Here is a 57,202-nt window from a genome sequence, read left to right on the forward strand (position 1 = left end):
ACCCCGGCCGGCTCCCCGGACCCCGCGGCTGGGCCCTGCCCGCCGACGCCTACGGCGCCGCGGCCGGCGAGGGCGAGGGCACCGAACTGCGCGCCGCCCAACTCGCCCGGCTCGCGCCCCGCGTCGGCGACCTCGTCTGGGACATCGGCTCCGGCAGCGGCGCCGCCGCCGTCGAGGCCGCCCGGTTCGGCGCGGCCGTCATCGCCGTCGACCGCGACCCGGACGCCTGCGGCAGGGCCCTCGCCGCCGCCCGCCACTACGGCGTCCAGCTGCAGGCCGTCCACGGCACCGCGCCGCACGTCCTGGAGGACCTGCCCGAACCCGACGTCGTCCGCGTCGGCGGCGGCGGGGCTCCCGTCGTCGCCGCCTGCGCCGACCGCCGCCCCGAGGTCATCGTGGCGCACGCCGTCACCCGCGACGAGGCCGAGGCCATCGGCCGGGCCCTCGCCGAGGGCGGGTACGCCGTGGAATGCGCCCTGCTCCAGGCCGTGGAGCTCGACACGGCCGCCTGGACGGAGCGCGAGCGGTCCGTCACCTTCCTGCTGAGCGGCCGCCGTACGCACCCGTGAACCCGCGGCTCCGCACGGAAGGTAGGCTGGCGGATCGTTGTGCGGCGGCTCGGTGTCAAAGACCACAGTCACCAATGTCCGGAACGCACCTCCTTTTTGGTGGAGCGCACGGCAGGGTGGCACCGGGGCGGTACGCAACGTGCCGCGAGAGTTGGACGCTCGTTCTTGACTATGGGCGTGAGCGGTTGGAAGGAGCACTACCGATGGGCGAGGGGTACGCATGACCGACACCGGCCGGTTCCCGGGTGAGGGACAGCCGGAGAACGCAGGCGCTACGCCCGGGCAACCGCTCACCGCGGACGCCGCGGCTCCTGCCGACACCGGAATCCCGACAGTCCCCACCGTCCCGCCGGCGCCCTCCGGGCGTCCCACGACAGGGCCCTCCACCTACGCGTTCCTCGCCGACAGCGACGCCGCGGACGAGGACGACCTGCTGCTGATGCCGGGCGCCCAGGGCGCCTGGAGCGAGCAGTCCCCGGTCCAGGGCGGGACCCACGAGACGGGCGGCCGGGACACCGGCGCGGCCGTCTTCGAAGAGGTCCGCACGCCTCCGGCGGCCCCCGCGGCACCCCGCCGTCCGCTGCACATGGGCCCGCCCGACCCGTCCTCCAACGGCGTCGTGCGCTCCCTCGCGGACCGCGGCCCGGCCGCGCCCCAGCAGCCGGTCGGCTCCCCGGTCCCGCACCCCCCGGCCTCCCCGGTCACGGGTACGGGCCCCGAGTACCTCGACACTCCGCAGACCGACGCGGAGCACGCCGCCCCGGCGGACGCCGAGCAGGTGGCACAGCCGGGCATATGGGACGCCCAGCCGCAGCAGACCCCCGTGGCGGACGCGGCGGTGCCCGTGGTGCCGGCCGAGCAGCCTGCGGCTCCCGTGGAGTCTGTGGAGCCCACGGCCGGGAGCCCGGCTCCGGAGGCCGAGCCCGTCGTGGCGTTCGTCCCGCCGCAGAACACCGGCCCTGACGTTCCCGCCGTTCCCGCTGTTCCCGCGCAGGGCACGCCCGTGACGGAACCGGCCGCCGCAGGAGCACCGGCTGACGGGACGTCGGCCGAGCCCGTTGCCGCGGCGCCCGCCGCGCAGGAGGCCGTCGCGCCGAAGGAGCCCGCTCCCGTGCCCGCGCCCGGTGTGACGGTGCCCGCTCAGGCCGCACCGGTCGAGCCGGCGGCGCCCGTCGATCCCGCGGTGCCCGGCGAGCCCGTCGCGTCCGTGGAGGCCGTGCGCCAGGAGGCCGTCGCCGCCCCGCAGGAGACCGTTCCGCCGGCCCGTACCCCGGAGCCGGAGGAGACGCGGCAGCAGGCGGACGCTCCCGCACCGGCCCCCACCGTCGTGGAGCCCTTGGCCGAGGCGGTCGCCGAAGTCACCGCCCCGGCATTGGACTCCGCCGCGCCGGCCGACGCGGTCCCGGTTCCCGCGCCGGTCGCTCCCGCGCCGGCCGAGGAAGCGGCCGCACCGTCCGAACCGGCCGCGGTCGCGCCTGCTCCCGCTCCCTCCTCCGCGCCCGTGTCCGCCGTCGCCGAGGCTCCGGCCGCTGGTGACGCGGCCCCGGCCGCCGCCGAGACGCCTGCGGTCGACGGGACGCCCGTGGCTGTCGAGGCGCCCGCGCCGGTTGTCGCCGAGGCGGCTGCCCCGGCCGAGGCGCCCGCTCCCGCGCCCGTCGCCCCGTCCGAAACCCCGGTGCCCGCCGAGGCGGTCGCCCCGGCCGACGCCGCTGTGACGGCCGTCCCGGAAGCGGCACAGCCCGCTGCCGCGCCGGCGCCCGTCGAGGCGGCACCGGTCGTGTCCGAGGCCCCGGTACCCGCGCCTGCGGAGGCCGCGGTGCCGGTGGCTGCGGAGGCTGCCGCGCCAGTGGAGGATGCGGTATCCGCAGAGGCTCCCGCGACCGCCGGGACGGCCGTGCCTGCCGAGCCCGTCGCGTCCGCCGAGGCTGCCGCGCCCGCCGAGACCATCACGCAGGCCCAGGCTCCCGTGACGGCCGAGGCGCCCGTAACCGACGTGACGCCCGCTTCCGCTGAGACGGCAGTCGCGTCCCCCGAGACGCCCGCACCCACCGACGCGCCCGTCCCCGCCGAGGCCCCTGCGGCCCCGGCCACCCCCGGCGACGCGCCCGCTCCCACCGAGGCGCCCGTCGCCGTGGCGGAGCCCGTCGTCGTGGCGGACCCCGCACCGGCCCCGGCCCCCCCGGCCCCGGCGCAGAACGAGGCTCCGGTCGACGGACCGACGACCGGACAGCCGGCGACGGCCGAACAGCCCGTCGCACCCGCGCCGGTGGCCGCCCTCGAGGAGCAGGCTCCGGCCGGGACCGCAGAGACGGCTCAGGCCCCCGAGCCCGTCGCCCCCGCCCAGGCCCCCGAACCCGCGCGGCATGAGACCCCCGAGCAGCCCGAGGCGACAGCCCCCGCCGCTCCGGAGGAGCCGCGGCCGGAGCCCGCCGCGGCCACGGTGGAGCAGCCGACGACGGAGCAGCCCGCGGCCGAACAACAGTCCCCGGAGCCCACGCAGGTACCGGAGGTCCCGGAGGCCGAGGCCGCCTCCGTCCACCTCGCCCTCGTCCTCGACGACGAGCCGCAGGCCGTGACGGACGCCGAGGAGGAGCCCGCCGCGCCGCCCGTGCCCGTCGGCCCGCCGGCGGACGGCTACGCGGCCGCCGAGCGGGAGGCCGTCCACCGCGTGATGCGCGAACGCCGTGACATCCGCAACGGCTTCCGCCCCGACCCCATCCCGCACGACGTCCTGCTGCGCGTCCTGGAGGCCGCGCACACGGCGCCGAGCGTCGGGCACTCCCAGCCCTGGGACTTCGTCGTCATCCGCTCGGCCGAGACCCGCCGGACGATGCACGAACTGGCCACCCGCCAGCGCGTCGCGTACGCGGACTCGCTGCCGAAGGCACGGGCGAAGCAGTTCAAGGAAATGAAGATCGAGGCCATCCTCGAGACGCCCGTCAACATCGTGGTCACCGCCGACCCCACCCGCGGCGGCCGCCACACCCTCGGCCGGCACACCCAGCCGCAGATGGCCCCCTACTCGTCGGCCCTCGCCGTCGAGAACCTCTGGCTCGCCGCCCGCGCCGAAGGGCTCGGCGTCGGCTGGGTCAGCTTCTTCGACGAGCGCGAGATGGTGCGCGAACTCGGCCTCCCCGAGCACCTGGAGGTCGTCGCCTACCTGTGCGTCGGGTACGTGGACGAGTTCCCGGACGAACCCGAGCTGATGCAGGCCGGCTGGTCCAAGCGGCGCCCCCTGTCCTGGGTCGTGCACGAGGAGACGTACGGGCGGCGCGCGCTGCCCGGCGAGGACCCCCACGACCTGCTCGCCGAGACCCTGCGCGGCATCCGCCCGCTGGACGCCAAGGCCCTCGGCGAGGCGTGGGAGCGGCAGAAGCGGATGACCAAGCCGTCCGGCGCGCTCGGCATGCTGGAGATCATCTCCGCGCAGTTGTGCGGCCTGTCGCGCAAGTGCCCGCCGCCCATCCCGGAGCCCGCCGCCGTCGCGGTCTTCGCGGGCGACCACGGGGTGCACGCCCAGGGCGTCACCGCGTGGCCCCAGGAGGTCACCTCGCAGATGGTCGCCAACTTCCTGGGCGGCGGGGCGGTCTGCAACGCCTTCGCCAACCAGGTCGGCGCCGAGGTGTGCGTCGTGGACGTCGGCGTCGCGGGCGAGCTGCCGCCCCGCCCCGGCCTCCTGCCCCGCAAGGTCCGCCCGGGTACGGACGACTTCACCACGGGTCCCGCGATGACCCGCGAGGAGGCGCTGCGCGCCGTCGAGGTCGGCATCGAGACCGCTCGCGACCTGGTCACCGCGGGCAACAAGGCGCTGCTCACCGGTGAGATGGGCATCGCCAACACCACGGTGTCGGCAGCCCTCGTCTCCGTCTTCACCGGCTCCGACCCGGCCGAGGTCACCGGCCGCGGCACCGGTATCAACGACGAGATGCACGCCCGCAAGGTCGACGTCGTCCGCCGGGCGCTGGAACTGCACCGCCCCGACCCGGAGGACCCGATCGGCGTGCTCGCCGCCGTCGGCGGTCTCGAACACGCCGCGCTCGTCGGCCTGATCCTCGGCGGCGCCTCGCTGCGCACCCCGGTCATCCTCGACGGCGTCAGCGCCGGCGCCGCCGCCCTCGTGGCCCGCGCCATTGCCCCCGAGGCCCTCGCCGCCTGCATCGCCGGCCACCGCAGCGCCGAACCCGGCCATGTGGCGGCCCTCACCAAGCTGGGCCTCCGCCCGCTGGTCGACCTCGACCTCCGCCTCGGCGAGGGGACGGGCGCCCTGCTGGCCCTGCCGGTGGTCCAGAGCGCGGCCCGGGCGATGCACGAGGTGGCGACGTTCGACAGCGCGGGTGTGGCGGAGAAGGGGTAGCCGAGCGCCGGGCGGGCCGAACAGCCCGTCCGGCGTCTGAGGACGCCGCGCGCAGCGCGGCTCGGGGGTGCGGGGGCGCAGCCCCCGCAAGAAACGGTGAAAGGGCGGGGCAGGGGCACAATCCCCCACCCCCGAGGCCCACGTAGGGTGTCCCTACCCCCTGACCAGCGAGGAGACCCGCACCCCCATGGCCGAGCACCCACAATTCGCCGCCTACCCCGTAGGGCTCAGGCTCGCGGGCCGCCGCGTAGTCGTCCTCGGCGCGGGTCAGGTGGCCCAGCGCCGGCTGCCCGCGCTCATCGCCGCCGGCGCCGACATCCTGCTCGTGTCGCCGTCCGCCACGGCGTCCGTGGAAGCCATGGCCGAGGCGGGCGAACTGCGCTGGGAGCGGCGCCGCTACCGCGAGGGCGACCTCGACGGCGCCTGGTACGCGCTGATCTCCACCGACGACCCGGAGGCCAACCGCGCCGCGTCCGCCGAGGCGGAGGCCCGCCGCGTCTGGGCCGTGCGCAGCGACGACGCCGAGGCCGCCACCGCCTGGACCCCGGCGACCGGCCGCAGCGAGGGCGTCACCGTGGCCGTGCTCACCGGACAGGACCCGCGCCGCACGGCCGCCCTGCGGGACGCCATCGTCGAGGGCCTGCGGAACGGCTCCCTCGCCGCCCCCCACCAGCGCGCCCGCTCGGCCACCGGAAGCGTCGCCCTCGTCGGCGGCGGCCCCGGCGACCCCGACCTGATCACCGTGCGCGGCCGGCGCCTCCTCGCCGAGGCCGACGTCGTCGTCGCCGACCGGCTCGGCCCGCGCGACCTGCTCGACGAACTCCCGCCGCACGTCGAGGTCATCGACGCCGCGAAGATCCCGTACGGCCGGTCCATGGCCCAGGAGGCCATCAACGACGCCCTGATCGAGCACGCGAAGGCGGGCAAGGCCGTCGTCCGGCTCAAGGGCGGCGACCCGTTCGTCTTCGGCCGCGGCAAGGAGGAGATGCAGGCCCTCGCCGAGCACGGCATCCCCTGCACCGTCGTGCCCGGCATCTCCAGCTCCATCAGCGTCCCCGGCACGGTCGGCATCCCCGTCACCCACCGCGGCGTGGCCCACGAGTTCACCGTCATCAGCGGGCACGTCGCCCCCGACGACCCGCGCTCCCTCGTCGACTGGCCGTCGCTCGCCCGCCTCGGCGGCACCCTGGTGGTGCTCATGGGCGTCGAGAACTGCGGCGCCATCGCCGAGGCGCTCACCCGGCACGGCCGCTCCGCCGGCACCCCCGTCGCGGTGATCCAGGAAGGCACGACCGCCGCCCAGCGCCGCGTCGACGCGACCCTCGCGACAGTGGGGGAGCGGGTCAGGGCGGAGGGCATACGTCCCCCGGCCGTCATCGTCATCGGCGAGGTCGTGGACATCGGCCGCGAGACCGGCCGCTGAACACCTCCCACCCCGCGAGCACGAGGCACTGACCCCATGACGCAGTTCTCCGACATCATCACCATCGACGACCCCGCCGACCCCCGGCTGCACGACTACACCGGGCTGACCGACGTCGAGCTGCGCCGCCGACGCGAGCCCGCCGAGGGCCTGTTCATCGCGGAGGGGGAGAAGGTCATCCGCCGGGCCGTGGACGCCGGCTACGCCATGCGATCCATGCTGCTCTCCGCCAAGTGGGTGGACGTGATGCGTGACGTGATGGAGGACGCTCCCGCACCCGTCTACGTGGTGGACCCCGAGCTCGCCGAGCGGGTGACCGGGTACCACGTCCACCGCGGCGCCCTCGCCTCCATGGGGCGCAAGCCCCTGCCCGATCCGGCCGACCTGCTGCGCACGGCCCGCCGTGTCGCCGTCATGGAGGCGGTCAACGATCACACCAATATCGGCGCGATTTTCCGCAGTGCCGCTGCTCTGGGCATGGACGCCGTCCTGCTCTCCCCGGACTGCGCGGACCCGCTCTACCGACGGTCCGTCAAGGTGTCCATGGGCGCCGTGTTCTCCGTGCCCTGGGCACGGCTGGAGAGCTGGCCGCGCGACCTGGAGACCGTACGGGGAGCGGGCTTCCGCGTCCTGGCCCTCACCCCGGACGAGAAGGCCACCTCCATGGACGCCGCTGCCCCGCACCGCCTGGAGCGGGTCGCCCTGATGCTCGGTGCCGAGGGCAGCGGACTGTCGGCCAAGGCCCTGCGGGCGGCCGACGAATGGGTGCGCATCCCCATGGCCCACGGGGTGGACTCGCTCAACGTGGGCGCGGCGGCGGCCGTCGCGTTCTACGCGGTGACATCGGGCACGCCGTCGGCGGCGGACGGACCCGCTTAGGCCGGACCGCCCGGAAGGACGACCGGGAGCGCACCGGCGCCCGAAGCCGCGGTGCCGGACGAACTCACGTCGGAGAGCCCCGCCCCGGACGGACCGGCCTCCGACGGACCACAGGACCCGGCGCCCGCCGTCGTCACCGCGCACGACCGCTCCGGCCCCAGCCCCGAGGACCCCTTGGGCCCGTCGCACCCCTGCGCCGCGGCGATGCCCAGTGCGACCAGCAGCGTCACCACGACGAAGACGACCAGCCGCTGACGCAGCAGCCGCGGGTCGGCACCGCTCCGCCGCCCCGGCGTCCCCGTACGGGGACCGGGACGGGCCCCCGTACGGGATCCCTTGCGGGCCGCCGGACGCGCCGCGGGCCGGTCGGTGCGCCGCTGCCGCAGCGGACGGGTCGCCGGCGGCCGGGCCGGGGACGCCCCCTGCGGGGCGGCGGCCGGACGCGGCTCGGTGGGCTGGTGCGCGTACTCCGCGGGCCGCTGCCCCGAGGGCCGCTCGGGCTCGCGCCGCGACGGCACCCGACGGCCGTCCGACAGCCCGTGCGCCTCCCGCGCCGCGATCTCCTTCAGCCGCAGCGACAGCTGGAGCGTGCTCGGCCGCTCCTCGGGGTCCTTGGCCAGACAGGCGAGGATCAGCGGCGCCAGCGCGTCCGGCACCCCCATGAGCTGCGGTTCCTCGTGTACCACCCGGTACAGCATGACCTCCGAACTGCCCTGCCCGAAGGGGGAGTCCGCGGTCGAGGCGTACGCCAGCGTGGCGCCCAGCGCGAAGACGTCCGTCGCCGGCGTCACCGTCGCCCCCCGCACCTGCTCGGGTGCGAGGAAGCCCGGCGAGCCGACCGCCGTGCCCACGTGCGTCAGGGTGCTCGCCCCGGTCGCCCAGGCGATGCCGAAGTCGATGATCCGCGGGCCCTTGGGGGAGAGCAGGATGTTCGACGGCTTCAGATCCCGGTGGACCACCCCGGCGTCGTGCACCGCCAGCAGCCCCTCGGCCAACGCCGCCCCGACGGAGGCCGTCTGAGCCGCCGACAGGGGACCCTCCTCGGTCACCTTGTCGTGCAGCGAGGGCCCCGGGACGTACTGCGTCGCGAACCACGGCCGCTCGGCGTCCAGATCGGCGGCCACCAGCCGCGCCGTACAGCCGCCGCGGATGCGCCGCGCCGCCGACACCTCGCGCGCGAAGCGCGAACGGAACTCCTGGTCCTCGGCGAGATCCGGCCGGATCACCTTCAGCGCCACCCGCTGGCCGCGCTTGTCGGAGCCCAGGTACACCACACCCATGCCGCCCGCGCCCAGCCGGCGGTGAAGCCGGAACGAGCCGACGACACGCGGGTCCTCGCGCCGGAGCCGCATCATCGTCATCTTCATCCCCGCTGCCGGTCCGTCTGACGAGCCACAGCTTACGGATTGACGGGCGGCCGTGCTGAGAGGCCGCGCATGCGTCGCCGTCGGATGGCCGGTTACGCCGCAGCACCCCGGCCGCCCGCTCCCCGGCCGCCGGGGCCGGCCCGTCCGCCACTCCGGCGGCCCGTCAAGATCCGCGCGAGCCATGGGGTTTGACGGGCCGACGGGCCGTTCCTCCCGGGGAGCCGCGCCCCGTGGGCACACCGCTCGAACACCTGACGCGGCGTCCGTCCGGCCGGTGGGGGACGGTCCGGCGCCGGGACACCGGGACGGCCGGGACGTGAGGCACTTCACTCCGGCCCGTTACCCCGTCGGGGAAGACCCTGGGGTCCGGCCCGGGGTTTCTCCACCCAGGGGAGTAGCGATCCCGGCCCGCCCTCCTCCTCCGGGAGGCGGTGCAAGGGGTACGAGGGCATGACGCCCGGCCCCCCTCCCGACGCCTAATGTTGAGGCCAAGCGACGGGCGTAACACTCGTCCCCCGAGGTCAGACGCCCGTCGCTGTGGACAGCAGCGCGCCCGGCCGGAGCGGCCGGGCCGGAACTGGGGCCGTACGGGCGGCCGGAGAGGGGGCGTGCGATGGCGCAGGCGATACGGCGCACGGCCCGTGCGTCCGAGCGGGCGCACGCCCGAGGCTCCGACCGGCATCCCCTGGTCGCCCTGGCCATGGTGCTGCCCTGCGCGGCCGTCCTGGCCGTGGCCTTCGGCGGCTGGGACGCCGTCGTCACCCAAGCGTCGTCCGTGGCCGGCATGCTGGGGCGCTGAGCGCGCCCCGCACCCGGAAGAGCGGTCCGGGTCGGGGACGAGCCGGCCATAACCCCGTGGGGACGGGGGTGCGGCGGACGACATGACGGGCCGGGTACCTGGGGAGGTGCCCGGCCCGTCCTCCATGCCTCATACGCATGGGAAAACGGCCGGAGGCCGGAGCTCGAAGCCCCGGCCTCCGGCCGATCATGGTGCGCGATACTGGGATTGAACCAGTGACCTCTTCCGTGTCAGGGAAGCGCTCTCCCGCTGAGCTAATCGCGCGGGAAGGTCCGCGAGGACCTCGGTGGACGATACTGGGATTGAACCAGTGACCTCTTCCGTGTCAGGGAAGCCCGCTCCCGCTGAGCTAATCGCGCGGGAAGGTCCGCGAGGACCTCGGTGGACGATACTGGGATTGAACCAGTGACCTCTTCCGTGTCAGGGAAGCGCTCTCCCGCTGAGCTAATCGTCCNAGCCCCGGCCTCCGGCCGATCATGGTGCGCGATACTGGGATTGAACCAGTGACCTCTTCCGTGTCAGGGAAGCGCTCTCCCGCTGAGCTAATCGCGCGGGAAGGTCCGCGAGGACCTCGGTGGACGATACTGGGATTGAACCAGTGACCTCTTCCGTGTCAGGGAAGCGCTCTCCCGCTGAGCTAATCGTCCGGGAGTGTGTGCAGCGTGCGCGATACTGGGATTGAACCAGTGACCTCTTCCGTGTCAGGGAAGCGCTCTCCCGCTGAGCTAATCGCGCGGGAAGGCCCGTGAGGGCCTTGGTGGACGATACTGGGATTGAACCAGTGACCTCTTCCGTGTCAGGGAAGCGCTCTCCCGCTGAGCTAATCGCGCGGGAAGGCCCGTGAGGGCCTTGGTGGACGATACTGGGATTGAACCAGTGACCTCTTCCGTGTCAGGGAAGGTCTCTCCCGCTGAGCTAATCGTCCTTGGAGGTGGAGACGGGATTTGAACCCGTGTAGACGGCTTTGCAGGCCGTTGCCTCGCCTCTCGGCCACTCCACCAAGGAGCGGGGGGTCGGGAAGATCCCCCACTTCGAGCGGACGACGAGATTCGAACTCGCGACCCTCACCTTGGCAAGGTGATGCTCTACCAACTGAGCCACGTCCGCATGCCTCTCCCGGATCTTGCCCGGAAGCTGCCCCGCCGTTCCGCTTCCGCGTCCCGGCGACGTGTTGAACTCTAGCGGATTCCCGCGCCAGCTCAAATTCCGTTTTCGCAGCGTGCTGCCCACTTCCTTCACCCGGCTCACTGCCGCCGACCGCCCCATAGACTCGTTGACGTGCATGACCTCCCTCCGATGGCACGCTTCGGCGGCCTCCTCGCCACCGATCTGCGCGACATCACCAGCGATCCCGAGGCCCTGGACTCCCGGGGCTGGTGGGCCGTGGTCGCGGACTTCGAGGGAAGCGTCCAGTGCGCCCGCTTCGGCGATGTGCGCCCCGCCCCGCTGCCCGCCCCCGGCCGCTGGCGCGGCCCCGCCCCCGAGGCGTGGACCAGCTCCCTCGACCGGGACGCCTACCTCGCCGGGGTCCGGCGGATACGCGAGCACATAGCCGCGGGCGAGGTCTACCAGGCCAACCTCTGCCGGGTCCTGAGCGCCCCGCTGCCGGACCCGGACACCGCGGACGTCGACGCACTCGCCGCACACCTCGCCGCGGGCAACCCGGCCCCGTACGCGGGCACCGTCCGGCTCCCCGCCCACGGCACCGAGGTGGTCACCGCCTCGCCCGAGCTGTATCTGCGCCGCACCGGCCGCACGGTGGAGTCCGGCCCGATCAAGGGCACCGGCCGCACCGCCGCCGACCTGCTGGACAAGGACCACGCCGAGAACGTGATGATCGTCGACCTGGTCCGCAACGACCTGGGCCGCGTCTGCGCCACCGGCTCCGTGACCGTCCCCGGACTCTGCGTCGTCGAACAGCACCCCGGACTCGTCCACCTCGTCTCCACCGTCCGCGGGGAGATCGCCGAGGACACCGGCTGGGCCGGGCTGCTCTCCGCCACCTTCCCGCCCGGCTCGGTCACCGGGGCACCCAAGGCCAGCGCCCTGGAGATCATCGAGAGCCTGGAGCGGGGCCCCCGCGGGCCCTACTGCGGGGGCGTCGGCTGGGTCGACGCCGACCGCGGCACCGGCGAGCTGGCCGTGGGCATCCGCACCTTCTGGATCGACCGGACCGCCCCCGGCGGCGCCGCCCTCAGATTCGGCACCGGAGCCGGCATCACCTGGGGATCCGACCCCGAGGGCGAGTGGGCCGAGACAGAACTCAAGGCGGCCAGGCTGCTCGCGATAGCGTCGGGCACCCATTGCACTACCGCCGGGAGGCAACGGTGACCGTCTGGCTCAACGGGACGCTGGTCGACGGGGACAGCGCCCGCGTCTCGGTGTTCGACCACGGGCTCACGGTCGGCGACGGCGTCTTCGAGACGCTCAAGGTCGTCCACGGCCGCCCCTTCGCCCTCACCCGGCACCTCGACCGGCTCGCCTCCTCGGCCCGCGGCCTCGGACTCCCGGCACCCGACCCCGACGAGGTCCGCGCGGCCTGCGCGGCCGTCCTCGACGCCCACCCCATCCCCCTCGGCCGGCTGCGGATCACCCTGACCGGCGGCCTCTCCCCGCTCGGCTCCGACCGCGGCGCCGCCGGGACCACCCTCCTCGTCGCCGCCGGCGCCATCGAGCGCAGGCCCGACACCACGGCCGCCGTCACGGTCCCCTGGACCCGCAACGAACGCGGCGCGCTCGCCGGCCTCAAATCCACCTCGTACGCCGAGAACGTCGTCGCCCTCGCCCGCGCCAAGGAGCGGGGCGCCACCGAGGCCCTGCTGGCCAACACCACCGGCGCGCTCTGCGAGGGCACCGCCTCCAACGTCTTCGTCGTCCTCGACGGCGAACTGCACACCCCGCCCCTCGCCTCCGGCTGCCTCGCCGGCATCACCCGCGCCCTCGTCCTCGCCTGGACGGACGCCCGCGAGACGGACCTGACGATGGACGTCCTCGACCGCGCCGACGAGATCTTCCTGACCTCCAGCCTGCGCGACATCCAGGCGCTCCGCACCGTCGACGGCCGCCAACTCCCCGGCGCCCCGGGCCCGGTGACCACCGGGGCCATGCGCGTCTTCGCGGAACGGTCAGCGGCGGACATGGACCCCTGAACCGGACACGGCCGGTGGAAATCCCGACGACACCGGCCCGGCGGGTGGGTAGAACAGCACAATGACCACCACCCTTCGCCCCACGGCACCGGAACAGCGCACGGGCGACGGCCACCGCCGCCGCAGCTACGACATCTGCGTCAACGGCAGGCCCGTCGGTGACGTCGAGCTCGCCACGAACCCCCACTTCGGCCCGCGGGCCGGCCAGATAGAGCGGCTCTTCGTCCGGAGGCCCGAGCGCCGCCGGGGCCGCGGCACGGTCGCCGCCCTCGCCGCCGAGGAGGTGCTGCGCGGCTGGGGGTGCCGATGGGTGGGCGTCGGGGTCCCCTGCGACGACACCGCGACGCTCGGCCTGGTGACCGCCCTCGGCTACACCGAGCGCAACCGGAACATGGTCAAACCGCTCGCCGGCCCACCGGAACTGCCCGCCGGGAGCGAGGCGCGGGCGATGACCGACGACATGTACCCGGCGTGGCTCGCCGAGGAGAAAGCGGTCTTCGTCGAGTCCCTGGTCGAGCGCGGCGTGTCCCGGGCCGAGGCCGAGGCCAAGTGCGACGCCGACCACGCCTCCCTGCTGCCGCGGGGCACCGCGAGCCCCGGCGTCGCCCTGCGCGTCCTCGCCCACGAGGGCGTCGACGTCGGGACCCTCTGGCTGGCCGCACGGGGCGGCATCGGCTTCGTCTACGACGTCAAGGTGGCACCGGAACTCCGCGGCCGCGGGCACGGCCGCACCCTGATGCTCGTCGCCGAAAGGGAAGCCCTCGCCATGGGACACGACCGCATCGGCCTCAACGTCTTCGCGGGCAACACCCCGGCGCTGCGGCTCTACGAGTCCCTGGGTTACGAACCCACGAACCTGTACTTCCACAAAACGCTCTGAGCGGCCGGGGAGCGGCCCCCGAGGCCGCCGGCTAGCCGGCCAGCAGCCGGTCCGCGATCTCCTCGATCCGCTCCCGCAGCCCCTCCTGGCTCTTGCCGCCGTCCAGCCGCTCACCGCCGATGACGTACGTCGGGGTGCCCGTCACCCCGATCGCCCTGCCCTCGGCCTGGTCGGCGTCGACGATCAGCATGTGCCGCCCGTCGATCAGGGCGGTGTCCACCTCCTCGGCGTCCACGCCCAGCCCGGCCGCCACCTCGGTCAGCACGCCCTCGCCGCGCTCGCCCAGTTCCTCGGCGCGCGCCAGCACGGCCTCCGCGAACTCCCGGCCCCGGCCCTGCTCGGCCGCCTCCTCGGCGGCCTGCGCCGCGGCGTAGGCGTGCCGGTGCTTCTCCAGCGGGAAGTGCCGCAGCCGGATGTCCAGCCGGTCGCCGTAGCGGGCGCGCAGCGCGCGCAGGTCCTCCAGGGCCGCGCGGCAGTCGGTGCACTGGAGGTCGCACCAGACGTCGAGCACGGCGGACGACGGGGCGGAGGGGCTGTTGGTCTCGCTCATGGCACCAGTCTCCCAGCCCCCGCGGGGGGACGGGATCTCGGCCCTGGGGAGGAGGAACCCCAGGGGACGACCCGGACTTCTCCCTGATCCCGCTCCTGATCGTGGCCCGCGGGCCGCCGTCCGGTGCAGGATGGATGCAGAAGCCCACCATCGGCAGGAGGACCGGATGCTGACCTCGACCGTATGCGCCGCGGTGTCCGCGGGCGGCCTGGGCATCGCCCTGCTGACGGCCTACCGCAAGCGTTTCCTCGCCGCGACCCGTATCGCGGCCTTCGCCCTGATCCCGATCGGCCTCGTCATGACCGGGATCATCGACTGGGTCACCGACCTGGTCTTCAAGCCGACCGTGTGGGCGGGCTTCGGCGTGCTCGCGCTCTCGGCCCTGCTGTTCCTGGTGAGCCGGGCCGCCGAGCGGCGCACCGGCGGCCGCTCCGTGCCCGCGGCCGACCGTCCGGACGCGCTGGCGCCCGGCGCCTCCGCCCCGTCCCTGGGGGCGGGCCGCCAGGGAGGCGCGGACCGCGCCAAGGCGGCTCCCAAAGCGGCTCCCAAGACGAAGGGGCGGAAGAATAGCGGAGGGGAGTTCGACGACATCGAGGCAATCCTCAAAAAACACGGGATCTGACGAACACCTCCACACGATCGGCCCGTTGAGGGCACGCGCTGCGCCATGCTCTGCCGGAGATGAACGACGAACCGGCCGAGCTGGCCGCAGAACTGACCGACCTGAACGACCTCGATCTGAGCGACCTGGGCGACCTCGCCAAGGAGCCGCGGGGCTGCCTCTTCGCCCTCTCCCAGCCACCCCTGATGCTGTTCCTCGCCTTTGTGGCGACCCTGATCCTGGCCACCGCCGTCCACGACCTCTACCGGTGGTGAGCGGTGCGCCGCCTCAGTCCGCCGTACCGCGCCGCCGTGCCCGGTACGCGGCCACATGCAGCCGGTTTCCGCAGGTCCGGCCGTCGCAGTAGCGCCGCGACCGATTGCGGGAGAGATCCACGAAGGCGCGCCCACAGCCCGGCGCCTCGCACCGGCGCAGCCGCTCACGCTCGCCCGCCACCAGGATGAAGGCCAGCGCCATGCCGCCGTCGGCCGCCAGGTGCTGCGCCAGCGAGGCGCCCGGCGCGAAGTAGTGCACATGCCAGTCGTAGCCGTCGTGGTCCGTCAGCCGGGGCGTGGTCCCCGCCTCGGCGACCAGGGCGTTCAACAGCTCGGCGGCCTCCGGCACGGCCGTCGTGTCGAATATCCGTACGAATCGGTCCCGGATCTCCCGGACGGCCCGCAGATCGCCCTCGTCCAGCTCCCCGACCCCGCTGATGTCGTGCCGCTCGACGAACTCCCGCAGCGCCGCCACATCCGGCAGCCCGTCGGCGCCCTCCGGGGCCGGCGGGTCCTCCGGGACGCTGTTGAGCAGGTCGACGACGGCGTCGAGCGCGCACCGGGTGTCGTGACTGATCAGCACGGTTCGTTCGCTCCCTGGCCGGGCCGGTGGGGCGGCACAATGTTCGACTGCGGCCACCGACCTTACTGGCTTCCGGGGCACACCGTACGGCCGCGCCGTCGACCACGGTGGATTCCATGGCGACGGCGCGGCCGGGATGCCTGATGCGCGATATGTGTCGGAAGTGTGTCGGCGGGACGGGGTGTGCGCGCCGCCTCCCCGAGTGGGCGGCGCGCCGGGACCGGACCCCTGGTGTCAGCTCTCCGCCAGGATGTGCGAGAGCTCGGTGTCCAGGTCGAAGTGCCGGTGCTCGGTACCGGGCGGAACGGCGGCGTCGGTCCGCTTCAGGAACGACTCCAGGGCTCGCGCGGGGGCCTCCAGCAGGGCCTCGCCCTCCGGAGAGCTGAGCGCGATGCACACGACGCCCTGACCGTGGCTGCGGGACGGCCAGACGCGGACGTCACCGGTGCCCGTGGGCCGGTGCAGGCCCTCGGCGAGGAGATCCCGGGCGAAGACCCACTCGACCGTCTCCTCGGCTCCGGTGTGGAAGGTGGCGTGTACGGCATACGGATCGGAAGTGTCGTACCGCAGACCTGCGGGTACAGGCAGTGACGATTCGCTCGACACAACGAGGCGCAGGTGCAGCTCACAGCTGACCGTGGTGTTCATAAGCGCCAGGGCCTTTCGCTCAGTGTGCGCTCGGGGATTCGCACGTCGGCGAAATCGACATGCCACCTACGGTGCCGTTGTAAACCCCTCTGACCGTTTTGGGACTCTTCGGATACCTCGTACGGCCGACCCCTCGCGGCGGGAATACGGCCGTTCCGGTGAGTTCCGTCAAAGGCGTGCATGCCGCCCGTCATCACGGAGGGTGACAGCGGTACACGGGCCCGCGGGCGGCCGCCGGAAGGCGGTTCTGGGCACCGTCTGACATGCGGTAATGTTTGCGGTGCGCCCGGGCGATTAGCTCAGCGGGAGAGCGCTTCGTTCACACCGAAGAGGTCACTGGTTCGATCCCAGTATCGCCCACATCAAACCTGTGGCCCGCAAGGCAAGCCCTTGCGGGCCACAGGTTTTTCCTGTGCGCTGACTGTCATGTCCCGAGCCCCACGCGCGCACCACCGGTACCGCTTCCGGCAGGACTGGGTGCTCGACTCCCCGCCCGACACCGTCTACGCCGTACTGGAAGCCGCGGACGACTACCCCTCCTGGTGGCCCCAGCTGTCCTGCACCCGCCTCGACGAGCACGGCGGCACCCTGTGCGTCCGCTCCTTCCTGCCCTGGGAGCTCCGCCTCACCGCCCGCGAACGCCGCCGCGACCCCGTCGCCCGGGTCCTGGAGGTCGGCCTCGGCGGCACCCTCGACGGCTGGGTCCGGTGGACCGTCCTGCCCCGGGGCACCGGCAGCCGGGCCCGCTTCGAACAGGACGTGGAACTGCACGATCCCCGCATGCGCCGCTGGGCCGCGCTCGGGCGGCCCGTCTATGTCGCGAGCCATGCCTGGGTGATGCGCCGGGGGCTGCGCGGACTGCGCGGGCTGCTGCGGAACCGGCCGGCCGGAATTTGATGGAGGACCGGCGCGACCTGTATTGTTCAGTGCGTTCCCGGGGGAAACCCCGAGAAACTTCCGGGCGATTAGCTCAGCGGGAGAGCGCTTCGTTCACACCGAAGAGGTCACTGGTTCGATCCCAGTATCGCCCACATCCGGTGAGGCCGGTCCTTCGCAGAGGGACCGGCCTCACTTGTGTTTCCGCACATGCCCGCGGTGCCTCCCCGCCGCACACCGCCGCCGCACGGCGCCGTTCACGCCGCGGACGGCAGCTCCGTCCGCAGCGGCCAGGCGGGATCGCACTGTTCCTCCGAGCCGTTCCGGGCGAACCACGCCTGGAGGCCCCGCGCCTGGGCCGCGTGCCACACCGCCTGCCGCGCGTGCAGCTCCGCGACGCTCAGCCGCTCCAGCCGCACCGCGAACCGCTGCCCGATCGCCCGGACGACCGACAGTGCCGCCGTGGCGTCCGCGGCGGCGTCGTGCGCGCCCGTCAGCTCGACCCCGTACTGCGCGCACAGGTCCGACAGCGTCCGGCGGCCCTTGCGGTACCGGTCCAGGTGCTTGTCCAGCACCCAGGGGTCGAGGACGCACAGCGACGAGCTCCCCAGGTACGTCGAGAGCGACGCCGCGCGGTGCCGCCGCAACTCCCGGTCCAGCAGCGTCAGATCGAACGGCGCGTTCATCACCACCAGGGGAGTGCCCGCCGCCGACTGCTCGGCCAGCGCCCGGGCCACCTCCTCCATCACCGGCGCGGGCCACCGCCCGAACCGCTGGAGGTGCATGTCGGTCAGTCCGTGTATCGCCGTGGCGCCCTCCGGGACCGGTATGCCCGGATTGACCAGCCAGCGGGTGGCCATCGGCGCGGCTCCCGCCTGCGACTGCACCACGAGGGCCGCGGACACGATGCGGTCGCGCTCGACATCGACCCCGGTGGTCTCGGTGTCGAAGGCGGCGAGCGGCCCCTCGAACCAGCTCGGCATGTCACAACTCCTCGCGCTTGACCGGAAATTGGCGTGATTTCCCTCCCTCCGTCGAGTGATACCCGGTCTTGGTGCGGCCCGAACCGCCCTTGTTTGCGAAGGAGTTCACGTGGAGACAACAGCGGTGTACGGACCGACGGACGTACGCCCGGAAGGTGTTTCGGACATGGCGCTCACACGGCCAGAGCCGGTCACTCCGGCCGGTGGACGGCCCCCCGCGGGCGGAAGACCTCCCCCGGGAGGACCGGCCCCGCCCCGGCGCGGAGCCCTCGCCGTCACCGCGTGCATGGAGACGCTCCAGATCGGCCATCTGCACGCGGTCGCCGCGGCGGCGGGCTGCACGCTGGCCCAGCCCTTCCCCGACCACGGCATCGACTGGCACGTCAGCCACAGCGCCCCCGGCCACACCGCCGACGACGAGGTCACCATCAAGGTGCAGCTCAAGGCGACCTACCAGGTCGCCCCCCGGCCCCCCGGCGCGACCTTCCCCTTCACGCTCGACAACGAACACCTCGCCAAGCTCGCCCGCACCCCCGTGGCGGTGCACAGGATCCTCGTCGTCATGCTCGTCCCCCGGGCCAGGGACGACTGGCTGCACGCGGGCCACGACCGGCTCGCGGTGCGGCACTGCTGCTACTGGACCAACCTCGCCGGTCACCCTGTGACCGGCCGGCGCAGAACCACCGTGCGGATCCCCACCGCCCACGTCTTCGACGACCACGCCCTCTGCGAGATCATGACGCGGGTCGGGGCGGGAGGGAGGCCCTGATGCGACCGCCGGCCGACGCCCCTGCCCCGGACGACCCCGCCGTCCTCGGTGCCCTGCTGGCCCGCCACGGCTGGCGGCGCCACGGCGGTGCCGCCGGACGCTACGTCCGCTGGACACCGCCCCGCGGAACCGGCCCCGCCGGGCCCAGCCTCCTCGTCCCGGAGGACCCCTCCCTCCCCGACGGCGCCGAGCTCCTCGCCGAGGCCCGCGCCGCCCTGGAGCACAGCCCCGACCCGTCCGCCCGGCATATCCTCGTCGCCCTCGGCACCCCCAGCGACGAGATCCACTGGGAGCGCCGGGCCCCCGGGCCCGGCACCGGCTGGGCCGCGCAGGAACGGCTGCGCGCCGGGGCGCGCGCCCTGCTCGTCGCCGGTGCCCTCGCCGCCCGCGCGGCCGCGGGACACCACGGCGCCCGGCACCGCCGCGCCGCCGAGGCCGCCCTCGGCGGACTGCTGACCGGCCCCCGCTGCTCGGCGGGCGAACTGACCGTCCTCGTTCCGGTGGGACCCGACGAACCGTACGGCCGCCCGGCCGTGGACGCCCTGCTCGGAGCGGTGCACGCGGCCCGCGACGCCACCGACTACCAGCGCGCCACCGGACGGGCCGACGCGTTCCGCGCCGCCGTCGCGGCGGGCGTCTGCCGGGAGCTGACCGAGGCCCTCGTGACCCTGGTCGCCGGGTCGGAAGGGGTCCGCGTCCGCTTCGACTGGGCCCCGGCCGCCGGCCCGCCGCCGGGCCGCGCCGCCCGCCCGGAGCCGGTGGAGTTCTCCCCCGGGGACCTCCCGGCCCTGCGCGCCGCGGGCGCCCGCTATCTGCGCGACGAACCCGCCGTCCCCGTGCGGCTCACGGGAACCGTGGTGCACCTGTGGCGCGAGACGTCCGACGGCGGCGGAGCGGTGCGGCTGCGTGTGCTCTCCGGAGCCGACGTGACGGAAGTGCGCGCCGAACTCGGCGAGGAGGACTACCGGACCGCCGGCCACGCCCACCTGACGGGCCTGCCCGTACGGATCGACGGCCGCCTGGAGAGCGGCGGCGGCTTCCGCGGCCTCGCCGGCGCCGGGGGAGTGCTGCCGCTGCCGGTGGACGACGCGGAACGCGAGCGGCTGCTCAAGTCGCTCCAGGCCCGCCCCGACGGCTTCGGGGAGCGGGACGGCGACGGCGCCTGACTGTTTGGCGACCCGGGCACCGGGCTCGGTACGATTCAGACGCGCAGCGTCCGCTGCCGCGCCCCAGAGTCAGGAGAGTCCGGTGTCAGACGTCCGTGTGATCATCCAACGCGATTCCGAGCGGGAAGAGCGCGTGGTGACGACGGGCACCACGGCGGCCGACCTCTTCGCCGGCGAGCGCACCATTGTCGCCGCGCGCGTGGCGGGCGGGCTGAAGGACCTCGCGTACGAGCTCGCCGACGGGGACGAGGTGGAGCCGGTCGAGATCTCCTCCCAGGACGGCCTCGACATCCTCCGCCACTCCACCGCGCACGTCATGGCGCAGGCCGTGCAGGAGCTGTTCCCCGAGGCCAAGCTGGGCATCGGCCCGCCGATCAAGGACGGCTTCTACTACGACTTCGACGTCGAGAAGCCCTTCCACCCCGATGACCTGAAGCTCATCGAGAAGAAGATGCAGGAGATCCAGAAGCGGGGCCAGCGCTTCTCCCGCCGCGTCGTCACCGACGAGGCCGCCCGCGAGGAACTCGCGGACGAGCCGTACAAGCTGGAGCTCATCGGCCTCAAGGGCTCCGCCTCCCAGGAGGACGGCGCGAACGTCGAGGTGGGCGCTGGCGAGCTCACCATCTACGACAACCTGGACGCGAAGACGGGCGAGCTGTGCTGGAAGGACCTCTGCCGCGGCCCGCACCTGCCCTCCACCCGGATGATCCCGGCGTTCAAGCTGATGCGCTCGGCCGCCGCCTACTGGCGCGGCAGCGAGAAGAACCCGCAGCTCCAGCGCCTCTACGGCACCGCCTGGCCGACCAAGGACGAGCTCAAGGCCCACCTGGAGTTCCTGGCCGAGGCCGAGAAGCGCGACCACCGCAAGCTCGGCGCCGAGCTGGACCTGTTCTCCTTCCCGGAGGAGCTGGGCCCGGGCCTCGCGGTGTTCCACCCCAAGGGTGGCGTCATCCGCAAGGAGATGGAGAACTACTCGCGCAAGCGGCACGAGGTCTCCGGCTACGAGTTCGTGAACACCCCGCACCTCTCGAAGGAGAAGCTCTTCGAGATCTCCGGGCACCTGCCGCACTACTCGGAGGGCATGTTCCCGCCCATCGAGTTCGACGAGCAGAACTACCGCCTCAAGGCGATGAACTGCCCGATGCACAACCTGATCTTCAAGTCGCGCGGGCGCTCCTACCGTGAGCTGCCGCTGCGCCTCTTCGAGTTCGGCACGGTCTACCGGTACGAGAAGTCCGGCGTGGTGCACGGCCTGACCCGCTCGCGCGGCTTCACCCAGGACGACGCGCACATCTACTGCACCAAGGAGCAGATGCCGGAGGAGCTCGACACCCTCCTCACCTTCGTGCTCGACCTGCTCCGCGACTACGGCCTGAACGACTTCGAGCTGGAGCTGTCCACCCGCGACGACTCCGACAAGTTCATCGGCTCGGACGAGGACTGGGAGGAGGCCACCGAGGCGCTCCGCCTGGCGGCCGAGAAGCAGGGTCTTCCGCTCGTTCCGGACCCGGGCGGGGCCGCGTACTACGGGCCGAAGATCTCGGTGCAGGCGAAGGACGCGATCGGCCGGAGCTGGCAGATGTCGACCATCCAGGTCGACTTCAACCAGCCCAGGCGTTTCGGTCTGGAGTACACGTCGGCGGACGGCTCGCGCCAGCAGCCGGTCATGATCCACCGGGCGCTGTTCGGGTCGATCGAGCGGTTCTTCGGCGTGCTCCTGGAGCACTACGCCGGCGCGTTCCCGGCATGGCTGGCCCCGGTCCAGGCGGTCGGCATCCCGATCGGTGACGGGCACGTGCCGTACCTGGAGGAGTTCGCGGCGGCGGCGCGGGAGAAGGGGCTGCGGGTGGAGGTGGACTCGTCCTCCGACCGTATGCAGAAGAAGATCCGCAACCACCAGAAGGCCAAGGTGCCGTTCATGATCATCGTCGGTGACGACGACATGAACGCGGGCACGGTGTCGTTCCGGTACCGGGACGGGTCGCAGGAGAACGGAGTCGCCCGCGACGAGGCGATCGCGAAGCTCCTCGACGTCGTGGAGCGCCGCGTTCAGGTGTGACGTCACGTGAGGGGCGGCCCGTCAGGGCCGCCCCTCGTCGTATCCCCGCCGGGGAATATGCTGCTCACCATGACGAGTGAGCCCGAGCAGCAGATCGGAGTCGGGTCCCCGGACGCCTTCCAGCGCCTGTGGACGCCCCATCGGATGGCCTACATCCAGGGGGAGAACAAGCCCACCGGCCCGGGCGCCGGTGACGGCTGCCCGTTCTGCTCCATTCCGGAGAAGTCGGATGAGGACGGGCTGATCATCGCCCGGGGCGAGCGCGTCTACGCGGTGCTCAACCTGTACCCGTACAACGGCGGCCACCTCATGGTCGTCCCGTTCCGTCATGTCGCCGACTACACCGAGCTCGACGACGCCGAGACGGCCGAGCTGGCCCGGTTCACCAAGGCGGCCATGACCGCCCTGCGGACCGCCTCCGGGGCGCACGGGTTCAATATCGGCATGAATCAGGGCATGGAGGCGGGGGCCGGCATCGCCGCCCACCTGCACCAGCACGTCGTGCCCCGCTGGGGTGGCGACACCAATTTCATGCCCGTGGTGGGCCACACCAAGGTGCTGCCCCAACTCCTCGCCGACACCCGGAAGATGCTCGCCGACGTCTGGCCCGAGGCGTAGTCACCCATTCGGCGTGCGGGCGGGACACGCCTGCCGCCACCATAGGAAAATCACCCCAAAACCGGACAAAAAAGCTCTAATGGTGCGGTGACCTTCCCGCATCGCCGTGCCGTGCTGCGCGCAGCCGCGAGCGGTGTCCTCGCCGGACTGGCGGGGGCACCGCTCGTCGGCTGTGACGAGGAGCGGCGGGCGGCGGGCGGCGGTGGGTCGAGTGCGCGGGCGTCCGCACGGGCCGTTCCGTCCGGGCCGCCGGGAGCCGTCGGGCATGCGCCCGCGCTGCGGCCGCTGCCGGCCGGGCTGCCCGCGCAGATCGAGCACGGACCCGCCGGGCGGAAGGCCGTGGCGCTCACCTTCCACGGCCGGGGCGACGCCAGGACGGCGACCGGCTGTCTGGCGGAGGTGGAACGGGCGGGGGCCCGGGTGACCGTGCTGGCGGTGGGGGACTGGCTGGACGCCCAGCCGCAGCTGGCGCGCCGGGTGCTCGACGGTGGGCACGAACTGGGCAACCACACCATGCGCCACCTGGACATCTGCGCGATGAGCGCCACGGCCGCGTACGCCGAGATCACCCAGTGCGCGGACCGGTTGCGGAAGCTCACCGGCGGCGTCGGACGCTGGTTCCGGCCGTCGAAGGCGCGGCTCGCCACCGCACAGGTGGTGCGGCTGGCGCGCAAGGCGGGGTATCCGCACGTCCTGTCGTACAACGTGGACTCCCTCGATTTCACCGATCCCGGTGCGGCGGCCGTTCAGCGCGCCGTGCTGAACGGGGCGCGTCCGGGGTCGGTGGTGAGTCTGCACTTCGGGCATGCCGGCACGGTGGCCGCGCTGCCCGCGATCCTCGACGGCCTGCACCGCCGCGGCCTGCGCGCGGTGACGACTTCGGAGCTGCTGACCTGATGATCCAGTTCTCGCACGTCCGCCCCCGTTCCCGTCCCCGCCCGCGCCGCCTGCCGCGCGGGCTCCGCAGGGCCGCGCTGCTGGCCTCCTGCGGGGTGCTGCTGGCCGCGGCCGGCTGTGGAGGTGGCAGCAGCGACGAGGCCGCCGGCGGCCGGCCGCACCAGGAGCAGCGGCAGGGGGCGGCCAGGGGGGTGCCGCAGGGGCTGCCGGGGATGCCGCCCCTGCTGGACCCGCACGACGTCTACGCGGCCGACCGGCCCAACGCGCTGTCCCCGGTGGTGAAGGACTTCCCGTCCCGGGTGTACGTACCGAACACGGAGTCGGACACGGTCAGCGTCATCGACCCGAAGACGTACAAGGTCATCGAGACGATCCCGGTGGGGTCGCAGCCGCAGCACGTGGTGCCGTCGTGGGACCTGAAGACGCTGTGGGTCAACAACGACCGGGGGCACACGCTGACCCCGATCGACCCGGCGACGGGCAGGGCGGGCAAGACGGTCCCGGTCCATGACCCGTACAACCTCTACTTCACGCCGGACGGCAAGCACGCGGTGGTGATGGCGTCGATGGACCGGGAGCTGGTGTTCCGGGACGCGCACACCATGAAGCGCAAGAAGACGGTGCCGGTGAGCTGTCTGGGTGTCAATCACGCGGACTTCTCGCCGGACGGGCGGTACTTCATCGTCTCGTGCGAGTTCTCGGGGGAGCTGCTGAAGGTCGACACCGAGCACATGAAGGTGATCGGCCAGCAGAAGCTGCCGTTCGACGGGGCGATGCCGCAGGATGTGAAGATCGCGTCCGACGGGCGGACGTGGTACGTCGCGGACATGATGGCGGACGGGCTGTGGGTGCTCGACGGCGACAAGTTCACCGAGCCGTGGCTGATGCCGACCGGCAAGGGGGCGCACGGGCTGTACGTGAGCCGGGACTCCAAGTCGATGTACATCTCGAACCGGGGCGAGGGCTCGATCTCGGTGCTGGACCTGGCGAGCCGGAAGCTGGTGCACAAGTGGGAGCTGCCGGACGGCGGCAGCCCGGACATGGGCGGGGTGTCGGCGGACGGCAAGGTGCTGTGGCTGTCCGGGCGTTACAACAGCGAGGTCTACGCGATCGACACCACGGACGGGCATCAGATCGCGCGCATCCCGGTGGGCGCCGGGCCGCACGGGCTCGCCGTCTACCCGCAGCCCGGACGGTATTCGCTCGGGCACACGGGGATCTTCCGGTGAGCCGTGCGGGTCACGCGTTGTAGACGTCGGCCTGACGGGGTGACAGGTCCTGGACGGCACCGCTGAGGTTGCCGGCGCGGCTGCTGAAGCGCTCGGTGTTCACCCCGTGCTCGGCGAGGAAGCGCACGGCCGTCTCGTGCACCACGCGGAGTACGGGGGTGGCGGCGCGCAGGGCGTCGTCGGCCATGAAGCGGTGGCGCCAGGGCTTGTCGGCCCAGGCGTGCCGCAGGCCGAAGGGTTCGGGGAGGACGAGCTTGCCTCCCCAGTACTCCAGCAGCGGCGGGTACCAGGTCAGCGGGGCACGGGCGGCGAGGCGGACGACCTCGCGGGCCTCGACCACGGGAAGTTGGCGTTCCCAGGTCTCCCAGAACTTCAGGCCCTTGCGGAAGGTCTTGGTGCGGTTCTTGGGCTTGCCGTTGAAGACCGGGTGGATCGGGCCGAGGGCGTGGCCGGTGATCTCGATGCGCAGGGTCTTGTGCAGGACCGTGACGTTGATGAGCAGGGTGATGACCAACTGGCCGTCCCAGAGGACGAACTGGGTGCCCAGGTAGTGGCGGTCGCCGCTGCCGAAGTGCTGTTCGTTGCAGATCTTCTGGAGCGCCGCGCCCCTTATCTGGAAGGAGGCGTCCTCGCCGGCGGGCCGGGAGACGGCGCCGGCGCCCTCGCCGATGGGGGAGACCACCCAGTGCTCGACGAAGGGCGGGGTCAGGCCGCCAGTGTTGATGGGGGTGCGTTCGAGCAGGCGCAGCTGGTCGTGGACGGCGCGCATGATGTCCCAGCTGCGGAACGGGTTGATCTCCTTGTCGGGGTCGGCGGGGGCCAGCTCCTCGGCCAGCTGCCAGCTGCCCCAGCGGGTGCCCATGCCGAGTATGCCCTTGGGGCCGGCGTAGAAGACGACGTTGCTCTTCTGCTCGGCGGAGAGGCGTTCCAGGTTCTGCCGGAGCTGTTCGGCGGCGCTCTCGCCGGGGTTCCTGGGGACGGCCTCGGGGATCTTGGCGCCGATGCCGCCGCCGTCGAGGAGGCCGGTCCAGCGGTTGCGCAGGTCCTTGGCGGTGCGTTCGCAGACGGTCTTGGCGCAGGCCCAGCCGATGATGGGGGCGACCATCATGGCGCGGAGGTAGACGCCCAGGAAGCCGTCGAACGGCAGCTTGACCATGAGGACCGCGCCGAGGACGGCGAGGACCAGGAGGAGCGCGGTGCCGAGGGCGCCCGCGCGCTTGTTCTGGGCGCCGGCGAGGGTGCGGCGGAGCTGGAAGACGCCGAGCCAGATCAGGACGCCGGGCAGGAACAGCACGCCGAAGACGAGCATGATGACGGTGAGCCGGGTGTCGCGCTGTCTGCGGATGCGGCTGGCGGCGAGGCAGTGCTCGACGATGACCTGCGGTTCGGTGCCGAAGGACTGGATGAGCGGCTTCCGTCCGCCGCCCAGCATCCGCTGCTGCACGGCGCGGGAGAACGCCTCGCCGAGGTTGGGCTCGAAGAGGGAGATGCGGGGCGGTTTGACGGAGGACGTGGCCCAGTCGGAGTTGGCCTTGAGGAGCTCCTCCATCGGTCCGTCGCGGTAGGCGGCGGAGGCGAGCGCCTGTGTCGCCGCGGTCTGTCCGGCACCGCCCGAGATGGGGATCTGGGCGCCCGGGCTGAAGTCGAACCCGTCTGTCACTGATGCCCCCCAAGCCGCCCGCCGCTGCTGCGGCGGCCCGATCCGGCTGCCCGCGCGGACAGTTGCCGGAGGGCCGCACGTCCAGCGTAACGGGGCGGACCCCCGCCTGTCGCAGGAGATCGGAAAGCCGCCCACTCCGGACGAGTTGGAGTGGGCGGCTTGTGAACTATGCGCCGTTCTGCTGCTGTTCGCGGACGCGGTCGGCGATCTGCGGCGGCATGGGTTCGTGCCGGGCGTAGGAGCGGCTGAACCGCCCGGTGCCGTGCGACAGCGAGCGCAGGTCCACGGCGTACCGGCCGATCTCCAGCTCCGGGACGTCCGCGCGGACGAGCGTGCGGCCGCCCGGGGACTGCTCGGTGCCCACCACCCGGCCGCGCCGCCCGGACAGGTCGCTCATGACCGGGCCCACGAACTCGTCGGCGACCAGCACCCGCAGCTCGGCGACCGGTTCGAGGAGGTGGACCCGGGCCTCGGCGGCCGCCTCGCGCAGGGCGAGGGCACCGGCCGTCTGGAACGCCGCGTCGGAGGAGTCCACCGAGTGCGCCTTGCCGTCGAGGAGCGTCACCCGTACGTCGACCAGGGGGCAGCCGGCGGCGAGGCCCTTCGCGGCCTGGGCCCGGACGCCCTTCTCCACGGACGGGATGAACTGCCTCGGCACCGCGCCGCCGACCACCTTGTCCACGAACTCGATGCCGGAGCCGCCCGGGAGCGGTTCCACCTCGATCTCGCAGATCGCGTACTGGCCGTGGCCGCCGGACTGTTTGACGTGCCGTCCGCGCCCGGAGGCCTTCCCGCCGAAGGTCTCGCGGAGTTCCACCCGGTGCGGGACCACGTCGACCCGGACGCCGTAGCGGGTGCGCAGCCGCTCCAGCGCCACGTCCCGGTGCGCCTCGCCGAGGCACCAGAGGACGACCTGGTGGGTGTGCCGGTTGTGCTCCAGCCGCATGGTGGGGTCCTCGGCGACCAGCCGGGCCAGGCCCTGGGAGAGCTTGTCCTCGTCGGCCTTGCTGTGCGCCTGGATGGCCACCGGGAGGAGGGGGTCGGGCATGAGCCAGGGCTCCATGCGCAGCGGCCCGCCGGGGGAGGAGAGGGTGTCGCCGGTCTCGGCCCGGGCGAGCTTGGCCACGCAGGCGATGTCACCGGCGATGGCCTGGGCGAGCGGGCGCTGGTGCTTGCCGAAGGGCGAGGAGAGGGCGCCCACCCGCTCGTCCGCCTCGTGGTCCTCGTGCCCGCGGTCGGCCAGGCCGTGGCCGGAGACGTGGACGGTCTCGTCGGGGCGCAGCGTGCCCGAGAAGACGCGGACGAGGGAGATCCTGCCGACGTAGGGGTCGGAGGAGGTCCTGACCACCTCGGCCGCGAGCGGACCGGCCGGGTCGCAGGCCAGCGGGGGGCGCGGGCTGCCGTCGAGCGCGGTGACGGCGGGAATCTCGCGCTCGCCGGGGGTGGGGAAGCCGCCCGTGACCAGTTCCAGCAGTTCGACGGTGCCGAGGCCCTGGCGGGCGCCGTCGACGGCGGGGGCGGCGGCCAGCACGGGGTGGAAGGAGCCGCGTGCCACGGCCCGTTCCAGATCCTCGATGAGGGTCTTGACGTCGATGTCCTCGCCGCCGAGGTAGCGGTCCATGAGGGTCTCGTCCTCGCTCTCGGCGATGATCCCCTCGATGAGCCGGTTGCGGGCCTGCTCGATCACCGGCAGCAGGTCCGGTTCGGGTTCGGTCTCGGTGCGCTCGCCGGTCGCGTAGTCGAAGACGCGCCGGGAGAGCAGTCCGGTCAGGCCGGTGACGGGACGGTGTCCGTCGGGGCCCTCGGGGCCGTGCAACGGGAGGTAGAGCGGCAGCACGCTCTCGGGGGAGTCGCCGCCGAAGGCGGCGCGGCAGGTCTCCGTCATGGCGTCGAAGTCCGCCCGCGCCGCCTCCAGGTGCGTCACCACGATCGCGCGCGGCATGCCGACCGCCGCGCACTCCTCCCACAGGGCGCGGGTCGCTCCCGAGACGCCCTCGACCCCCTCCGCGGCCGAGACCACGAAGAGCGCGGCGTCCGCCGCCCGCAGCCCGGCCCGCAGCTCGCCGACGAAGTCGGCGTAGCCGGGGGTGTCGAGCACGTTGACCTTGATTCCGGCCCATTCCACGGGGACGACGGACAGCTGTACCGAGCGCTGCTGGCGGTGTTCGATCTCGTCGTAGTCGGAGAGGGCGGCGCCGTCCTCGACCCGGCCGGCGCGCGTCACAGCGCCGGTGGCCAGGGCCAGTGCCTCCACGAGGGTCGTCTTGCCGGATCCGCTGTGGCCGACCAGCACCACGTTCCGTATGCTGCCGGGCCGGTCGGCCGCCGCCGCTCTGCCGGCGGCCCCGGGGTGACCGGAGTGGTTCGTCTTCTCGCCCATGTGCCTCGCCTTCCGGTTGACACCTGCGATCCTTCGAGCTTTCCACCGTGGTCACGCTGCGTCCATACGTCGCACACGGTGGCGCGACCGCCCGACCCGGCGCACACTGCCGTCGGTGCTCCCCGGGAGCGCGGCCATTCGGGTGGTGCGCTCCCGCCGCGGGCGGGGGTGGGGTGCGGGCCGTCCGCGCGGAACGCGGGCGGGAGGGGCCCGGGCCCCCGGCGGGAGGGGCCGGGGGTGCGGCCGGAGCCGGTCCGGTGTCCGTCCGGAGCGCCCCCGGAGTGATCCGCGCCATGGCCGAGGTGTCCGATGCGGGCGCGGTGGGCCCCCGCGGCGTGGCTACGATGGGCCAGCCGGTGGCCCTTCGGTCGCGCGGCCCGCACACGACCCTCCGGGAAGGCCATGCTGAACAAGTACGCGCGTGCGTTCTTCACGCGTGTTCTCACGCCGTTCGCCGCCCTGCTCATCCGCCTCGGCGTCAGCCCCGACGCGGTGACCCTCATCGGTACCGGTGGTGTGGTGGCGGGTGCGCTGGTCTTCTACCCCCAGGGGGAGTTCTTCTGGGGCACGGTCACCATCACGCTGTTCGTCTTCTCCGATCTGGTCGACGGCAACATGGCGCGGCAGCTCGGCCGTTCCAGCCGCTGGGGGGCGTTCCTCGACTCGACGCTCGACCGGGTCGCCGACGCGGCGATCTTCGGTGGCCTCGCCCTCTGGTACGCGGGCTACGACGGGCACAGCATCATGCTCTGCGCCGTGTCGATCTTCTGCCTCGCCAGCGGTCAGGTGGTGTCGTACACCAAGGCCCGGGGCGAGAGCATCGGGCTCCCGGTGAAGGTCAACGGGCTGATCGAGCGGGCCGAGCGGCTGGTCATCTCCCTGGTGGCGTGCGGTCTCTCCGGGCTGCACAAGTTCGGTGTCCCCGGCATCCAGGTGTTGCTGCCCATCGCCCTGTGGATCGTGGCCGCGGGCAGCTTCGTCACCTTGGTCCAGCGGGTGGTGACCGTCCGCCGGGAGGCGGCCGAGGCGGACGCCGCGGTGGCTGTGGGCGGGTCCGGAGGGGCCGGGGGAGGAGCCGGGTGAAGGACGAGCTGACCGACGCGCTGTACGGGCTGGGCTGGGGGGCCGTCAAGCGGCTCCCGGAGCCGGCGGCGGCGCGGCTGGGGCGCGGGATCGCCGACCTCGCCTGGAAGCGGCGGGGCAAGGGCGTGCTCCGGCTGGAGGCCAACCTCGCCCGGGTCCTCCCCGACGCCTCCCCGGCGCGGCTCGCCCGGCTGTCGCGGGAGGGCATGCGCTCGTACATGCGCTACTGGATGGAGTCCTTCCGGCTGCCGGCCTGGAGCCGTGAGCGCATCCGCACCGGCTTCGCGCCCGAGGGGCTGCACCACCTGGAGGAGGCGCTGGCCTCCGGGCGCGGTGTGGTGCTGGCCCTGCCGCACATGGGCAACTACGACCTGGCGGGCGCCTGGGTGACCACGCGGCTCGGGGTGCCCTTCACGACGGTCGCCGAGCGGCTGAAGCCGGAATCCCTGTACGACCGCTTCGTGGCCTATCGCGAGGGTCTGGGCATGGAGGTCCTCCCGCATGCCGGGGGCACCGCCTTCGGCACGCTCTCCCGGCGGCTGCGGTCCGGTGGCCTGGTCTGTCTGGTGGCCGACCGCGACCTCTCCGCCCACGGCATAGAGGTCACCTTCTTCGGCGAGGCCGCCAAGATGCCCGGGGGCCCCGCCCGGCTCGCGGTGCAGACCGGTGCCGCGCTGCTGCCGGTCACCCTCTGGTACGACCGGTCCCCGGTGCTGCGGGGCCGGGTGCACCCGCCCGTCGAGGTACCGGGCACGGGCACCCGGCCGGAGAAGGCCGCGGTGATGACCCAGGCCCTGGCCGACGCGTTCGCCTCCGGCATCGCCGAGCACCCGCAGGACTGGCATATGCTCCAGCGGCTCTGGCTGGCCGATCTGGACCGGCGGGACGGCGGTCCGCGGCCGGCGGCCGGCCCCGGGACGGAGGCGCCGTGAGGATCGGGATCGTCTGCCCGTACTCGTGGGACGTGCCCGGCGGCGTCCAGTTCCACATCCGTGACCTCGCCGAACACCTCATCCGGCTCGGGCACGAGGTCTCCGTCCTCGCCCCGGCGGACGACGAGACGCCCCTGCCGCCGTTCGTGGTCTCCGCGGGCCGGGCCGTCCCCGTGCCCTACAACGGCTCGGTCGCCCGGCTCAACTTCGGCTTCCTGTCCGCCGCCCGGGTGCGCCGCTGGCTGCACGAGGGCGACTTCGACGTCATCCACATCCACGAGCCCACCTCTCCGTCGCTGGGTCTGCTGGCCTGCTGGGCCGCCCAGGGGCCCATCGTCGCCACCTTCCACACCTCCAACCCCCGCTCCCGGGCGATGATCGCCGCCTATCCGATCCTCCAGCCGGCCCTGGAGAAGATCAGCGCGCGCATCGCGGTGAGCGAGTACGCCCGCAGGACCTTGGTCGAGCACCTCGGCGGGGACGCGGTCGTCATCCCCAACGGCGTCGACGTCGACTTCTTCGCCCGCGCCGAGCCTCGTACCGAGTGGACGGGCACGGGCCGCGCCGACCGGCCCGGACCCGACGCCGGGGACGGCGGCTCCCCCGAGGGCACCGGCCGCCCCGCGACGATCGGCTTCATCGGCCGGATCGACGAGCCCCGCAAGGGCCTGCCCGTCCTGATGCGCGCCCTGCCGAAGATCCTGGCCGAACGCCCCGGCACCCGGCTGCTGGTGGCCGGACGCGGTGACGAGCAGGAGGCCGTCGCCGCCCTGCCGCCCGAGGCCCGGGGAGCCGTCGAGTTCCTCGGCATGGTCAGTGACGAGGACAAGGCCCGGCTGCTGCGGAGCGTCGATCTGTACGTGGCGCCCAACACCGGCGGCGAGTCCTTCGGCATCATCCTGGTCGAGGCGATGTCGGCGGGTGCCCCCGTGCTCGCCAGCGACCTGGACGCCTTCGCCCAGGTCCTGGACAAGGGCACGGCCGGTGAGCTGTTCGCCAACGAGGACGCGGACGCCCTGGCCGCCGCGGCCGTCCGCCTCCTCGCCGACCCCGCCCGCCGGGCCGAACTCAGCGAGCGGGGCAGCCGCCACGTCCGGCGCTTCGACTGGTCGACGGTCGGTGCCGACATCCTGGCCGTCTATGAGACGGTCACGGCGGGGGCGGCGTCGGTGGCCACGGACGAACGGACCGGACTGAGGGCGCGGCTGGGACTCGCCCGGGACTGACCGGGCGGGCCGGCGGCGGGTCCGGGTGGGCCGTCCCGGCCGTTCCCCGCCCTCCGGCGGCCCACCGTCAGCGGCCCCCCCGCGAGCGCCACCTCACACCGGGTCCGGCGTCTTCCCCCGCGCCTCCGCGCCCACCGCTGCGTCCGGTTCCCGCAGGCCGAACAGCGGTATCCCGTGCCGTTCCCGGAACCGCCAGCTCCTGCGGACGCTGAGGAACACGACCGAACCGACGATGATCAGCGACTGGGCCCTGCCGAGCAGCGGCACCGCGTCGACCGGCAGTATCAGCGCCTGCGCCGCGCTCAGCAGGGCGTCGAGGAACTCCGCGCCGGCCCACAGCACGGTGAGCGACCGCAGGGCCCGCCGGAAATCGGGGGACTCCCGCCAGTACCGCTCCGCGCGGACGGCCGCCGCGTCCGTGCCGAGGTGACGGCCGAACCGGAAGGCGAACGGCCGGGAGGACCACAACGTGGCCCCTATACCCACGCCCACAGCGGCCGGGAGGGCCGCGTCCTTCAGCAGGAGCACCCGGGGATTGCCGCTGATCAGCGAGATCGCGGCGGACACCAGGAGCAGGCCGACGACCAGCGCGTCGACGTACCCGACGCGGCGGCCCCTGACGGCGCCGGCCAGGGCGCGGACGACAGGCGGTGCGCTGCTGATCAGGAGCGCCTGCCACGCGGGGGCACCCTGCGCGCGGAGCAGGTAGTAGAGCGCCAACGGCAGGGCGATGACGACGGTCGGTGTGAGGACGAGATCGCGCCGGGCGCGCGAGCCGTGCGGTCGCATGGGACGACTCCCCTGGTCACCGGTTGCCCGGGAACGGGAATCCGCCACCGGGTGCGGGGACGGATGTTCTGCCGCACATGACGTTAGGCGCGGGGAGGGTGGAGACGGATCGGAGCCGGGGTCGAATCCCCCGGCGCCGGTCTCCACCCGGCCTCCACCCGTGGGTGGAGCGTCCCGCCGGGAGTGGCCGGGGGCCCGCGCCGGGACGGGTACTGTGACCCGGCGTGACGGATTCTCTCTGGATCTTCGTGTGGACGGTGACCGCCCTGGTCCTCGTCGGGATCTACCTCAGCTGGACCGCCGGCCGCCTGGACCGGCTGCACACCCGCATCGACATGGCGCGCGCCGCCCTCGACGCCCAGTTGCTGCGCCGCGCCTCGGTCGCCCAGGAGCTCGCCACCGCGGGGGTCCTCGACCCGGCCGCCTCGATCGTCCTCTACCAGGCCGCGCACGCCGCCCGGCAGGCGGAGGAGGAACAGCGGGAGGTCGCCGAGAGCGAGCTGAGCCAGGCGCTGCGCGCGGTCTTCGCCGAGGGCGCGCAGGCCGCGGCCGTGCGCGGGGCACCGGGCGGCGAGGAGTCGCTGGGGGAGCTGGACCAGGCCGTCCGCAGGGTGCCGATGGCCCGCCGCTTCCACAACGACGCGGTCCGCGCGGCCCGGGCCGTGCGCAGGCACCGGGTGGTGCGCTGGTTCCGGCTGGCCGGTCACGCCCCCTTCCCGCTCGCCTTCGAGATGGACGACGAGCCCCCCGCGGCGCTCGCCGACCGGACAGGCCACTGAACAGGCCACTGACCTCGGATTGGCCCTTTCACCTCACCGGCCGGGCGGCTTTGATGACGCTGCAGCATCACCGCTCCGATAGTGAGGTCACATCGTGTCCACCCCCAGCACGTCGCAGAACCCCGAGACCGGCACCGCACGCGTCAAGCGCGGGATGGCCGAGCAGCTCAAGGGCGGCGTGATCATGGACGTCGTCAACGCCGAGCAGGCGAAGATCGCCGAGGACGCGGGCGCGGTGGCGGTCATGGCCCTGGAGCGGGTCCCGGCCGACATCCGCAAGGACGGCGGCGTGGCCCGGATGTCCGACCCGAACATGATCGAAGAGATCATCGACGCCGTCTCCATCCCCGTGATGGCCAAGTCCCGCATCGGGCACTTCGTCGAGGCCCAGGTCCTCCAGTCCCTCGGTGTCGACTACATCGACGAGTCCGAGGTCCTGACCCCCGCCGACGAGGTCAACCACAGCGACAAGTGGGCGTTCACCACCCCCTTCGTCTGCGGTGCCACCAACCTGGGCGAGGCCCTGCGCCGTATCGCCGAGGGCGCGGCGATGATCCGCTCCAAGGGCGAGGCCGGCACCGGCAACGTCGTCGAGGCCGTCCGCCACCTGCGCCAGATCAAGAACGAGATCGGCAAGCTGCGCGCCTTCGACAACAACGAGCTCTTCGCCGCCGCCAAGGAACTGCGCGCCCCCTACGAGCTGGTCAAGGAGGTCGCCGAGCTCGGCAAGCTGCCGGTGGTGCTGTTCTCCGCCGGTGGTGTCGCCACCCCCGCCGACGCCGCGCTGATGCGCCAGCTCGGCGCCGAGGGCGTCTTCGTCGGCTCCGGCATCTTCAAGTCCGGTGACCCGGCCAAGCGGGCCGCCGCCATCGTGAAGGCCACCACCTTCTACGACGACCCGAAGGTCATCGCGGACGCCTCCCGCAACCTGGGCGAGGCCATGGTCGGCATCAACTGCGACACCCTCCCCGAGGCCGAGCGGTACGCCAACCGCGGCTGGTAGTCCCCGCATTCCCCGGTGGGCGGTCCGCGGCACAGGCGCGGGCCGCCCACCGGTCCGTACGACCGAGAGGCAGGACGTCCGTGTCCACTCCCACCATCGGTGTCCTCGCCCTGCAGGGCGACGTCCGCGAGCACCTCGTGGCCCTGGCGGCCGCCGACGCGACGGCCCGCCCGGTCCGCCGGCCCGGGGAACTCGCCGAGGTCGACGGCCTGGTGATACCCGGCGGCGAGTCCACCACCATGTCCAAGCTGGCCGTGGTCTTCGGCATGCTGGAGCCGCTCCGCGAGCGGGTGCGGTCCGGGATGCCCGTCTACGGCACCTGCGCCGGCATGATCATGCTGGCCGACAAGCTCCTGGACGGCCGCGAGGACCAGGAGACCCTGGGCGGCATCGACATGATCGTGCGCCGCAACGCCTTCGGGCGCCAGAACGAGTCGTTCGAGGCGTCGGTCGCGATGACCGGTATCGAGGACGGCCCGGTCGAGGGCGTCTTCATCCGCGCCCCGTGGGTCGAGTCCACCGGGGCGCACGTCGAGGTCCTTGCCGTTCACGACGGCCACACGGTGGCCGTGCGCCAGGGGAACGTCCTGGCCACGTCCTTCCATCCGGAGCTCACCGGCGACCACCGGGTGCACGGACTGTTCGTGGACATGGTCCGCGCCGCACAGCGCTGAGATCCCGGTAGGATCTCTGTCGTTCGTTCAGGATGGGTTACGCGAAGGAGACAGGCTGATGTCCGGCCACTCTAAATGGGCTACGACGAAGCACAAGAAGGCCGTGATCGACGCCAAGCGCGGCAAGCTCTTCGCGAAGCTGATCAAGAACGTCGAGGTCGCGGCCCGTATGGGCGGCGCCGACCTCGACGGTAACCCGACGCTCTACGACGCCGTCCAGAAGGCGAAGAAGCAGTCGGTTCCGAACAAGAACATCGACTCCGCGATCAAGCGTGGGGCCGGCCTGGAGGCGGGCGGCGCCGACTACGAGACGATCATGTACGAGGGCTACGGCCCCAACGGCGTGGCCGTGCTCATCGAGTGCCTCACCGACAACCGCAACCGCGCCGCCGGTGACGTCCGCGTGGCCATGACCCGCAACGGCGGCTCGATGGCCGACCCGGGTTCGGTGTCCTACCTGTTCAACCGCAAGGGCGTCGTGATCGTCCCCAAGGGTGAGCTGACCGAGGACGACGTGCTGGGCGCGGTCCTGGACGCCGGTGCCGAGGAAGTCAACGACCTCGGCGAGAACTTCGAGGTCATCAGCGAGGCCACCGACCTGGTCGCGGTCCGCACCGCGCTCCAGGAGGCCGGCATCGACTACGACTCGGCCGAGGCCAACTTCGTCCCCACCATGCAGGTGGAGCTGGACGAGGACGGCGCGCGCAAGATCTTCAAGCTGATCGACGCGCTGGAGGACAGCGACGACGTGCAGAACGTCTTCGCCAACTTCGACGTCTCCGACGACGTCATGGCGAAGGTCGACGCCTGAGCCGACCAGCTGCGGCCGCCGCCGACGGGCCGACGGGACACCTCCCGTCGGCCCGTCGCGCTTGTCGGTCCGGGGCGTTGTCAGTGCCGCCCGATAACCTGCCGGAACAGTTGACCGAAGGAGGGGCGGAGTGCGCGTGCTGGGGGTGGACCCGGGGCTGACGCGGTGCGGCGTCGGCGTGGTCGAGGGCACGGCGGGGCGTCCGCTGCGCATGGTCGGCGTCGGGGTCGTCCGCACCCCCGCCGAGGCGGACACCGCCGAACGGCTCGTCCTCGTCGAGCGCGGGATAGAGCAGTGGCTCGACGAGCACCGGCCCGAATACGTCGCCGTGGAGCGGGTGTTCAGCCAGCACAACGTGCGCACGGTCATGGGCACCGCCCAGGCCAGCGCCGTCGCCATGCTGTGCGCCGCCCGCCGCGGGCTGCCCGTCGCCCTGCACACCCCCAGCGAGGTCAAGGCGGCCGTCACGGGATCCGGCCGGGCCGACAAGGCGCAGGTGGGCTTTATGGTCACCCGGCTGCTCCGGCTCGACGCGCCGCCCAAACCCGCTGACGCCGCCGACGCCCTCGCCCTGGCCATCTGCCATATCTGGCGCGCCCCGGCCACCGGCCGCCTCCAGCAGGCGGCCGCCGCCCACCGCCGCACCACCGCTCCCGTACGCCTCCCGAAGGGCACCCGATGATCGCCTTCGTCTCCGGCCCCGTCGCCGCCCTCGCCCCCGACACCGCCGTCGTCGAAGTCGGCGGCGTCGGCATGGCCGTCCAGTGCACGCCCGGCACCCTCGCCACGCTGCGCGTGGGGCAGCCGGCGCGGCTGGCCACCTCCCTCGTCGTCCGCGAGGAGTCCCTGACGCTCTACGGCTTCGCCGACGACGACGAGCGCCAGACCTTCGAGCTGCTCCAGACCGCGAGCGGCGTCGGCCCCCGCCTCGCCCAGGCCATGCTCGCCGTGCACTCCCCGGACGCGCTGCGCCGCGCCTTCGCGACGGGCGACGAGAAGGCGCTCACCGCCGTGCCCGGCATCGGCAAGAAGGGCGCGCAGAAGCTGCTGCTGGAGCTCAAGGACCGGCTGGGCGAGCCGGTCGGTTCCGCGCCGGCCGGTGCGGCCGCCTCCTCGGCCGCCCCCGGCTGGCAGGACCAGCTGCACGCCGCGCTCGTCGGCCTCGGCTACGCGTCGCGCGACGCGGAGGAGGCGGTGGCGGCCGTGGCCCCGCAGGCGGAAGCCGCGGCCGGCACGCCGCAGGTCGGTCAGCTGCTGCGGGCCGCGCTGCAGACGCTGAACCGGGCCCGATGAGCAAGGGGTTCCGCCCCCCGGCGCGCCCGCGGCGCGTGCCCGCAAACGCCCAACGGGCTGACACCAGCCCCTCCGCCCGCACCGTGAGGTTTCCCTCGTGAACTGGGACGACGAGTCCGCATACGACACCACCCCCGCCGCCGACCGCGTCGTCGGCGCCGCCGCCGACGGCGAGGACCGGGCCGTCGAGGCCGCGCTGCGCCCCAAGGACCTGGAGGAGTTCGTCGGGCAGGAGCGGGTCCGGCAGCAGCTCGACCTCGTGCTGCGCGCCGCCCGGGCCCGCGGCGCCACCGCCGACCACGTCCTGCTCTCCGGCGCCCCCGGACTCGGCAAGACCACCCTCTCCATGATCATCGCCGCGGAGATGGGCGCCCCCATCCGGATCACCTCCGGTCCGGCTATCCAGCACGCCGGCGACCTCGCCGCGATCCTCTCCTCGCTCGCCGAGGGCGAGGTGCTCTTCCTCGACGAGATCCACCGCATGTCCCGGCCCGCCGAGGAGATGCTCTACATGGCCATGGAGGACTTCCGCGTCGACGTCGTCGTCGGCAAGGGCCCCGGCGCCACCGCCATCCCCCTGGAGCTGCCGCCCTTCACCCTCGTCGGCGCCACCACCCGCGCCGGGCTGCTGCCGCCCCCGCTGCGCGACCGCTTCGGCTTCACCGGGCACATGGAGTTCTACGCCCCCGCCGAGCTGGAGCGCGTCATCGGCCGTTCGGCCGGTCTGCTCGACGTGACCATAGACGCGGAAGGGGCGGCCGAGATCGCCGGCCGCTCCCGCGGCACGCCCCGCATCGCCAACCGGCTGCTGCGCCGGGTCCGGGACTACGCCCAGGTGGAGGCCGACGGCCTGATCACCCGGGAGATCGCGGCCCGGGCCCTTGAGGTGTACGAGGTGGACGCCCGGGGCCTCGACCGGCTCGACCGGGCCGTGCTCACCGCGCTCCTCAAGCTCTTCGGCGGCGGCCCGGTCGGCCTGTCCACGCTGGCCGTGGCCGTCGGCGAGGAGCGCGAGACCGTCGAGGAGGTCGCCGAGCCCTTCCTGGTACGGGAGGGCCTGCTGGCCAGGACGCCCAGGGGCCGGATCGCGACCCCCGCCGCCTGGGAGCACCTGGGGCTCGTACCGCCGCAGGTTGCCGGGGGTACGGGCCGGGCCGGTGAGGGCGGCCCTGGTCAGCGCTCCCTGTTCGCCGAGTGACGGCGCGGGGACTGGTCCGGCCAGGAACCCGGGTGCCATGCTGGGCGTTGTTCCATTGGTGCGGACTCGCTTAGACTCCGCCGATGCCGTCCGTATCGGTGCGGCATACCACCCCCGTAGACCAGGCCGCATCCCCAGGCGGTCGTGTGAAGGAAATCCCGTCCCGTGAATATCGTGACTCTCCTGCCGTTCATCGTGCTCATCGGGGCCATGTTCCTGATGACCCGGTCGGCCAAGAACAAGCAGCGCCAGGCTGCGCAGATGCGCGACCAGATGCAGCCGGGCACCGGTGTGCGGACGATCGGCGGAATGTACGCCACCGTCAAGGAGGTCAGCGAGGACTCGGTCCTCCTGGAGGTCGCTCCCGGCGTTCACGCGATCTACGCGAAGAACTCCATCGGGGCTGTGCTCCCGGACGAGGAGTACAACCGCATCATCCACGGCATCGAGCCGTCGGGCGACGACGCCCCGGTCGTCCCGGACGACCTCTCGTCGCTGACGGAGGGTGATGACACCGCTGCCGAGAAGGCCGGCGAGAAGAAGATCGACCTCGGCAAGGACACCGCCGCCGAGGGTTCCGCGGCGGAGGACAAGGCCGGCAAGAAGGCCGACAAGTCCGCGGACGCCGGCAAGGCGGAGCCGAAGGACGGCAAGCAGGACGGCGACTCCGACGCGAAGTAGCCCCACCCAGGAACCGCGACGCACCCCCCGCTCGGTGCGTCGCGGTTCGCTGACGGTCTAGGCTCCGGCGGGGGGCAGGTCCCCACAAACTTCGTGGCCGTCCGGCGAACACCCGACGCCCGGCGGTTGGACAGGGAGAAACGACAAGGTGGCAGCACCGAAGAAGGGCCGCAGGTCCCCGGGCGGCCAGGGCAGGCCGGGCAGAGTCCTGGCCTTCATCCTGATCGCCATGGTGGCGCTCGTCGGGGGAATGTTCGCCTCCGGGCAGACCACCCCCCGGCTGGGCATCGACCTGGCGGGCGGCACGAGCTTCACGCTCAAGGCGATGAACGAGCCGGGCCAGCCCAACGCGATCAACACGACCAACATGAACACGGCCGCGGGCATCATCGAGCGGCGTGTCAACGGTCTCGGTGTGACCGAGTCCGAGGTCCAGACGCAGGGCCGGGAGCACATCATCGTGAACATCCCCAAGGGGACGAACGCGAAGCAGGCTCGTGAGCAGGTCGGCACCACTGCCAAGCTCACCTTCCGCCCCGTGCTGTTCGCCGCCCCGGCCGGCAAGCTTCCCGAACCCTCGCCGAGCGCGTCGGCGGGAGCCGACAAGGACAAGAGCGGCAAGGGCGACAAGGGCGACAAGAGCAAGGCCAAGGACGGCGAGAAGGACAAGAAGGGCAAGCCCTCCGGGACGCCCACCGCGTCCGCGCCCGGTGCCTCGGCCACGCCGTCCGCCTCCCGTACGCAGGGGCGGGCCGTCACGGAGGCCCTGAAGGCCCCGCAGGCGCCCAAGCCGCCGTCCCCCAATCCTTCCGGCAACGCCACCGACGACCTGCAGAAGCAGTTCGCCGCCCTGGACTGCTCCACCCCCGAGGCGCGCTCGAAGGCCGCGCAGAAGAGCAAGGACGTCGGCCCCGAGACCAACGTCGTGGTGTGCGACAAGGACGGCCAGGAGAAGCTGCTCCTCGGCCCGGTCGCGGTCCAGGGCGTGGACGTCACCGACGCCAAGGCCGCCCTCGACACCCAGCAGGGCGGCGGCTGGCAGGTCCAGCTGAAGTTCAACGGCAGCGGCTCCAAGAAGTTCGCCGACATCACCGGCAAGCTCGCCGCCAAGCCCGAGCCGCAGAACCGCTTCGCGATCGTCATGGACGGCCAGGCCGTCTCCGCTCCCTCGGTGCGCTCGGCCATCCCCGGCGGCAGCGCCGAGATCAGCGGCAGCTTCGACCAGTCCAGCGCGGACGACCTCGCCAACATCCTGTCCTACGGCGCCCTGCCGCTGTCGTTCGACGTCGTCACGGAGACCACCGTCTCCGCCGCCCTCGGCGGCGACCAGCTGCGCGCCGGTCTGATCGCCGGTGCCATCGGCCTCGCGCTCGTGGTCATCTACCTGGTGGTCTACTACCGCGGCCTCGCGCTCGTGGCCCTCGCCAGCCTCGCGGCCTCGGCGGTCCTGACCTACACGATCATGGTGCTGCTCGGGAAGGCCATCGGCTTCGCGCTGAACCTGCCGGCCGTGTGCGGTGCCATCGTCGCGATCGGCATCACCGCCGACTCGTTCATCGTCTACTTCGAACGCATCCGGGACGAGATCCGCGAGGGCCGCACGTTGCGTCCCGCCGTGGAGCGCGGCTGGCCGCGCGCCCGCCGGACGATCCTGGTCTCCGACTTCGTGTCCTTCCTGGCCGCCGCGGTGCTCTTCATCGTCACCGTCGGCAAGGTCCAGGGCTTCGCGTTCACCCTCGGTCTGACCACGCTGCTCGACGTCGTCGTGGTCTTCTTCTTCACCAAGCCGCTGATGACGATCCTGGCCCGGCGCAAGTTCTTCGCCAACGGTCACCCCTGGTCCGGGCTGGATCCCAAGCGGCTCGGCGCCAAGCCGCCGCTGCGGGCCTCCCGCCGTCGCCCCTCCGCCCCTGTCGACCCGAAGGAGGCGTGAGATGTCACGACTCGGCACCCTCGGCGCCCGGCTCTACCGAGGCGAGGTCGGCTACGACTTCGTCGCCAAGCGGAAGATCTGGTACGGCATCTCGATCCTCATCACCATCACGGCCATCGTCGGCCTGGCGGTGCGCGGCCTGAACATGGGCATCGAGTTCTCCGGCGGCGCGGTCTTCGCCACGGAGAAGACCTCGGTCTCCGCCGACGCCGCCAAGGAGACGGTGGAAAGGGTTTCCGGACACACGGCGATCGTCCAGAAGCAGGGCGACGGCAAGCTCCGCATCCAGGTCAGCGAGCTGGAGACCAAGGCTTCGGTGAAGACCCAGGAAGCCCTGGCCGAGAAGCTCGACATGCCGATCAACAAGGTCAACACCGACATCGTCGGCCCGAGCTGGGGTGAGGAGATCGCCGACAAGGCCTGGACGGGTCTCGCCGTCTTCATGGTCCTCGTGGTGATCTACCTCGCCCTCGCCTTCGAATGGCGCATGGCGGTGGCGGCGCTCGTCGCCCTGATCCACGACCTCACCATCACCGTCGGCGTCTACGCGCTCGTCGGCTTCGAGGTCACCCCGGGCACCGTGATCGGTCTGCTGACCATCCTCGGTTACTCGCTCTACGACACGGTCGTCGTCTTCGACGGCCTCAAGGAGAGCGCGAAGGACATCACCAAGCAGACCCGCTGGACGTACAGCGAGATCGCCAACCGCAGCCTCAACGGCACCCTGGTGCGCTCCATCAACACCACGGTCGTCGCCCTCCTCCCGGTCGCCGGTCTGCTGTTCATCGGCGGCGGCTTCCTGGGCGCGGGCATGCTCAACGACATCTCGCTCGCCCTGTTCGTCGGCCTCGCGGCCGGTGCCTACTCCTCGATCTTCATCGCCACTCCGCTGGTCGCGGACCTCAAGGAGCGCGACCCGCAGATGAAGGCCCTGACCCGGCGCGTCCGCGCCAAGCGCGCCGCACAGGCCGCCAAGGCGGACTCGGGGCAGGACGACGGCCGGGGCGCCGACACGGACGCCGAGGACGCCGGGGACGACGAGCCGCAGGACGCGTCCCCGGCCGGCCTCGTCGGGCAGCGCCGGCAGCCGGTGAGCCGCAACCGCGGCGGCCGCGGCGGGAAGCGCCGATGACCGCCGGACGCGCCGAGGGCGCCGAGGGGACCCTGCGCGAGCTGCTGCTCAGCCGGATCCACGACGTACCGGACTACCCGAAGCCGGGCGTGGTCTTCAAGGACATCACCCCGCTGCTCGCCGACCCCGAGGCGTTCACCGCCCTCACCGAGGCGCTCGCGGAGCTCTGCGCGCGCCACCGGGTGGACAAGGTGGTCGGCCTGGAGGCCCGCGGCTTCATCCTGGCGGCCCCCGTGGCCGTCCGGGCCGGGGTCGGGTTCGTCCCCGTCCGCAAGGCCGGCAAGCTGCCCGGGGCGACGCTGTCGCAGACGTACGACCTGGAGTACGGCACGGCGGAGATCGAGATACACGCCGAGGCCTTCGCCCCCGGCGACCGGGTGCTCGTCATCGACGACGTGCTCGCCACCGGGGGCACCGCCGAGGCGTCGGTCCAGCTGATCCGCCGGGCCGGGGCCGAGCCCGTGGGCGTGGCGGTCCTGATGGAGCTGGGCTTCCTCGACGGCCGCAAGCGGCTGGAGAAGGTGCTCGGCGGGGCGCCGGTGGACGCGCTGATCCGCGTCTGATCCAAGGTCCGGCGGTCGCCGGACCGGTTCGGGAACACGCAGCGGGCCCCGGGGGAGAACCCCGGGGCCCGCTGCGTGCGTCCTTGACGCCACCGGGCGGGAGGCAGCTTCACGGCCTGGATCGATACCATGGCAGTCCGGACCTGCTCGGGGGCCGGACCCCGCATGAGGAGTGCTCTTGCCAGACAAGGCCCAGCCGCTCTCCCCCAGACTCCGTCCGGGGGGAACCCCAGCGGCACAGCCCGACCAGCCCGCACCGGAGGGCGCGGCGGCCGCGGGCCCGCCCGAGCCCACGGGCCGCCCGCAGGGCACGGGCGCGCCCGAGCCCGGGAAGCCCGCCGCCACTCCGCCCCCCGCCCCCGGTGCCGACCTGGTCAAGGAGGGCTCGGGCCCCCGGCCCACGCCCCCGCCGAGCGCCCGCTCGGCCTCCTCCAGCCGGGTCCGCGCCCGCCTCGCCCGGCTGGGCGTCCAGCGGCAGAGCCCGTACAACCCCGTCCTGGAGCCGCTGCTCCGCATCGTCCGGGGGAACGACCCCAAGGCCGACGCCTCCACGCTGCGCCAGATCGAGCGCGCCTACCAGGTCGCCGAGCGCTGGCACCGCGGGCAGAAGCGCAAGAGCGGCGACCCGTACATCACCCACCCGCTCGCCGTCACCACCATCCTCGCCGAGCTGGGGATGGACCCGGCGACGCTGATGGCCGGGCTGCTGCACGACACCGTCGAGGACACCGAGTACGGCCTGGACACCCTGCGCCGCGACTTCGGCGACCAGGTCGCCCTGCTCGTCGACGGCGTCACCAAGCTCGACAAGGTCAAGTTCGGCGAGGCAGCACAGGCCGAGACCGTCCGCAAGATGGTCGTCGCCATGGCCAAGGACCCCCGGGTCCTGGTGATCAAGCTCGCCGACCGCCTGCACAACATGCGCACCATGCGCTACCTCAAGCGGGAGAAGCAGGAGAAGAAGGCCCGCGAGACGCTGGAGATCTACGCCCCGCTGGCGCACCGGCTGGGCATGAACACCATCAAGTGGGAGCTGGAGGACCTCGCCTTCGCGATCCTCTACCCCAAGATGTACGACGAGATCGTCCGGCTCGTCGCCGAGCGCGCCCCCAAGCGGGACGAGTACCTGGCGATCGTCACCGACGAGGTCCAGGCGGACCTGCGCGCCGCGCGCATCAAGGCCACCGTCACCGGCCGGCCGAAGCACTACTACAGCGTCTACCAGAAGATGATCGTGCGGGGCCGCGACTTCGCCGAGATCTACGACCTGGTGGGCATCCGCGTCCTCGTCGACACCGTCCGCGACTGCTACGCGGCGCTCGGCACCGTCCACGCCCGGTGGAACCCGGTCCCGGGGCGGTTCAAGGACTACATCGCGATGCCCAAGTTCAATATGTACCAGTCGTTGCACACGACGGTCATAGGGCCCAGCGGCAAGCCCGTCGAACTCCAGATCCGGACGTTCGACATGCACCGCCGCGCCGAGTACGGCATCGCCGCGCACTGGAAGTACAAGCAGGAGGCCGTCGCCGGTGCCTCCAAGATCCGTACGGACGTGCCGAAGAACGCCGGCAAGAACCAGGACACCGTCAACGACATGGCCTGGCTGCGGCAGTTGCTCGACTGGCAGAAGGAGACGGAGGACCCGGGCGAGTTCCTGGAGTCGCTGCGCTTCGACCTGTCCCGCAACGAGGTCTTCGTCTTCACTCCCAAGGGCGACGTCATAGCGCTGCCGGCCGGGGCCACCCCGGTCGACTTCGCCTACGCCGTGCACACCGAGGTCGGCCACCGCACCATAGGAGCCCGGGTCAACGGGCGGCTGGTGCCGCTCGAATCGACTCTGGACAACGGCGATCTGGTCGAGGTCTTCACCTCCAAGGCGCCCGGCGCGGGACCCTCCCGGGACTGGCTGGGCTTCGTCAAGTCGCCCCGCGCGCGCAACAAGATCCGCGCCTGGTTCTCCAAGGAGCGCCGGGACGAGGCGATCGAGCAGGGCAAGGACGCCATCGCCCGCGCGATGCGCAAGCAGAACCTGCCCATCCAGCGCATCCTGACCGGCGATTCGCTCGTCACCCTCGCGCACGAGATGCGCTACCCCGACATCTCCTCGCTCTACGCTGCCATCGGCGAGGGCCATGTGGCCGCCCAGGGCGTCGTGCAGAAGCTCGTCCAGGCCCTCGGCGGCGAGGACGCGGCGACCGAGGACATCGAGGAGTCCGCGCCCATCCGAGGCCGCTCCAAGCGGCGTTCGTCCGCCGACCCGGGTGTGGTCGTCAAGGGCGTGGACGACGTGTGGGTCAAGCTCGCCCGCTGCTGCACCCCGGTCCCCGGCGACCCGATCATCGGCTTCGTCACCCGCGGCAACGGCATCTCCGTCCACCGGGCGGACTGCGTCAACGTCGACTCGCTCTCGCAGCAGCCCGAGCGGATCATCGACGTCGAGTGGGCGCCCACCCAGTCGTCCGTCTTCCTCGTCGCCATCCAGGTGGAGGCACTGGACCGGTCCCGGCTGCTCTCGGACGTCACCCGGGTCCTGTCGGACCAGCACGTCAACATCCTCTCGGCGGCCGTGCAGACGTCCCGCGACCGGGTGGCCACCTCGCGGTTCACCTTCGAGATGGGCGACCCCAAGCACCTGGGGCACGTCCTGAAGGCGGTGCGCGGCGTGGAGGGCGTCTACGACGTCTACCGCGTGACGTCGGCGCGCAGACCGTAGCGGACACGGAAACGGCCCCGGTGCTCAGCACCGGGGCCGTTCTCATACGGCTACCGTCAGCCGTTCTCATACGGCTACCGTCAGCCGTTCTCATACGGCTACCGTCAGCCGCTCTCATACGGCGATCAGCCGCCGAACTCCTCCAGGCCCTTCAGCGCCTGGTCCAGCAGGGCCTTGCGGCCCTCCAGCTCCTTGGAGAGCTTGTCGGCCTTCGCGTCGTTGCCCGCCGCCCGCGCCTTGGCGATCTGCTCCTGGAGCTTGTCCACGGCGTCCTGGAGCTGCCCGGTGAGCCCGGCCGCACGGGCCCGCGCCTCCGGGTTGGTCCGCCGCCACTCGGCCTCCTCGGCCTCCTGGAGGGCGCGCTCGACGGTGTGCATCCGGCCCTCGATCTTCGGCCGGGCGTCCCGCGGCACATGGCCGATGGCCTCCCACCGCTCGTTGACCGAACGGAACGCCGCCCGGGCCGACTTGAGGTCGGTGACCGGAAGCAGCTTCTCGGCCTCGACGACCAGCTCCTCCTTGAGCGCCAGGTTCTGCTGCTGCTCCGCGTCGCGCTCCGCGAAGACCTCGCCGCGCGCCTGGAAGAAGACGTCCTGCGCACCCCGGAACCGGGTCCACAGCTCGTCCTCGGCCTCGCGCTGGGCCCGTCCCGCGGCCTTCCACTCGGCCATCAGATCGCGGTACCGCGCGGCGGTGGCGCCCCAGTCCGTCGACCCGGACAGCGCCTCCGCCTCGGCGACCAGCTTCTCCTTGACCTTGCGGGCGTCCTCGCGCTGGGCGTCCAGCGAGGCGAAGTGGGCCTTGCGCCGCTTGGAGAACGCCGAGCGGGCGTGCGAGAAGCGGTGCCACAGCTCGTCGTCGGTCTTCCGGTCCAGCCGCGGCAGGCCCTTCCAGGTGTCGACCAGGGCCCGCAGCCGCTCGCCCGCCGAGCGCCACTGCTCGCTCGCGGCCAGCTCCTCGGCCTCGGCGACCAGCGCCTCCTTGGCCGTCCGCGCCTCGTCCGTCTGCTTGGCCTTCGCGGCCTTGCGCTCCTCGCGGCGCTTCTCGACGGTCTCGACGAGCTTGTCCAACCGCCCGCGCAGCGCGTCCAGATCGCCGACCGCGTGGTGCTCGTCGACCTGGGACCGCAGGTGATCGATGGCGGTCATCGCGTCCTTGGCCGACAGGTCGGTGGTCCTCACCCGACGCTCGAGGAGGCCGATCTCCACGACCAGGCCCTCGTACTTGCGCTCGAAGTAAGCGAGAGCCTCCTCCGGACTCCCCGCCTGCCACGAGCCGACGACCTGCTCGCCGTCGGCCGTACGCACGTACACCGTCCCCGTCTCATCGACGCGGCCCCATGGGTCGCTGCTCACAGCGCCTCCTCCACATGATGCCGGGGCCGGTTCGCGGCCCGCGCGCATCGTCCACAGTTGTCCCGGCGGGGCCGCGCCCCGCCGGTCGGCGGCTTGATCATTTGACTGCCGGTCAGTGCTGTTTCGGGTGCCTCGCAGCCGCCGGAGCAGGCACCCTGCACAACGCCAACATAGGCGACCGGCGGCCCGGCTGTCCGTATCCCGCGCGACCGAAATTCGGCCGCCCGGCCGCTCGAAGTCCGTCAGGACTTCGTGACCGTCGCCTTGTCGATCACGGCGGTCGCGTTGGGGGGACCGTCGGGGCCGCCGCCCTGCACACCCGCGCCGGTGATCTTCTTGAGCGTCTTCATGCCCTCGGCCCCGATGGTGCCGAGCGGGGTGTAGTCCGGCTTCAGCGGACTGTCCTTGTAGACGAGGAAGAACTGGCTGCCGGTGGAGTGCGGCTGCATGGTCTTGGCCATGGCGATGGTGCCCGCCGGATAGATCTTCATGCCGGCCTTCTTCATCTCCGGTTCCGGAGCGTCCTTGAGCCGCGCGTCCTTGAGGTTCTCCTCGGCGAGCGTGTAGCCCGGGCCGCCCGCGCCGGTGCCCTTCGGGTCACCGCACTGCAGGACGAAGATGCCCGCCGTGTCACCGGTGAGGCGGTGGCACTTGGTGTGGTCGAAGTACCCCTGGCCGGCCAGGAAGTTCATGGAGTTGACCGTGTGCGGCGCCTTGGCCGCGTCCAGCGTGAGGTCGATGGTCCCGCAGGTCGTCTTGAGGTCCATCTTGTAGGAGGCCGATGTGTCGATCGCCATCTTCGGCTCCGACTTCCACGTCTTCGTCGCGGGGGAGCCCGGGGCGGGCTTGGCGCACGGGTCGGGGGCCTTCGAGGGGGTGGGCAGATCGCTCGGGGTCGCGTTCGCCGTCGCCTTGTCGTCCTTGTCGTCGCCGCCCAGGGCGCCCGTGGCGGCCGCCGCGCCGCCGGCGGCGATCACCACGGCGAGGCCGGCGGCGATCATCGCGTTCCGGCGGCGGGCCTTGCGCTGCTCCGCCTCGCGGCGCTGCCGCTGCCGCTCGAACTTCTCCCGTGCGAGCTGCCGCCGCCGCTGCTCGTTACTGACCACCGGGTCGTCTCCTCGTGCCGTCTCGTCCGGCTGAACCGCTTGCCGATCGCTTGTTGCGAGCGTGCCCGTACCGTATACGGGTTCGCGGCGGCGGAGGTGCCGCCGGTAGGCTCTGAACCGGCATAAACGTGACCGGCTCTCCGGCCGGGCACGCCCGCCGGATCCCTGCCGTGTCGATGCAGGCCGACATTAAGGACGAATGTGCTGATTGCCGGGTTCCCTGCCGGGGCCTGGGGGACCAATTGTTATCTGGTCGCCCCCGCCGCCGGCGAGGAGTGCGTGATCATCGACCCGGGCCACCAGGCCGCCCAGGGAGTCGAGGACGCGCTCAGGAAGCATCGGCTCAAGCCCGTCGCGGTCGTCCTCACCCACGGCCACATCGACCACGTCGCCTCGGTCGTCCCCGTGTGCGGCGCCCATGACGTCCCCGCGTGGATCCACCCCGCCGACCGCTACATGATGAGCGACCCCGAGAAGGCGCTCGGCCGCTCGATCGGCGCCCAACTCCTGGGCGAGCTCACCGTGGGCGAACCGGACGACGTCAAGGAGCTCGCCGACGGCAGCACGCTGGACCTCGCCGGTCTGCAGTTCACCGTCGCGCACGCGCCCGGCCATACCAAGGGGTCGGTGACCTTCCGGCTGCCTGAGACGACTGACATTCCGTCGGTGTTCTTCTCGGGCGACCTGCTGTTCGCCGGCTCCATCGGACGCACCGACCTGCCCGGCGGTGATCACGCCGAGATACTCGAGTCCCTGGCCCGCGTGTGCCTGCCACTCGACGACTCGACCGTGGTCCTCTCCGGCCACGGTCCCCAGACCAGCATCGGCCGCGAGCGCGCCACCAACCCGTACCTGCGGGACGTGGCCGGGACGCGCGGCCCCGGAGCCGGCACCCCGGCTCCGCGACGAGGAATGTGACGAAGCTTTCGTGAGCACCTTCAAGGCCCCCAAGGGCACCTACGACCTGATCCCCCCGGACTCGGCGGTCTACCTCGCCGTCCGCGAGGCCATCGCCGCGCCCGCCCGGCGCGCCGGCTACGGCTATGTGGAGACGCCCGGGTTCGAGCAGGTGGACCTGTTCTCCCGCGGCGTCGGCGAATCCACCGACATCGTGACCAAGGAGATGTACACCCTCACCCAGCGCGGCAAGGAAGCCCTCGCGCTGCGCCCCGAGGGCACCGCCTCCGTGCTGCGCGCCGCACTGGAGGCCAACCTCCACAAGGCGGGCAACCTGCCGGTCAAGCTCTGGTACTCCGGCTCGTACTACCGCTACGAGCGCCCCCAGGCCGGCCGCTACCGCCACTTCTCCCAGGTCGGCGCCGAGGCCATCGGCGCCGAGGACCCGGCGCTGGACGCCGAACTGATCATCCTCGCCGTCGACGCGTACCGGTCGCTCGGCCTGCGCGACTTCCGCCTGCTGCTCAACTCGCTCGGCGACAAGGAATGCCGCCCCGCCTACCGGACCGCCCTCCAGGACTTCCTGCGCGGCCTAGACCTGGACGACGACACCCGGCGCCGCATCGAGATCAACCCGCTGCGGGTCCTCGACGACAAGCGGGAGTCCGTGCAGAAGCAGCTCGTCGGCGCCCCCATGCTCCGCGACCACCTGTGCGAGGCGTGCAAGGAGTACCACGAGGAGGTCCGCGGGCTGCTGACCGCGGCCGGCGTCGAGTTCGAGGACGACGAGAAGCTGGTGCGCGGCCTGGACTACTACACGCGCACCACCTTCGAGTTCGTCCACGACGGCCTCGGGGCGCAGTCGGCGGTCGGCGGCGGCGGCCGTTACGACGGACTGTCCGAGATGATCGGCGGCCCGGCCCTGCCCTCCGTCGGCTGGGCACTCGGCGTCGACCGCACCGTGCTGGCGCTGCGGGCCGAGGGCATCGAGCTCGAACTCCCCGCCACCACCGACGTCTACGCGGTGCCGCTCGGCGAGGAGGCCCGCCGGGTGCTCTTCGGCGTGGTCACCGAACTGCGCCGGGCGGGCGTCGCCACGGATTTCGCGTTCGGCGGGAAGGGCCTGAAGAACGCCATGAAATCGGCCGACCGCTCGGGCGCCCGCTACGCCCTGGTCGCGGGCGAACGGGACCTGGCCGAGGGCATGGTCCAGCTCAAGGACCTGCGCAGCGGCGAGCAGACCGCTGTCCCGATCGACACCGTCGTGGGTGAACTCCGGGACAGGCAGGGCTGATCGGCGGCGCCCTGGTGCAGAATGGGCGCATCGGACGACTGATGGGATCAACGGCGCTATGACGACCTCGGCTCTTGACCGCTCCGACACCGACGGCGCGGAACGGGACGGGCCCGCCACCGGCGGGGTGGGCGGCAGTCGTGCCTTCGGGCTGATGCTGGTCGTCACCGGTGCGCTGGGGCTGCTGGCCGCCTGGGTCATCACGCTCGACAAGAACAAGATCCTTGAGGCCAAGGCGGTCGGCAAGACCTTCACCCCCGGGTGCAGCCTCAACCCGATCGTCTCCTGCGGCAACATCATGGAGAGCGACCAGGCCCACGCCTTCGGGTTCCCCAACCCGATGCTCGGCCTGGTCTGTTACGGCGCGATCATCGCCATCGGCCTCGCGGTGCTCTCCGGCTCGCGGTTCCCGCGCTGGTACTGGCTGGGCATGGAGGCCGGCACCCTCTTCGGCGTCGGCTTCTGCACCTGGCTCCAGTACGAGTCGCTGTACGTCATCGGCTCGCTGTGCCTGTGGTGCTGCCTCGCCTGGGTCGCCACGATCGTGATGTTCTGCTACGTCACCGTGCAGAACATCCGGCACCGGTTCATCCCGCTGCCGGACGGGGTACGGCGCGCGGTGCTGGAGTTCCACTGGGTGATCCCGGTGCTGTGGATCGGGATCATCGGCCTGCTGATCCTCACCAACTGGTGGTCGTTCTGGACGGGCTCGTCCTGACGCACCTGGCCTGACCTGCTGCGACGCCGTCGGACGAGCTGCGTCCGGCGGCGTTGTCAGTGCAGTGGCATAGGGTTTCGAGCGTGGAGCCCGACCTGTTCACCGCCGCAGAAGAGGACCGCCGGGAGAAAGACCCGGCGAGCAGTCCTCTCGCCGTTCGTATGCGCCCCCGCACCCTCGACGAGGTCGTCGGCCAAGGCCATCTGCTCAAGCCGGGCTCACCCCTCCGCCGACTGGTGGGGGAGGCGAGCGGCGGGCCGGCCGGGCCCTCCTCGGTGATCCTCTGGGGGCCGCCCGGCATCGGCAAGACGACCCTGGCGTACGTCGTCAGCCAGGCGACCAACAAGCGCTTCGTCGAGCTCTCCGCGATCACCGCCGGGGTCAAGGAGGTCCGGGCCGTCATCGACGGCGCCCGCCGGGCCTCCGGGGGCTACGGCAAGGAGACCGTCCTCTTCCTCGACGAGATCCACCGCTTCAGCAAGGCCCAGCAGGACTCCCTGCTGCCCGCCGTGGAGAACCGCTGGGTCACCCTCATCGCCGCCACCACCGAGAACCCGTACTTCTCGGTGATCTCCCCACTGCTGTCCCGCTCCCTGCTGCTCACCCTCCAGGCGCTCACCGACGACGACCTGCGGGGGCTGCTGCGCCGCGCGCTCACCGACGAGCGCGGCCTCGGCGGGGCCGTGACGCTCCCCGAGGACGCGGAGGCGCACCTGCTGCGGATCGCCGGCGGCGACGCGCGCCGGGCGCTCACCGCGCTGGAGGCGGCGGCGGGCGCCGCCCTCGACAAGGGCGACGACGAGATCACCCTGGAGACGCTGGAGGAGACGGTCGACCGGGCCGCGGTGACGTACGACCGGGACGGCGACCAGCACTACGACGTGGCCAGTGCCCTGATCAAGTCCATCCGCGGGTCGGACGTGGACGCGACGCTGCACTATCTCGCCCGGATGATCGAGGCCGGGGAGGATCCCCGGTTCATCGCCCGGCGGTTGATGATCTCCGCGAGCGAGGACGTCGGCCTGGCCGATCCCACCGCCCTGCAGACCGCCGTCGCCGGTGCCCAGGCCGTCGCCCTGATCGGCTTTCCCGAGGCGCGCATCATCCTGTCGCAGGTTGCCGTCGCGCTGGCCCTGGCGCCGAAGTCCAACGCCGCCTACCTGGCGATCGACGCGGCGCTCGCGGATGTGCGCGCCGGGCTGGCGGGGCCGGTGCCGGCGCATCTGCGGGACGGGCATTACAAGGGGGCCGCGAAGCTGGGGCATGCGCAGGGGTATGTGTATCCGCACGATGTGCCCGGGGGGATCGCGGCGCAGGAGTATGCGCCGGAGGCGGTGCGGGGGAAGCGGTATTACGAGCCGACTCGGTATGGGGCGGAGGCGCGGTACGCGGATGTGGTGGAGCGGGTGCGGGGGCGTTTGCGGGGGGAGTAGGCCCCGGTCCCGCCCCCCTCTCCGATTCCTGGGGGCAAGCCCCCACCCCCGTGAAAGCGGCTTCGCCGCTTGTCCTCAAACGCCGGACGGGCTGACTCACCCCTCCGCCGCGTCGAACAGCCGGTGCATCTCCCGCCGCAGCCCCGCCACGTCCCGCACCGGCTCGGGGAACTCGAAGCGTGCGTCGAAGGAGCGGTCGACGGGGGAGCCGGGGCCGGTGTCGCGGGTGAAGCGGACGCGGAGGCCGAAGCGGTCGAGGGCCAGGGGGACGGCGTCGCCGGAGCCGGTGCGCTGTTCGTCGAGGAGTCGCCAGAGGGAGCGCACCTGGTCGCTGTGGCCGGCGTGGAGGTGCTGGAGGAGCTCGGTCTCGTACTCGGTGAGCGGGTCGGGGGCGGCGTCGGCGAAGTCGCCGGGGGAGACGCGCTCGGCGCCCCAGAGGTCGTCGACGGAGATGTCGCCGAGTTCGAGACGCAGCATCATACGGCCGGGCTCGGTGACGCCGGGGACGCAGGTGAGCCAGCCCGACAGCCAGGCGCGGCCGCGGATACGGTTGGGGACGGAGACCGGCGCCACGTCGGTGATCTCCAGCACGGCCGGGAGGTCGTCGTCCTGGGCGTGGGTGGCCGCGCGGACGACGGGGGAGTCGGCGGGGTGGACGAGGTAGAGGTCGCCGTCGGGACCCACGGTCCGTACCTCGGGGGCGAGAGGGCCGGGGCGGGCGCCGCCCAGCCCGGGCACGAGCAGTACCGCCGAGCATGTACTCTGTACGAGAGTTCGTGTGCGCTCGGCTGCTGACGGCATCCGGGCGGTTTCAAGTCCGCTGGGACGCGGCTGACCACGATCTGATCGGACCTCCGTCGCTCCGACGCCATCAGTTGCGTCGGTCTTCTTCGTGCTGTCCGTGACGTGACTGGTGTTCCCCGGGCGAGACATGCGATCTCCTTGAGTAAGGTGAGCCTAACCTAACCTACAACGGAGGTCTGGAGAACGTGCCTAACCAGTCGCGTCCCAAGGTCAAGAAGTCCCGTGCCCTCGGCATCGCCCTGACGCCGAAGGCCGTCAAGTACTTCGAGGCCCGTCCCTACCCGCCGGGCGAGCACGGCCGCGGCCGCAAGCAGAACTCGGACTACAAGGTCCGTCTGCTCGAGAAGCAGCGTCTGCGCGCGCAGTACGACATCAGCGAGCGCCAGATGGCGCGTGCCTACGACCGCGCCAAGAAGGCCGAGGGCAAGACCGGCGAGGCGCTGGTCGTCGAGCTGGAGCGTCGTCTGGACGCCCTGGTCCTGCGTTCGGGCATCGCCCGCACCATCTACCAGGCCCGCCAGATGGTCGTCCACGGCCACATCGAGGTCAACGGCAAGAAGGTCGACAAGCCGTCCTTCCGTGTCCGTCCCGACGACGTCGTGATGGTCCGCGAGCGCAGCCGTGCCAAGCACCCCTTCCAGGTCGCCCGCGAGGGTGGTTACGCCGGTGAGGGCGAGACCCCGCGCTACCTGCAGGTCAACCTGCAGGCGCTGGCGTTCCGCCTGGACCGCGAGCCCAACCGCAAGGAGATCCCGGTGATCTGCGACGAGCAGCTCGTCGTCGAGTACTACGCCCGCTGACGCGGACGTCGTCACCTCTTCTCCGCACGGCCCGCCGACTTCCCGCCCCTGTGGCGGCGAGGCGGCGGGCCGTCGCGTTTCCGCAGGCCACGGTGGTGGGCTCGGACGCACGCTCGCCGGGCCGAAACGGAGTACGGGCGGCCACCCGCGGCGCGATAAGGTCGGTACCCGACGTTTCTACGTGTGACCAGCGACGACGAGCAGGGAGCGGTGCAGTGACCGGTGGAGAGGTGGCCGGGATCCTCGTGGCCGTCTTCTGGGCGATCCTGGTGTCCTTCATCGCCCTGGTCCTGGTGCGGCTCGCCCAGACCCTGAAGGCGGCGACCAAGCTGGTCGCCGACGTCACCGAGCAGGCCGTGCCGCTCCTCGCCGACGCCTCGGCGACCGTCCGCTCCGCCCACAGCCAGCTCGCCCGCGTCGACTCGATCGCCGCGGACGTCCAGGAGGTCACGGCCAACGCCTCCGCGCTGTCCTCGACCGTCTCCTCCGCCTTCGGCGGGCCCCTGGTGAAGGTCGCCGCCTTCGGCTACGGCGTGCGGCGGGCGATCGGCCGCAAGGGCGCCCCCGCGGAGCCCGGGCCGGAGACCACCGTGTTCACCGGCAGAGCCGTCGGGAAGAAGCTGCCGTCCGCCCGGCGCGGCAGCCGTCGTACCCGTGGGAAGGGCTGACCCAGAAATGTTCCGCCGTGCTTTGTGGTTCACCACCGGTGTGGCCGCCGGAGTGTGGGCCACCACCAAGGTGAACCGCGCCCTGGACAAGCTCACCCCCGAGAGCCTCGCGCTCCAGGCGGCCGACCGGGCCGTGCTCGCCGGCCGCCGCGTCAAGCACTTCGCCCTCGACGTCCGCGACGGCATGGCGCACCGTGAGGCGGCGCTCAAGGACGCGCTCGGCCTCACCTCCGGGCCGGAGCCCCGGGCGCTGCCCGGCGCCCGCCCGCACCTCGTCGTCGTCGAAACCGACCGTCCCCACCACTCGCTCACCCGGAAAGAGGACCACTGATGGAGTCCGCTGAAATCCGCCGCCGCTGGCTGCGCTTCTTCGAAGAGCGTGGGCACACCGTCGTGCCGTCGGCGTCGCTCATCGCGGACGACCCGACGCTCCTCCTCGTTCCCGCGGGCATGGTGCCCTTCAAGCCGTACTTCCTGGGTGAGGTCAAGCCGCCGTTCAGCCGCGCCACCAGCGTGCAGAAGTGTGTCCGCACGCCGGACATCGAGGAGGTCGGCAAGACCACCCGGCACGGCACGTTCTTCCAGATGTGCGGCAACTTCTCGTTCGGCGACTACTTCAAGGAGGGCGCGATCAAGCTCTCCTGGGAGCTGCTGACCAGCCCCGTGGCCGAGGGCGGCTACGGCCTCGACCCGGAGAAGCTCTGGATCACCGTCTACCAGGACGACGACGAGGCCGAGGGCATCTGGCGGGACCAGGTCGGCGTCCCCGCCGAGCGCATCCAGCGGCTGGGCAAGAAGGACAACTTCTGGTCCATGGGCGTCCCCGGCCCCTGCGGCCCCTGCTCCGAGATCAACTACGACCGCGGCCCCGAGTTCGGCCCCGAGGGCGGCCCCGCCGTCAACGACGAGCGGTACGTGGAGATCTGGAACCTGGTCTTCATGCAGTACGAGCGGGGTGCCGGCGACGGCAAGGAGGACTTCCCGATCCTCGGCGACCTCCCCGCCCAGAACATCGACACCGGCCTCGGCCTCGAACGCCTCGCGATGATCCTGCAGGGCGTGCGGAACATGTACGAGACCGACACCCTGCGCGTCGTCATCGACAAGGCCACCGAGCTGACCGGTGTCGCCTACGGCGCGGGCCCGGACTCCGACGTCTCGCTGCGCGTGGTCGCCGACCACATGCGCACCTCCGTGATGCTCATCGGCGACGGCGTCACCCCCGGCAACGAGGGCCGCGGCTACGTCCTGCGCCGCATCATGCGCCGCGCCATCCGCAATATGCGGATGCTGGGCGCCACCGGCCCGGTCGTCGCCGAGCTGCTCGACGTGATCATCAACACGATGGGGCAGCAGTACCCGGAGCTCATCCAGGACCGCAAGCGCGTCGAGACCGTCGCGCTCGCCGAGGAGGCCGCCTTCCTCAAGACCCTCAAGGCCGGCACCAACATCCTGGACACCGCCGTCACCGAGACCAAGGCCGCGGGCGGCACGGTCCTCGCCGGTGAGAAGGCGTTCCTGCTCCACGACACCTGGGGCTTCCCGATCGACCTCACCCTGGAGATGGCCGCCGAGCAGGGCCTCTCCGTGGACGAGGACGGCTTCCGCCGTCTGATGAAGGACCAGCGGGAGCGCGCCAAGGCCGACGCCAAGGCCAAGAAGACCGGCCACGCCGACCTGTCCGCGTACCGCGAGGTCGCCGACACCACGGGCGAGACCGACTTCACGGGCTACACCCTCACGGAGAACGAGGCCACCGTCGTCGGTCTGCTCGTCGACGGCGTCCCATCGCCCGCCGCCTCCGAGGGCGACGAGGTCGAGGTCGTCCTCGACCGTACGCCGTTCTACGCCGAGGGCGGTGGCCAGCTGGCCGACCAGGGGCGCATCAAGCTCGACAACGGCGCGGTGGTCGAGGTCCGCGATGTGCAGAAGCCCGTTCCCGGGGTGAACGTCCACAAGGGCGTCGTACAGGTCGGTGAGGTCACCCTCGGCGCCTCGGCGTACGCCGTCATCGACGTCCGGCGTCGTCGTGCCATCGCCCGCGCCCACAGCGCCACGCACCTGACGCACCAGGCGCTGCGCGACGCGCTCGGCCCGACGGCCGCCCAGGCCGGTTCGGAGAACTCGCCCGGCCGCTTCCGCTTCGACTTCGGCTCGCCGGCCGCCGTGCCGGGCACCGTCCTCACCGACGTGGAGCAGCGGATCAACGAGGTGCTCTCCCGGGAACTCGACGTCCACGCCGAGGTCATGAGCCTGGACGAGGCCAAGAAGTCCGGTGCGATCGCCGAGTTCGGCGAGAAGTACGGCGCGCGGGTACGCGTCGTGACCATCGGCGACTTCTCCAAGGAGCTGTGCGGTGGTACGCACGTCGCCAACACCGCCCAGCTGGGTCTGGTGAAGCTGCTCGGCGAGTCCTCGATCGGTTCCGGGGTGCGCCGCGTCGAGGCCCTGGTCGGCGCCGACGCGTACGACTTCCTGGCCAGGGAGCACACGGTCGTCGCCCAGCTCACCGAGCTGATCAAGGGGCGTCCCGAGGAGCTGCCGGAGAAGATCTCCGGAATGCTCGCCAAGCTCAAGGACGCCGAGAAGGAGATCGAGCG

50 protein-coding genes, 11 tRNA genes and 1 pseudogene (1 of these 62 cut by a window edge) are annotated in these 57,202 nt (G+C 72.4%); 42 read left to right on the top strand and 20 right to left on the bottom strand.

Going from position 1 to position 57,202, the window contains the following annotated elements; translation table 11 throughout:
• From HN013_RS25630 to HN013_RS25645, 4 genes and pseudogenes are all read left to right on the top strand, one after another.
• Positions 1–569, top strand: a pseudogene (locus tag HN013_RS25630) (50S ribosomal protein L11 methyltransferase); the annotation flags it as partial.
• A gap of 220 nt (positions 570–789) precedes the next feature.
• A complete protein-coding gene (cobT, locus tag HN013_RS25635) occupies positions 790–4,923 on the top strand; it encodes a nicotinate-nucleotide--dimethylbenzimidazole phosphoribosyltransferase (RefSeq protein WP_171170208.1) in 4,134 nt (1,377 codons plus the stop codon).
• Positions 4,924–5,110: 187 nt separating this feature from the next.
• Positions 5,111–6,346 (top strand): uroporphyrinogen-III C-methyltransferase, encoded by a 1,236-nt coding sequence (gene cobA, locus HN013_RS25640; protein WP_171170210.1) that lies wholly within the window; start codon positions 5,111–5,113, stop codon positions 6,344–6,346.
• A 36-nt stretch (positions 6,347–6,382) separates the two neighbouring features.
• A complete protein-coding gene (locus HN013_RS25645) occupies positions 6,383–7,225 on the top strand; it encodes an RNA methyltransferase (RefSeq protein ID WP_171170212.1) in 843 nt (280 codons plus the stop codon).
• On the opposite strand, the gene HN013_RS25650 is transcribed toward HN013_RS25645, so the two are convergent.
• Complete coding sequence (locus HN013_RS25650; RefSeq protein ID WP_249375400.1) at positions 7,222–8,586, bottom strand: serine/threonine-protein kinase; 1,365 nt, start codon at positions 8,584–8,586, stop codon at positions 7,222–7,224. The genes HN013_RS25645 and HN013_RS25650 overlap by 4 nt on opposite strands.
• A 619-nt stretch (positions 8,587–9,205) precedes the next feature.
• Here HN013_RS25650 and HN013_RS25655 point away from each other — a divergent pair.
• Positions 9,206–9,391, top strand: coding sequence for a hypothetical protein (locus tag HN013_RS25655; RefSeq protein ID WP_171170214.1), 186 nt, complete (start codon positions 9,206–9,208; stop codon positions 9,389–9,391).
• Between the two features lie 189 nt (positions 9,392–9,580).
• Here HN013_RS25655 and HN013_RS25660 read toward each other — a convergent pair.
• The 9 genes from HN013_RS25660 to HN013_RS25700 all read right to left on the bottom strand — a co-directional run bounded on the left by HN013_RS25660 (position 9,581) and on the right by HN013_RS25700 (position 10,498).
• Positions 9,581–9,655, bottom strand: a tRNA-Val gene (locus HN013_RS25660).
• 23 nt (positions 9,656–9,678) lie between these two features.
• Positions 9,679–9,747: transfer RNA gene (locus HN013_RS25665), tRNA-Val, on the bottom strand.
• A gap of 26 nt (positions 9,748–9,773) precedes the next feature.
• Positions 9,774–9,845: transfer RNA gene (locus HN013_RS25670), tRNA-Val, on the bottom strand.
• Positions 9,846–9,868: 23 nt separating this feature from the next.
• Positions 9,869–9,943: transfer RNA gene (locus tag HN013_RS25675), tRNA-Val, on the bottom strand.
• A gap of 23 nt (positions 9,944–9,966) precedes the next feature.
• A tRNA-Val gene (locus HN013_RS25680) sits at positions 9,967–10,038 on the bottom strand.
• Between the two features lie 16 nt (positions 10,039–10,054).
• Positions 10,055–10,126: transfer RNA gene (locus HN013_RS25685), tRNA-Val, on the bottom strand.
• Between the two features lie 115 nt (positions 10,127–10,241).
• Positions 10,242–10,316: transfer RNA gene (locus tag HN013_RS25690), tRNA-Val, on the bottom strand.
• A gap of 1 nt (position 10,317) precedes the next feature.
• Positions 10,318–10,391, bottom strand: a tRNA-Cys gene (locus tag HN013_RS25695).
• Between the two features lie 34 nt (positions 10,392–10,425).
• Positions 10,426–10,498, bottom strand: a tRNA-Gly gene (locus tag HN013_RS25700).
• Between the two features lie 171 nt (positions 10,499–10,669).
• Here HN013_RS25700 and HN013_RS25705 point away from each other — a divergent pair.
• From HN013_RS25705 to HN013_RS25715, 3 genes are all read left to right on the top strand, one after another.
• Positions 10,670–11,722, top strand: a complete 1,053-nt coding sequence (locus HN013_RS25705) for a chorismate-binding protein (protein WP_171170217.1) — start codon at positions 10,670–10,672, stop codon at positions 11,720–11,722.
• A complete protein-coding gene (locus tag HN013_RS25710; RefSeq protein WP_171170219.1) occupies positions 11,719–12,540 on the top strand; it encodes an aminotransferase class IV in 822 nt (273 codons plus the stop codon). Before HN013_RS25705 ends, HN013_RS25710 begins: the two co-directional genes overlap by 4 nt.
• 61 nt (positions 12,541–12,601) lie before the next feature.
• Complete coding sequence (locus HN013_RS25715) at positions 12,602–13,420, top strand: GNAT family N-acetyltransferase (RefSeq protein WP_171170221.1); 819 nt, start codon at positions 12,602–12,604, stop codon at positions 13,418–13,420.
• 31 nt (positions 13,421–13,451) lie between these two features.
• On the opposite strand, the gene HN013_RS25720 is transcribed toward HN013_RS25715, so the two are convergent.
• A complete protein-coding gene (locus HN013_RS25720; RefSeq protein WP_171170223.1) occupies positions 13,452–13,970 on the bottom strand; it encodes a DsbA family protein in 519 nt (172 codons plus the stop codon).
• A gap of 166 nt (positions 13,971–14,136) precedes the next feature.
• On the opposite strand from HN013_RS25720, the gene HN013_RS25725 reads away from it, so the two are divergent.
• Positions 14,137–14,592 (top strand): hypothetical protein, encoded by a 456-nt coding sequence (locus tag HN013_RS25725; RefSeq protein ID WP_171170225.1) that lies wholly within the window; start codon positions 14,137–14,139, stop codon positions 14,590–14,592.
• Positions 14,593–14,651: 59 nt separating this feature from the next.
• A complete protein-coding gene (locus tag HN013_RS25730) occupies positions 14,652–14,846 on the top strand; it encodes a hypothetical protein (RefSeq protein WP_171170203.1) in 195 nt (64 codons plus the stop codon).
• A gap of 13 nt (positions 14,847–14,859) precedes the next feature.
• Here the strand turns inward: HN013_RS25730 and HN013_RS25735 are convergent, their stop codons facing one another.
• Both HN013_RS25735 and HN013_RS25740 read right to left on the bottom strand, forming a co-directional pair.
• Entirely contained in the window at positions 14,860–15,429 is a 570-nt protein-coding gene (locus HN013_RS25735; RefSeq protein WP_171170228.1) for a CGNR zinc finger domain-containing protein, read from the bottom strand.
• 234 nt (positions 15,430–15,663) lie between these two features.
• Positions 15,664–16,077, bottom strand: coding sequence for an SsgA family sporulation/cell division regulator (locus tag HN013_RS25740; protein ID WP_004942301.1), 414 nt, complete (start codon positions 16,075–16,077; stop codon positions 15,664–15,666).
• 288 nt (positions 16,078–16,365) lie between these two features.
• Here HN013_RS25740 and HN013_RS25745 point away from each other — a divergent pair.
• The 3 genes from HN013_RS25745 (at position 16,366) to HN013_RS25755 (ending at position 17,108) form a co-directional block, all read left to right on the top strand.
• Positions 16,366–16,437 (top strand) — tRNA-Val (locus tag HN013_RS25745).
• A 66-nt stretch (positions 16,438–16,503) separates the two neighbouring features.
• Entirely contained in the window at positions 16,504–16,974 is a 471-nt protein-coding gene (locus HN013_RS25750) for an SRPBCC family protein (RefSeq protein WP_171170229.1), read from the top strand.
• 62 nt (positions 16,975–17,036) lie between these two features.
• A tRNA-Val gene (locus HN013_RS25755) sits at positions 17,037–17,108 on the top strand.
• Between the two features lie 102 nt (positions 17,109–17,210).
• Here HN013_RS25755 and HN013_RS25760 read toward each other — a convergent pair.
• Positions 17,211–17,936: a 3'-5' exonuclease gene (locus HN013_RS25760; protein WP_171170231.1), complete on the bottom strand. Its 726-nt coding sequence runs from the start codon at positions 17,934–17,936 to the stop codon at positions 17,211–17,213.
• A gap of 166 nt (positions 17,937–18,102) precedes the next feature.
• On the opposite strand from HN013_RS25760, the gene HN013_RS25765 reads away from it, so the two are divergent.
• The 6 genes from HN013_RS25765 (at position 18,103) to HN013_RS25790 (ending at position 24,674) form a co-directional block, all read left to right on the top strand.
• Positions 18,103–18,705 (top strand): DUF4365 domain-containing protein, encoded by a 603-nt coding sequence (locus tag HN013_RS25765; RefSeq protein ID WP_171170233.1) that lies wholly within the window; start codon positions 18,103–18,105, stop codon positions 18,703–18,705.
• The gene (locus HN013_RS25770) at positions 18,705–19,871 is read left to right on the top strand and encodes a hypothetical protein (RefSeq protein WP_171170234.1); all 1,167 of its coding nucleotides are present in this window, start codon (positions 18,705–18,707) and stop codon (positions 19,869–19,871) included. Before HN013_RS25765 ends, HN013_RS25770 begins: the two co-directional genes overlap by 1 nt.
• A gap of 82 nt (positions 19,872–19,953) precedes the next feature.
• Positions 19,954–21,930: a threonine--tRNA ligase gene (gene thrS / locus HN013_RS25775; protein WP_171170236.1), complete on the top strand. Its 1,977-nt coding sequence runs from the start codon at positions 19,954–19,956 to the stop codon at positions 21,928–21,930.
• Between the two features lie 57 nt (positions 21,931–21,987).
• Complete coding sequence (locus HN013_RS25780; protein WP_171170238.1) at positions 21,988–22,548, top strand: HIT domain-containing protein; 561 nt, start codon at positions 21,988–21,990, stop codon at positions 22,546–22,548.
• An 87-nt stretch (positions 22,549–22,635) separates the two neighbouring features.
• Positions 22,636–23,445, top strand: coding sequence for a polysaccharide deacetylase family protein (locus tag HN013_RS25785; RefSeq protein ID WP_312018716.1), 810 nt, complete (start codon positions 22,636–22,638; stop codon positions 23,443–23,445).
• Positions 23,445–24,674, top strand: coding sequence for a YncE family protein (locus tag HN013_RS25790; RefSeq protein WP_249375398.1), 1,230 nt, complete (start codon positions 23,445–23,447; stop codon positions 24,672–24,674). Before HN013_RS25785 ends, HN013_RS25790 begins: the two co-directional genes overlap by 1 nt.
• Positions 24,675–24,684: 10 nt before the next feature.
• On the opposite strand, the gene HN013_RS25795 is transcribed toward HN013_RS25790, so the two are convergent.
• Together HN013_RS25795 and HN013_RS25800 are read right to left on the bottom strand one after the other, a co-directional pair.
• Positions 24,685–26,334 (bottom strand): hypothetical protein, encoded by a 1,650-nt coding sequence (locus HN013_RS25795; protein WP_171170240.1) that lies wholly within the window; start codon positions 26,332–26,334, stop codon positions 24,685–24,687.
• A 166-nt stretch (positions 26,335–26,500) separates the two neighbouring features.
• On the bottom strand, positions 26,501–28,714 hold the full coding sequence (locus HN013_RS25800) for an elongation factor G-like protein EF-G2 (protein ID WP_171170242.1): 2,214 nt from the start codon (positions 28,712–28,714) through the stop codon (positions 26,501–26,503).
• A 402-nt stretch (positions 28,715–29,116) separates the two neighbouring features.
• Between HN013_RS25800 and pgsA the strand changes: the two genes are divergently transcribed.
• The 3 genes from pgsA to HN013_RS25815 are packed head-to-tail and all read left to right on the top strand — an operon-like array spanning position 29,117 to position 31,955.
• Positions 29,117–29,797 carry a phosphatidylinositol phosphate synthase gene (gene pgsA, locus HN013_RS25805; RefSeq protein ID WP_171170244.1) on the top strand — a complete coding sequence of 227 codons (681 nt, stop codon included), beginning with the start codon at positions 29,117–29,119 and terminating at the stop codon, positions 29,795–29,797.
• A complete protein-coding gene (locus tag HN013_RS25810; protein WP_171170246.1) occupies positions 29,794–30,729 on the top strand; it encodes a phosphatidylinositol mannoside acyltransferase in 936 nt (311 codons plus the stop codon). Before pgsA ends, HN013_RS25810 begins: the two co-directional genes overlap by 4 nt.
• Positions 30,726–31,955: a glycosyltransferase family 4 protein gene (locus HN013_RS25815; protein ID WP_171170248.1), complete on the top strand. Its 1,230-nt coding sequence runs from the start codon at positions 30,726–30,728 to the stop codon at positions 31,953–31,955. Before HN013_RS25810 ends, HN013_RS25815 begins: the two co-directional genes overlap by 4 nt.
• 93 nt (positions 31,956–32,048) lie before the next feature.
• Here HN013_RS25815 and HN013_RS25820 read toward each other — a convergent pair whose 3' ends face one another.
• The gene (locus HN013_RS25820; protein WP_171170250.1) at positions 32,049–32,744 is read right to left on the bottom strand and encodes a VC0807 family protein; all 696 of its coding nucleotides are present in this window, start codon (positions 32,742–32,744) and stop codon (positions 32,049–32,051) included.
• A gap of 224 nt (positions 32,745–32,968) precedes the next feature.
• Here HN013_RS25820 and HN013_RS25825 point away from each other — a divergent pair, with 224 nt between their 5' ends.
• The 12 genes from HN013_RS25825 (at position 32,969) to HN013_RS25880 (ending at position 45,527) form a co-directional block, all read left to right on the top strand.
• Entirely contained in the window at positions 32,969–33,523 is a 555-nt protein-coding gene (locus HN013_RS25825) for a hypothetical protein (RefSeq protein WP_171170252.1), read from the top strand.
• Between the two features lie 91 nt (positions 33,524–33,614).
• A complete protein-coding gene (pdxS, locus tag HN013_RS25830; RefSeq protein ID WP_171170313.1) occupies positions 33,615–34,526 on the top strand; it encodes a pyridoxal 5'-phosphate synthase lyase subunit PdxS in 912 nt (303 codons plus the stop codon).
• Between the two features lie 80 nt (positions 34,527–34,606).
• Positions 34,607–35,200 carry a pyridoxal 5'-phosphate synthase glutaminase subunit PdxT gene (gene pdxT, locus HN013_RS25835; RefSeq protein WP_171170254.1) on the top strand — a complete coding sequence of 198 codons (594 nt, stop codon included), beginning with the start codon at positions 34,607–34,609 and terminating at the stop codon, positions 35,198–35,200.
• 58 nt (positions 35,201–35,258) lie between these two features.
• Positions 35,259–36,011, top strand: a complete 753-nt coding sequence (locus HN013_RS25840) for a YebC/PmpR family DNA-binding transcriptional regulator (RefSeq protein WP_171170256.1) — start codon at positions 35,259–35,261, stop codon at positions 36,009–36,011.
• Between the two features lie 130 nt (positions 36,012–36,141).
• Positions 36,142–36,693, top strand: coding sequence for a crossover junction endodeoxyribonuclease RuvC (gene ruvC / locus HN013_RS25845; RefSeq protein WP_171170258.1), 552 nt, complete (start codon positions 36,142–36,144; stop codon positions 36,691–36,693).
• The gene (gene ruvA / locus HN013_RS25850; RefSeq protein ID WP_171170260.1) at positions 36,690–37,304 is read left to right on the top strand and encodes a Holliday junction branch migration protein RuvA; all 615 of its coding nucleotides are present in this window, start codon (positions 36,690–36,692) and stop codon (positions 37,302–37,304) included. Before ruvC ends, ruvA begins: the two co-directional genes overlap by 4 nt.
• A gap of 97 nt (positions 37,305–37,401) precedes the next feature.
• Positions 37,402–38,502: a Holliday junction branch migration DNA helicase RuvB gene (ruvB, locus tag HN013_RS25855; protein WP_171170261.1), complete on the top strand. Its 1,101-nt coding sequence runs from the start codon at positions 37,402–37,404 to the stop codon at positions 38,500–38,502.
• A gap of 165 nt (positions 38,503–38,667) precedes the next feature.
• Positions 38,668–39,183, top strand: coding sequence for a preprotein translocase subunit YajC (gene yajC, locus HN013_RS25860; RefSeq protein WP_171170264.1), 516 nt, complete (start codon positions 38,668–38,670; stop codon positions 39,181–39,183).
• Positions 39,184–39,331: 148 nt separating this feature from the next.
• Complete coding sequence (secD, locus tag HN013_RS25865; protein WP_171170266.1) at positions 39,332–41,116, top strand: protein translocase subunit SecD; 1,785 nt, start codon at positions 39,332–39,334, stop codon at positions 41,114–41,116.
• A gap of 1 nt (position 41,117) precedes the next feature.
• Positions 41,118–42,248, top strand: coding sequence for a protein translocase subunit SecF (gene secF, locus HN013_RS25870; RefSeq protein ID WP_171170268.1), 1,131 nt, complete (start codon positions 41,118–41,120; stop codon positions 42,246–42,248).
• The gene (locus HN013_RS25875; protein WP_171170270.1) at positions 42,245–42,811 is read left to right on the top strand and encodes an adenine phosphoribosyltransferase; all 567 of its coding nucleotides are present in this window, start codon (positions 42,245–42,247) and stop codon (positions 42,809–42,811) included. The genes secF and HN013_RS25875 overlap by 4 nt, the downstream gene beginning before the upstream one ends.
• Positions 42,812–42,989: 178 nt before the next feature.
• Complete coding sequence (locus HN013_RS25880; RefSeq protein WP_171170273.1) at positions 42,990–45,527, top strand: bifunctional (p)ppGpp synthetase/guanosine-3',5'-bis(diphosphate) 3'-pyrophosphohydrolase; 2,538 nt, start codon at positions 42,990–42,992, stop codon at positions 45,525–45,527.
• A gap of 125 nt (positions 45,528–45,652) precedes the next feature.
• On the opposite strand, the gene HN013_RS25885 is transcribed toward HN013_RS25880, so the two are convergent.
• Positions 45,653–46,882: a DUF349 domain-containing protein gene (locus HN013_RS25885; RefSeq protein WP_171170275.1), complete on the bottom strand. Its 1,230-nt coding sequence runs from the start codon at positions 46,880–46,882 to the stop codon at positions 45,653–45,655.
• Positions 46,883–47,124: 242 nt separating this feature from the next.
• A complete protein-coding gene (locus HN013_RS25890; RefSeq protein ID WP_171170277.1) occupies positions 47,125–47,988 on the bottom strand; it encodes a peptidylprolyl isomerase in 864 nt (287 codons plus the stop codon).
• Positions 47,989–48,189: 201 nt separating this feature from the next.
• Here HN013_RS25890 and HN013_RS25895 point away from each other — a divergent pair, with 201 nt between their 5' ends.
• The 4 genes from HN013_RS25895 (at position 48,190) to HN013_RS25910 (ending at position 52,330) form a co-directional block, all read left to right on the top strand.
• Complete coding sequence (locus HN013_RS25895) at positions 48,190–48,906, top strand: MBL fold metallo-hydrolase (RefSeq protein ID WP_171170278.1); 717 nt, start codon at positions 48,190–48,192, stop codon at positions 48,904–48,906.
• A gap of 10 nt (positions 48,907–48,916) precedes the next feature.
• A complete protein-coding gene (gene hisS / locus HN013_RS25900) occupies positions 48,917–50,179 on the top strand; it encodes a histidine--tRNA ligase (protein WP_171170280.1) in 1,263 nt (420 codons plus the stop codon).
• A 58-nt stretch (positions 50,180–50,237) separates the two neighbouring features.
• Complete coding sequence (locus HN013_RS25905; RefSeq protein ID WP_171170283.1) at positions 50,238–50,897, top strand: vitamin K epoxide reductase family protein; 660 nt, start codon at positions 50,238–50,240, stop codon at positions 50,895–50,897.
• 83 nt (positions 50,898–50,980) lie between these two features.
• Positions 50,981–52,330 (top strand): replication-associated recombination protein A, encoded by a 1,350-nt coding sequence (locus HN013_RS25910; RefSeq protein WP_171170284.1) that lies wholly within the window; start codon positions 50,981–50,983, stop codon positions 52,328–52,330.
• A gap of 96 nt (positions 52,331–52,426) precedes the next feature.
• Here HN013_RS25910 and HN013_RS25915 read toward each other — a convergent pair whose 3' ends face one another.
• Positions 52,427–53,131, bottom strand: a complete 705-nt coding sequence (locus tag HN013_RS25915; protein WP_171170286.1) for a DUF2470 domain-containing protein — start codon at positions 53,129–53,131, stop codon at positions 52,427–52,429.
• A 188-nt stretch (positions 53,132–53,319) separates the two neighbouring features.
• Between HN013_RS25915 and rpsD the strand changes: the two genes are divergently transcribed.
• The 4 genes from rpsD to alaS form a co-directional block, all read left to right on the top strand.
• The gene (gene rpsD, locus HN013_RS25920) at positions 53,320–53,934 is read left to right on the top strand and encodes a 30S ribosomal protein S4 (protein ID WP_171170295.1); all 615 of its coding nucleotides are present in this window, start codon (positions 53,320–53,322) and stop codon (positions 53,932–53,934) included.
• Between the two features lie 215 nt (positions 53,935–54,149).
• Positions 54,150–54,602, top strand: coding sequence for a DUF948 domain-containing protein (locus tag HN013_RS25925; protein ID WP_171170297.1), 453 nt, complete (start codon positions 54,150–54,152; stop codon positions 54,600–54,602).
• Positions 54,603–54,609: 7 nt separating this feature from the next.
• Positions 54,610–54,933 (top strand): DUF6167 family protein, encoded by a 324-nt coding sequence (locus HN013_RS25930; RefSeq protein WP_171170299.1) that lies wholly within the window; start codon positions 54,610–54,612, stop codon positions 54,931–54,933.
• Positions 54,933–57,202, top strand: the 5' portion of a protein-coding gene (gene alaS / locus HN013_RS25935) for an alanine--tRNA ligase (RefSeq protein WP_171170301.1). 400 nt of this gene lie beyond the right edge of the window; only the first 2,270 of its 2,670 coding nucleotides appear in the window; it begins with the start codon at positions 54,933–54,935; its stop codon lies beyond the right edge, outside the window. The genes HN013_RS25930 and alaS overlap by 1 nt, the downstream gene beginning before the upstream one ends.

The organism is Streptomyces sp. I05A-00742, assembly GCF_013055795.1.
Classification (GTDB): domain Bacteria; phylum Actinomycetota; class Actinomycetes; order Streptomycetales; family Streptomycetaceae; genus Streptomyces.

Bases quoted from the DNA above. Each gene is read 5' to 3' on its own strand.
- HN013_RS25820 (WP_171170250.1), bottom strand. From the start codon at position 32,744: ATGCGACCGCACGGCTCGCGCGCCCGGCGCGATCTCGTCCTCACACCG.
- HN013_RS25730 (WP_171170203.1), top strand. From the start codon at position 14,652: ATGAACGACGAACCGGCCGAGCTGGCCGCAGAACTGACCGACCTGAAC.
- secF (WP_171170268.1), top strand. From the start codon at position 41,118: ATGTCACGACTCGGCACCCTCGGCGCCCGGCTCTACCGAGGCGAGGTC.
- HN013_RS25905 (WP_171170283.1), top strand. From the start codon at position 50,238: ATGACGACCTCGGCTCTTGACCGCTCCGACACCGACGGCGCGGAACGG.
- cobA (WP_171170210.1), top strand. From the start codon at position 5,111: ATGGCCGAGCACCCACAATTCGCCGCCTACCCCGTAGGGCTCAGGCTC.
- HN013_RS25875 (WP_171170270.1), top strand. From the start codon at position 42,245: ATGACCGCCGGACGCGCCGAGGGCGCCGAGGGGACCCTGCGCGAGCTG.
- HN013_RS25715 (WP_171170221.1), top strand. From the start codon at position 12,602: ATGACCACCACCCTTCGCCCCACGGCACCGGAACAGCGCACGGGCGAC.
- HN013_RS25780 (WP_171170238.1), top strand. From the start codon at position 21,988: ATGCTGCTCACCATGACGAGTGAGCCCGAGCAGCAGATCGGAGTCGGG.
- HN013_RS25915 (WP_171170286.1), bottom strand. From the start codon at position 53,131: ATGCCGTCAGCAGCCGAGCGCACACGAACTCTCGTACAGAGTACATGC.
- pgsA (WP_171170244.1), top strand. From the start codon at position 29,117: ATGCTGAACAAGTACGCGCGTGCGTTCTTCACGCGTGTTCTCACGCCG.
- cobT (WP_171170208.1), top strand. From the start codon at position 790: ATGACCGACACCGGCCGGTTCCCGGGTGAGGGACAGCCGGAGAACGCA.
- ruvA (WP_171170260.1), top strand. From the start codon at position 36,690: ATGATCGCCTTCGTCTCCGGCCCCGTCGCCGCCCTCGCCCCCGACACC.
- HN013_RS25740 (WP_004942301.1), bottom strand. From the start codon at position 16,077: ATGAACACCACGGTCAGCTGTGAGCTGCACCTGCGCCTCGTTGTGTCG.
- HN013_RS25800 (WP_171170242.1), bottom strand. From the start codon at position 28,714: ATGGGCGAGAAGACGAACCACTCCGGTCACCCCGGGGCCGCCGGCAGA.
- HN013_RS25645 (WP_171170212.1), top strand. From the start codon at position 6,383: ATGACGCAGTTCTCCGACATCATCACCATCGACGACCCCGCCGACCCC.
- HN013_RS25720 (WP_171170223.1), bottom strand. From the start codon at position 13,970: ATGAGCGAGACCAACAGCCCCTCCGCCCCGTCGTCCGCCGTGCTCGAC.
- HN013_RS25765 (WP_171170233.1), top strand. From the start codon at position 18,103: ATGGCGCTCACACGGCCAGAGCCGGTCACTCCGGCCGGTGGACGGCCC.
- HN013_RS25655 (WP_171170214.1), top strand. From the start codon at position 9,206: ATGGCGCAGGCGATACGGCGCACGGCCCGTGCGTCCGAGCGGGCGCAC.
- HN013_RS25760 (WP_171170231.1), bottom strand. From the start codon at position 17,936: ATGCCGAGCTGGTTCGAGGGGCCGCTCGCCGCCTTCGACACCGAGACC.
- HN013_RS25750 (WP_171170229.1), top strand. From the start codon at position 16,504: ATGTCCCGAGCCCCACGCGCGCACCACCGGTACCGCTTCCGGCAGGAC.
- HN013_RS25930 (WP_171170299.1), top strand. From the start codon at position 54,610: ATGTTCCGCCGTGCTTTGTGGTTCACCACCGGTGTGGCCGCCGGAGTG.
- HN013_RS25790 (WP_249375398.1), top strand. From the start codon at position 23,445: ATGATCCAGTTCTCGCACGTCCGCCCCCGTTCCCGTCCCCGCCCGCGC.
- HN013_RS25650 (WP_249375400.1), bottom strand. From the start codon at position 8,586: ATGACGATGATGCGGCTCCGGCGCGAGGACCCGCGTGTCGTCGGCTCG.
- HN013_RS25725 (WP_171170225.1), top strand. From the start codon at position 14,137: ATGCTGACCTCGACCGTATGCGCCGCGGTGTCCGCGGGCGGCCTGGGC.
- HN013_RS25840 (WP_171170256.1), top strand. From the start codon at position 35,259: ATGTCCGGCCACTCTAAATGGGCTACGACGAAGCACAAGAAGGCCGTG.
- HN013_RS25770 (WP_171170234.1), top strand. From the start codon at position 18,705: ATGCGACCGCCGGCCGACGCCCCTGCCCCGGACGACCCCGCCGTCCTC.